The organism is Streptomyces sp. NPDC059740, assembly GCF_042733155.1.
Taxonomy (GTDB): Bacteria; Actinomycetota; Actinomycetes; order Streptomycetales; family Streptomycetaceae; genus Streptomyces.
In genome coordinates, this window is the sequence record NZ_JBHWGP010000011.1 from 113884 (window position 1) to 168826 (window position 54943).

Sequence of the window (54943 nt, forward strand, 5' to 3'; positions counted from 1 at the left end):
GAGTACGGCGGACGCGGCATCAGGGTCAACGCCCTCATGGTCGGTACCACGCACAGCGAGTTGATGGACGAGGCCATCAAGCGGCACCCCGTCCTGGAGAAGGCCTCCGTGGCACGCGCCATACAGAAGCGGATGGCCGACCCGCAGGAGATCGCCCAGGCGGTGGCGTGGCTCTGCAGCGACCGCTCCTCCTTCATCACCGGCGCGTCCGTCCCGGTGGACGGCGGGTGCAGCGCGGTCTGAGACCACCGGCCGCCCGGCTGCGGGCGGCCGGCCGGCACCCCGCAGGCCGAGCGACAACCGCGCCTCGGCCTGGGCGACTTGTCACGCACCACCGTCAACTGCAGGCGCAGGAGCCGGTGGTGATGAGCGTGCGGCGAGCAGGTGCGTAGCACGTTCGCCTCAAACCGGCGTCCCACAGGCGAGGTTGCGTCGTTGTCGACACTCCTGGCAGGATTTGGCCTGCAAAAATAGTGCTCTGCATTTTTCTGCACCGTAGGCCGGGCGGGTGCGGGGAAGCGGAACCCCGGTCCCCGGACTGCCCGTCGCGCGCGGACGGGAGCGCAGGCGGATGAACAGGACGCAGAAGGGGACTGTCGTGCAGGAACGAGCGGAACGCACGCGCAGCGCGCTGGTGCGGGCGGCTGCGACGGAGATCGACCGCCGGGGGTTCCATGGCGCCTCCCTCACCGGCATCAGCCGCTCGATCGGCATGTCCATGGGAGCCCTCACCTTCCACTTCCCCGTCAAGGACCAGCTCATCGCCGCGGTACACAGCGAGGCCGCGACCGTGATGCGGCAGGCCGTGACCGCCGCCTTCGCCGAGCCGGGCCCGGCGCTGACACGGACCCGCGCGGTGCTCCTCACCGTCGTGCGGCTGCTGGAGGAGGAGCCGGTGGTCCGCGCGGCGGCCCGGCTCTCGACCGAGCGGCCCCAGACCGGTGACGACTGGACCACCGCCTGGCTGCCGACGGTCAGGGCGTCCCTCCGGGAAGCCCGCGAGCAGGGCGCCCTCGGTCCCCACGTCGACCCGGAGACCGCCACGGCGCTGGTGGCGGGCATCCTCGCCGGATTCGAGTCCTGGCTGCGCCGCCCCACCGGAATGCCCCCGGCCAGCCGCCATGTCGCGAGCATCTGGGACTGCGTGGAACCGGCGCTGGCCGCCCACCGGGTCACGGCCGCAGCACTCTGACCAGCGGCCCCGCAGCCGGAGCGCCGTGACCAGTGGCTGCGCAGCCGGAGCGCTGTGACCAGTGGCTGCGCAGCCGGAGCACTATGACCAGCGGCTCGCAGCCGGAGCGCCGTGACCAGCCGGTTCACAGCTGGGGCGCGCCGCGACCAACGGGCCCACAGCCGTCTGCGGACCGTCCGCATCTCCAGCAGAACACCGTCCCGGGGCGGACCGGGCACGGGACGCCCCGTGCTCTTCGTGCTTTTCGTACGTTTCGTGCTCTTCGTGCTCTTCGTCCAGTGCCCGGGCGGGCGGGCCCCGCAGCCCGCCCGCCCCCGTACTACCCCGTCCGACTGCCCGTCCGACCGCCTGCCCGACTACTCGTCCGACGCCGGGTCGTGCGTCCCCTCGAAGTCGTCACCGAGGAGTACCTGGGCCCACCGGGAGCCACCGTCGGCGGAGTTGGTGACACAGAACCAGAGCGTGGCGTGCCCCTCGGAGTCCACGAGAGCCTGGAGTTCGCCGGGCCGTCCAGTGCGGGACAGGGGGTTCTGCTTGCCCGGGAGGTAGGCGAGAGCCTCGGGCGTGACGTCGACGACGGGAACGTCCGGCACCGGGACGGCCCTGGGGATCAGCCATACCTGGCCGGCGCGCCGGGACTGGAAGAGGCCGCCGCACTCCTTGTCGGAGACGGCGTGGACGCCGGGACCCGAGCCGCTTTCGCCGTAGACGGCGATGCCGTCGCCACTGACACCGCGGACCCCCGGGCTGCCGGTGCCCTCGACGCCGAAGCTCTTCTCGCTCGCCCCCTGCACACCGCCGTCGCCCCCCTTGCCCCGCACGCCGATCTCGTCGGACCGGCCGCTGACCCCCGACCTGCGCTCCGCCTCCCAGTCCTTGTCGCGTGCCGTGGTCCGGGAGTAGCCGAGCACGCCCTGTGCGCCGTGCCCGAAGACACCGGCCGAAGCACCGCCCGCGCCGAACACCCCGCTCTGCACGTCCTGCTCGACGTCCTTGTCGCGCTGCTCGGCGTGCACGTAGCCCACGACGCCGTTGAGGCCCCGGCCGTAGACGCCGTTGCCCGCGGGCATGGTGCCGATGGCGCCGCCGGTGGGGAACTCGACGGTTCCCTTGGCGGAGATCCCGTCCACCCCGGCGGCCACGGTCCGCAGCACCTTGTCACCGTCGATGCCGACATGGAGGACGAAGTCGTCCGCGTAACCGTTGGGCGCGGCCTCACCGTTCTTGCCCAGCAGAATGGTGCGTTCCTCGCTGGAATTGGTACGCCCCACCACCATGTCCTCGTTGGGACCGGTCGCTCCTGACATCGCGCTCTCCGTCGTCCTGCGGCGGCCCACCGCCGCGCACCGATCGTCACCACCGCCGCGCCGGCAGCCCGCCCACCGACCCTGGTGCCTCATGACCAGGGTGGGGCGGCGGACGGCGCCCTGCCTGTGGGGAGCGGCCGAACGGGGGCCCGGCCGCCTGGTCTGCCGGAGGCCCGGGTAGGCGGCCCCGCCCTGTTCCCGGCCCTCACCGGCGACCACGAGACACCGGCCCAGCTGACGGCTGGAACCCGGAGCCGGAGGGAACGGGAACCGGGACGTCCGCCGACGACCGGCAGTCGCCGCACCGGCCCGGCTCCCGGCCTCGGAACGCGCGGTCGCAGCCGTCGCAGTTGTGGAGCGGGTACCTCGCGGGCGGTGGGGCGTACGGGACGCGGAACGGAGGTGGGGGAGGAAGCCGGGCTGCGAGGCGGTGCGCCAGGAGAGCGGCCGGGCGCCGTAGGCCCTCGGGCGGCAGGCCGGCGGTCAGGGCGTGGGCGACAGCTTCCGGGGAGACCTCGCGCTCCAGCCAGGCGGCGACGCCCGGGGCCAGATGAACGGTCTCACAGGCGGAGAGGAGCAGACGGGCGTCCTCGCGGTGCAGGGCGGCGAGGAGACCGACGGCCGGCTGGAGGACGGAGGGGGAGGAGCGGGTGGGCTGGGGCACGGGCGGGAGAGGGCGGTGCTGCTTCACGAGGCCCTGTTGCCTGTCGGCGGCCGCGGACTGCGGCGGGGAGGCGGCCGCGTGAGGTGGGGAGACGTCCGAGCTGCGGGGGACAGGCGGACGGGGGGAGGCGGAGACGTGGGCCGGGGAGGCGGCTGTGTGGCCGTCGGAGCCGGTCTTCCGGGGCAGCCCGGCACCCCGTGACGGCTTCGGGATGCGTCCATGCCGAGCAGCGGCCGGGTCGGCGGGGGCTGCGGTGCGGGCGGGCACGTCCCGAGCCGGCGGGGCGGGGGTTCTCCGGTGGGCTGCGTCCGGCTGGTTGCAGGAGACCGTGCGCGTGACGATCAACCCGGCCGGAGTGCGCTCCCGGACGCGCCGCAGGTAGCCGTGCGCCTCCAACTCCCGCAGCCCGGCAGCGATGCGGACGCGCCCTTCGGCGAACCGTTCGGCGAGGCTCCTGATGTCGACGCGGGCACCGGTCGGCAGCGACTGGATGTGTACGGCAAGCCCGATGGCGAGCAGCGAGAGCTCCCGGTGCTGGGCCAGGTGGTTGCCGACCACCGTGAAGCGCGCGGTGTGGCGGGTGTTGTCGTGGGTGACACCGGCCGGGTGGGCGGTGGCACGGTGGTCCGCGGGACGGCGACGAGGGCGCGGATTCCCCCGTGCGGGGGGTGTGTTGCCGCCAACGGCTGACTGGGCGTGCGGGGGCACGCTAGGGTTTTGGTTACCCATCGGGAAGCCTTCTTCTTCCTCGGTGGTCAGGCCCTCGATCGGGATTGCTACTCCCGGCCGAGGGCCGATGCATGTCTGTGGTTGTCGGCCTGAGCGTAAGGGTGTTGGGGGGCGCGAAATCCAGCCCAGCCGGGCAGGTTCACCCGCCCGAGTGAGTCTGATCTCCGGGCGGGTGGGGTGGGGCTGGGTGGGGTGCTTTACCCCTCATGTGCCTTGGAGAAGAAGCCGGCGACACCGGGTCCCGCGGGCACGGGCTCCGGTGCCCTGACGTCCTGTTCGGCCGATCCCAGGCGGTCTCGTCGGACGCCTGCCTCAACCGTGCCGTCCCCGGGCCACCCCGTAACGGCCGACTGACGGCCGACAGCCTGCTCGGGGGCGGGAAGCCGGCGCTCTGCCATCGGCGACGACCGACTCGTCACCCGTCACCGAAGCGTCACCGACCACACCGACCACGCAGACCACACGGACCTCATCAACCTCATCGACCACCTTCGGGCGGCTGGTGAGCTACCGCCAGGTCTCGCCGTGCGCTGGCCGCGGCATGCTGCGCAGCCGCTCCTCCAACGCCGCCAGCAGACCGCTCAGGTCGGGTGCGACGGCGAGGTCGCCGAGGGTGGACTCGGGGAGAAAGCCGGAGTCGGCGATCGAGCGCAGGGCACCGAGCAGCGGCGTCCAGAAGCCTCCGGCGTCGAGGAAGCCGACGGGCTTGGTGTGGAAGCCGAGTTGGCGCCATGACCAGACCTCGAATATCTCCTCCAGGGTGCCGAGCCCGCCTGGCAGGGCGACGAACGCGTCGGCGTGCTCAGCCATCAGCGCCTTGCGCTCGTGCATCGAGTCGCACATGAGCAGCTCCGTCACCCCCTCGTGCGCCCACTCCCGCTCGACCATGCTGCGCGGCATGACGCCGATGACCTCGCCGCCTGCCTCCAGCACGCTGTCCGCCACCACTCCCATCAACCCCCGGCGGCCACCGCCGTAGACCAGACCGATGTCGCGCCGGGCCAGCTCCACGCCCACCCCGGCGGCCAGCTCGGCGTGCGCCGGGTCGTGTCCGTCGGACGAGGCGAGGAAGACGGCGAGGCGGCGCATGAGGACCTCCGATACGGCGGCGACGGGTTCTCCGGGTGTACCACAGGCATGCCAGTGCTGGTCAGGGCTTAGGGGGCCTTGCCATATGCCCGCCCGGGCCGCGTGGTCCGGCACCGCACCTCGCGGCGTTGCCGAAAAGCCCTAGCAGCTCCGCCACGAGGACTCTCCGGCACTTTGCGATGCACGGCACCAGACCACGCGACCTCATCGGACGCTCATATGGCAAGGACCCCTTACTCGCGAGGGGCGGCTCTCCTGGAGCGCGGGTGGCCCGCGAAGAACGGCTGCGGGCGTGGAAGGCGCCGGCGGCGACGGCCAGTACCGCAGGCAGCAGCAGGAACGACCCGCAGAAGAGGAGCACGGCACCCACTGCCGCGCTGCCGATCAGGGCACCGGCCCGCAGGAGGCTGCGGCGGGGCAGCAGGGCGACCGCGGCCAGCAGACCGGCCAGGGTGACGGCGACGAGGCAGGCGGAGGTGGCCCGGAACAGGGAGTCCAGGCCGAGCAGCCCGAGGGCGCAGGACAGCATGACGGCAACGGAGGACACGGTGAGAAGCGTGAGGCTGCGCCGGGGTGCGGCTCCAGCTCCACCAGGATCCGTCGTCGGCAGGCGGGGCATGGCCCCTACGAGCCAGGTCACCCACTCCCGGTCCCCGACCGCCGCGCGGACCCGTGCAGGACTGCCGGGCACACGCCCCCTGCCGAAGGCGCCCTGCTCCGCCGCCCTCTGCCGAAGGCGCACTGTTCCGCCGCCCCCCAGTCGAAGGTGCACTGCTCCGCGCGCAACGAGGGAGTTCGTCTGGGCGCGAAGGTTGCACATCGCCTGACACAGACGGAACTCCGCTGGTTCGAGGCGGGGCTGACGGAGGCCGAGTTCACGAGCCTGGAGTGCCGGTACGGCTTCGAGTCCGCGGCCGATCACCGGGCATTCCCTGCCGGCCGGGCTCCCGATCACCGTCCCACCATGGTCCGGCTGCGTTGCCCACCCGCCCTGCTGCGTATCGCGAATCACCTGGACGACGTCGAGGACTGGCCGGGCACCCGGTACAGCTGGCTCAGTTGGAGTCCGCGCTCTTGGCGGGACGGCCGTCGGTGTAGGCCGTGACCCGGTAGAGGTAGCCGCCAGGGGTGAGGTAGAGCGCGTGATGGGTCGCCCCGCGAGGATCCCCGGGCGGCACGTCCACCCAGCCGATGAGGACGGATCGGGGGATGGCCACCCTGACCTCGGCGAGTTCGGCTATAAGCTGGGGGTCGAGTGCCACGGGCCGCAGTTCGAGAGGCCCCCCGCTGTTCCACAGCTCGCCGGACTCCGTCTGCGAACACGTCGCCGTTGCACTGCTCATGACTTCTCCTGCCGATCGGTCGAATCCGTACTGTGATCTCTCATGCGCTCAGTACGCGCTAAGCGTCAGAAGGGTCGGAATGGCTCATTCCCGGCGCTGACATGGCGCGTCTGGACGTTTCCTGCTCGTAGCCTCCTGGCATGGCGTGTGCCGACGGGGTTCACCCTGCCTGAGGCAACCTGAAGCTGACCTGAAGCGCTTTGAAGCCGCTTTCAGGTTCGGCCCGTTGGGTACGGGGGCGGCTTGCGGTGGAGGGGGCGGGGGGCGTCCTCCGGGGCCTCCAACGGGGGCCGGGCCGCCGCATGAGTCGAGTTCACTGAGGCAGCGGGAGTTCTGCTCAGGCACAAGTCGGCGACGCTGACGCTGGACACCTACGGGCGTCTCTTCCCCGACCGCCTCGACGAGGTCGCGGAGCTTGTGGTTGCTACGGCAGTTCGCGGCGGACCAGGGCCTGAGCGAACGGCTCCCCAGTAGCCCCGGCGTAGGCCATCCGCTCCCGCACTTCCCTGAGGGTTCGAGGGCGGTAGCCCGGACCGCCGCAGCAACTCTTGTGGAAACGCACTCCGGCGCGCAGTAGCACGGAGAGCGTGCGCCAGCCAGAGGTGTCCCGCCTTTTGGGAGCCGCGAAGGCGGAGCCGACGTGGACGAGTGGTGCCGCGCAGCGTGGACAGACCCGGTCGTAGTCGTAGCGGCCGGGGTGCGGCTGCTTGTACGAAGCCCGGCAGGGCAAGCAGACGTACGAGGTCTTTCGAGGCGGCATGCGGCGAGAGTAGTCCGGCCGAGGGGGCAGGAGCGACGGATTCTCGGCGTGTTCCGGAGGCTCCTCAGCCCAGGTGGCGGGGCTATAGGTCCTGTCCAGCGGCTCACGGTCGGAGCCGTCATCGGACGGCTGAAGTCGTGACGGTGCCGCGGAAGGCATGGGCTCTCCTGCCGTAGCCAGAGGTTCGACAAGCGTGCCTACGTCTTCCACGGCACCCGCTTCGATCAGGATCCCGCTTCGATCACGAACAGCCGGACAAGCGCGAGTGCACCGCTTCACTCCTTGCGTTTGTCGAACTCGACCGCTACGGCGTGGAGGGCGCCGCGCCCTTCGAGGGTCACCCTCGCGCCGTCGGTCATGGTGATGGTGACCGGCTGCCAGGTCTTGCCACCCTCAACCCTGATGGATGCGATGTTCTCGTACGGAACCTGCCCCAGGTGCTTGCCGACCCGGTTGAGCGCTCAGCGTCAGTTGTGTGCCCGATCCCCCACTCGATCGCATAATGCGACAAGAGAGGCCACGGCGGGGCGTTGTCCGCGTCGCCGCCGGGTCCGTCCGTGACAGCTCTCCGACAGACATCCTTGAGGAGTGACGGCGGGCTCGATGCGGTCTCCAGACCATGCCCGGCGAGCGCGGAGCCGGCTCGACGGTGTTGCCGATCGGCGCGGAAGGGGATGTCAAAGGCCCCGGACCAAGATCGGTCCGGGGCCTTTGCGCTGGTGCCCCCGGCAGGATTCGAACCTGCGACACCCGCTTTAGGAGTTCGATTCGAGCCTGCTCCGAGCGCTGTCGTCGGCTGGGGTGACGGTCGAAGAGGTGTGCTGGTGTGCTCCCCTGTCCGGCGTCGTTGATGTCAGCTGTGGATGTCAGAGGCCCTCTGATCCGTAGCCCTAGCTAGATTGGTTCAGTGCTGGTCACCTTCGATGCGGGCCAGCGCCGCAGCAAGCCTTGGGCAGCCGTCGTGTGTCGACGTTGCCATCAATCACTGCCGTCACGTGCCGTCTTTGGGGTCGGTCTGGTAGGGCTCCGTCTGGACTGAGTCCTACCAGACGAGCCGAGAACGCCCCGAGAGAAGGCCCTCGCCGATAACATATCGGTTGTCAAGTCGCGGGCAGGGGCCCTGCCAAAGACTCAGGGGGCGGCATGTCTAGGTCAAGGTTTCACAAGATTCGTAAGCTTGGCGCTGGTGGGCAAGGAGAGGTCCTCCTCGTCCGCGAGGAATCCACGTCGACCATTGTGGCCCTTAAACGTCCTTTGGCTGATGCAAACCTCGACGCAGGAAGTCGAGAGATGGCAAGGTTTCAACGAGAAGCGCGCATTCAGTCGAAGCTTACACATCCAGGCATTATGCCTATACTCGGAATCTATCGCAACGCCACAGGCCCGTCATTCACAATGCCGCGAGCGGAGACCTCCCTAGAAGAGGTACTGAAATCGGGGCCCATTTCCGAGATGGAAGCCACTAATATAATCTTGGTCGTGGCAGATGCCATTGACTACGCCCACCGCGAAGGGGTCCTGCATCGCGACCTCAAACCCGCCAATATCCTACTTCTGGACAAAGGGTGGGTGGTCTCGGATTTCGGCCTGTGCCTCGATATGAATTCCAACAGTCTGACTATCACGCAGTCAAATACGGTAGTTGGCTCTGTTGCGTATATGGCGCCTGAGCAGTACGACGATGCTCACGAGATTACGGCTAGCGCGGATATATTCTCCATCGGTCGAATCTTTTACCACATGCTCACCGGTAAGTCTCCGTTCCCCTATATGAGGCTAGAGCAGGTACCTAGGAAATTCCGATACCTGATCAGTAAGTCAGTAAGTGAATCTCCGTCTTCGCGCTATCAGAAAATGGCAGAGTTCCGCAATGAACTAGAGCTCCTGACGTCTGAGGCGCCGAGCGGCACAGACCTCATGGAGGCGGCCCGCGCGCTGAATACGGAGTGCATTGAAGGCGACGAAAGGGCAGCGGCGCAGCTCGCTCGACTGTTGATCGAAAACGCCGAGGACGAGATCTTCTACAAGGACTTCGTACCTTTTCTGCCTGCAGATTCTCTGGCTGCCATGGAAGTCTATTCGACCCGAGAATTCAAGCGAATAGTCCTCAGGTTTGATGAACTCTCGGAAGGGGATCACCCTTTTACTTATACGGATAAAATTGCCAACTTCTTTCGAAATGTAGTGATCGTTAGTACGGATTTCGAGCTGCGGAGGGCGGCGCTTCGGCGAATACTCATTGTGGGTGCGAGTCATAATCGATTCTATATCGGCGGAGTGTTTGCTGACTTGGTGGAAGCCCTGGGGGACATGGATGACGTAATGCTAATCGCTTCACTTCTGAGGGAGAATCCTCATGAGGCGCGCTTCATGGCGAGCTACCTTCGGCAGCGCTCCGTCTCTTCGCGCATCGTAAATGCCTTGCCTGACTAGATGTGCTCCTACTTGGTTTCCTGAGGGCCTGCGAATTCCCCCAATTCACCCCAGCTCCCATCCCGTCCGCCGTCGACCCACACACTGTGGAGCGGGCGTGGTTCAGGGCGTCCAGGTGGAGCGCGCCACTGTACGAACGACCTGGACGCCCTGGGCCGCGTCTGCTCGGCTCTGCCTGGGTCGACGGCGGACGGGATGGGAGCTCCCACGCACGCCACTTACGGGCTCGCAGTCGGCGACGGTGCCCCCTGCATCCCGGTGCCGGCCGGTCCCCCGCCGGAGGCACTGTTCTGACCTTGGCCGTTGCCCTGTGCGGTACTCGCCTCGTGGTTTTCGGCTCATCCGCCTGAGCGCGGCGCGGGCGTCGGCCGGGCTGGAGCGGGGCGGAGACAGGAGCGCAGGCCCGGGCGGGGGCCGGGCCGCGCGCGGGGAGCGGAGCGAGCCGCCTTGAACCAGTAGAGAAAGTTGTAACTCAGTCCGTGGGGAAGGGCCTGAAGGCGTAGGCGCAGGCTGGTAGTTCAGCCCCTTGGCGGTGAGCGAGCGGCAGGAAGACCACTGGTCGGGCGGTCCAGGTGATACGTGTCCGACCATGGCCGATCACGACCGTGCAGGGCTCCCCGCGCAGAAGCGCATGCCTCGTCGCGTCTCGGCCTTCCTCAAGCCAGTACCAGGCATCCCATGCGGCCTCCCCGCGCAGTACTGGCGTGATGGTGCTCAAGGCGGCCGCGATCCAGCGCACAGCCTGCCCAGCCGCGTAGGCGTCGTGTGAACTGAGCAGGACCGACCTACCGGGGCTATTGAGGTCCTGCGTCCAGCACTCGCACCAGTAGCCGCGGCGGAGTTCGCTCACGCGGCACCCCTCGGCGGGTAGACCGTGAGCAAGTAGCGCGCGGTGTCGTCGTGCAGGGTGAGTTGGTACGCCGTGCCGCCCGAGAGGTAGGCGAGGGCACGTTCGTGCTCGGCCTCGTCCCTGAGCCAGTAGCGCCCTGGCTGCGCGTACGCCATGTCGAGCTGATCAGCGACGTGCCCCGCTCGCTCCCGAAGCCAACGGATCGCCAGGCGCGGACTCGGCGCCTCGTAGGTCCCCAACCCAGTCGGGCCGCCCTCGTGCAGCGGGTACGCGACCGCCGAGCAGCGATACGCCCCGCGCCCTGCCTCGGCGGTCGTGGCTGTGGCTGCGGTTAAGCCTTCAACGCCGAGGTTCGTCAGCATGGCCAGCCTTCCGGGCAGACGGTGGTGAAGAGTTCGGCTGTCACCGTGTGGCCGGCCTGGCTGTCGTAGATGACGACGCGGTCGGCGATCGCGGTGACCATAGCGAGCCCGCGTCCGTGGACGGCGTGCCGACCGGGGAGTGAGACCTTCGGCTTCGTCTTGACGCCCCCGCTGTCCGTGACCGACAGGGCGACCAGCTCCGGTGAGACCGACAACGACAGGTGGAAGGTGCCGGTCTTGCGGCCGCTGGTGGTGTGGAGGATCGCGTTCGCGCTGAGTTCGCTGACGATCAGTTCGGCGTCTTCGAGCTGGGGGAATCCGTGCAGGATGTCGCGGGTCCAGCGGCGGGCCCGGCGGACCTCTTCCGGGAAACCTGGGCAAGACAGTCCCCAGACCTTCGCCGTACTCATATACTCGTGCATACAAGTTCCTTCGTGCTGGTAGGCCGACATGTACTGCGGGTCAGAGCTAGACGAGTTTCACGCCGTCGTGCGCGCGGATGGCCGGCGGGGACGTCGCGTCCAGGGCGTCCAGGACGCGGATCGCGTATGCCTCGTCGGCGAGTTCGATGACCTCTTCGCGGGTGGCCCAGCGCAGTGCGCGGGTCTCCTCGCCCGTGGTGGGGGTGCCGTCGGCGGCTTCGCAGCGGAAGACCATGGAGACGATCAGCCCGGTCATGTTCTTGTAGACGCCGGTGAGGGTCGCCGGGGACTTGATCTTGACGCCGGTCTCTTCGAGGACCTCGCGTTGGAGGGCTTCGGGGATGGTCTCCTCACGTTCGAGGACGCCGCCCGGCGGTTCCCAGTGGCCGTTGTCGCGCCGCTTGATCAGCAGGGCCCGGCCCTGGTCGTCGACGATGACGCCGGCGACGCTCACGGAGTGCGGGCGGTCTGTGCTCACGGTCGGTCCTCGGCCTTCTCGGCTGGCTAGGCTCTCCACCGTAGCAACAAAACTCGGCCGCTCGTCTAGATACCTAAAGGAGTACACATGCCCCCTCTCTCCTCCGGCTCACTCGGCCAGCTCGACCCTACGAGTGACCGCGCCGTCTTCCGGCAGATCGCTGACCAGCTACGTGAAGGCATCGACCGCGGACGCTTCCACGAGGGCGAGAAGCTGCCCTCGGAATCGGAACTCGTGGAGCACTTCGGCGTCTCCCGGATGACGGTCCGCAACGCCTTCTCCGTCCTCCAGGGGGAGGGCCTGGTGCACGCCGAGCACGGCAAGGGCGTATTCGTGCGACCCCGCCCCCCGGTGCGGCGGCTCGCCTCGGACCGCTTCGCGCGGCGCCACCGCGACCAGGGGAAGTCGGCGTTCATCGTGGAGGCCGACGCGGCCGGAAGTCACCCGCAGGTGGACAGCCTGGAGGTCAAGGAGGAGAAGGCGGCCCAGGACATCTCCACCCGGCTCGGCTCGGTGCGACGCGTCCTCGCCCGGCGGCGCCGGTACCTCCTGGACGGGCGGCCTGTCGAGTTCGCGACCTCCTTCCTCCCGCTGGACATCGCCCGGGGGACGCCGATCGCAGAGCCGAACCCGGGGCCCGGCGGCATCTACGCCCGCCTGGAGGAGCTGGGTCACCACCTGGACCACTTCGAGGAGGAGATTCGCGCCCGCATGCCCTCCCCGGAAGAGGTGCGCATGCTGCGGCTGGCCTCCGGGGTGCCGGTGATCCATCTGATCCGGACCGCGTTCGACACGGAGGGGCGGGCCGTCGAGGTCTGCGACACGGTGATGGCGGCGGACGCCTACGTGCTGTCGTACCAGCTCCCGGCGACGTGAGGAGGTGAACCGCGGTGGTGCGCGGGCGGCTTCGTCCCGGTACTCGTACACACCGACAGGCTCACTCGTATAGACGAGTAGCTAAGACGTGTGGCACAGTTGTCGTCGTGCCCGCAGATGCGGGTTCGAACAAGGCAGCATGTCTAGACGAGTAGATAGGAATTTCGCGTGCGCACCATCCGCGTGGACAGCTCGGCGGCAACGATCCTGCTGACCGAGGCTCCGGAACCGAAGGTCCGCGACCGGCAGACCGGCGAGATCGCCAAGGACGCCACGAGCGGAGAAGCCCTGATGACGCTCGGCGTCGTCTTCATCGAGGGAGGCGAGTCCTCGCTTGTGAAGGTCACGGTGCCGGAGAGCGGGGTGTCCGAGGGGCTGGCGCTCGGCGCGCCGGTCTCGCTGCCCGGCCTGCTGGCCCGTCCGTGGGAGAGCGTGCTGGGTGGACAGCAGCGGCACGGCATCGCCTTCCGTGCGGCCGCCATCACCCCGGCTGCGTTCCCGGCCGCTGCGGAGGGCGCGGCCTGATGTCCGACCTGACGACGCTCCTGGAGGTGGGTGGCCCCCTCGCCGCACTCGGTGGCGGGGCCGCCTACACCCGGGCCCACCATCCGGCGGCCTACTGGTCCACCCTCGGCCTGCCGATATCGACCGCCCGGCTGCTCGGCTCGTACGGCTCGGTCATGGAAGCGTGCGGCCTGGCCGTGCCGCCGTCCCGGCTGCGGGTCCTCGCGGTCAGGGCGACCACACGCCGCGAGGTGCGGCCGGTGCCTCCTCGACGGGGCATCATCCGGCCCACCTCGACCGGGTTGCGGCTCCGGCTGCGGCTCGCTCCCGGGCAGGAGCCGGCCGACGTCGCCGCCTCCGCCGAACGGTTGCGGCACGCCTGGGGTGTCCACGCCGTCTACGTGACGACCGTGAAGCCTGGTGTGGTGGAACTGCGGCTCGTCGGCTTCGACGTGCTGCGCCGGGTGCGGATGCCCCGGAAGCTGGGCGCGGGCCCGCTCAAGGTGCCGGTGGCGCTGCGGGAGGACGCGACGCCCTTCCTGCGGGACTACCGCACCGTTCCCCACCAACTCACCCTCGGCGCCACGCTGTCCGGCAAGTCCATGTACCTGCGGCACCTGATCGCCGGACTGGCCCGGCAACCCGTCGCCCTGGTCGGCATCGACTGCAAGCAGGGTGTCGAGCTGGCACCGTTCGCGGCCCGGCTCTCCGCCCTCGCCACCAACCCGGAACAGGCGGCCGAGCTGTTGCCCGCGCTGGTCAAGGAAATGGAGGACCGCTACGACCTGATCAAGACCCGACAGGGGATCGCCACCGACACTCCGGCCGAGGACATCACCTCCGATGTGTGGGGACTGCCGGAGGACGAACGGCCGACGCCGGTCGTGCTGTTCGTGGACGAGGTGGCCGAACTCTTCCTCGTCGCCACCCGAAAGGATGAGGAACGACGAGACGAGATGGTCACCCACCTCATCCGCCTCGCCCAACTCGGCCGCGCCGCAGGGATCTACCTGGAGGTGTGCGGACAGCGCTTCGGTGCCGAGCTGGGCAAGGGCGCCACCATGCTCCGGGCCCAGTTGACCGGCCGCGTCTGCCACCGTGTGAACGACGAAGCCTCGGCGAAGATGGCGCTCGGGGACATCGCACCCGAGGCGGTCATGGCCGCATGCGCCATCGCCCCCGAACGGCCGGGCCTCGCCGTCGCCGGTGACACCTCCGGCGGCTGGTCCCGCATTCGCACCCCCTACCTGTCCCTGGCCGACGCTGCCCGGACCTGCTGGGAGTCAGCCCACCTGGCGGTGGACGTGCCCGCCCTCCGGCCCTTCCGGCCCCACTCTCCGGCGGCCCCTGCCGACGCTCCGGTGAGCCTCGTCAAGCCGCGCCCGGTGACCGAGTAACGCGTCCCCTTCCCCGGTCGGCGTGACCGTCTCGCGCCAACTCCCTACCCCCGCCATGCCCAAAACCGGAAGGAGCCGCAGCATGCGTGCCCACCTGTCCCGTGTCGACGCGGTGCTCGTCCAAGCGCTCATCGCGGCGGCACTCTCCTTCGCCCACCTCCACGACGTCGCCTCGGCGGCCGGACAGGACGGGTGGAAGGCGTGGGCCTACCCCATCAGCGTTGACCTGCTGCTTGTCGCGGCCTGGCGTCGGCTTCGCTCCGGTGACGCGAAGGCTGCCGGGTGGGGCTGGTTCGTCATCGCCCTCGCCGCATCCCTCGGCGCCAACGTCGCCACGGCCGGCCTGCTCGACGTCCAGCACGTCCCGGCCTGGCTGCGGGTCCTGGTGGCCGGGTGGCCAGCGGTCGCCTTCCTCGGCGGGACGCTCCTCGCCCACACCGCTCCGGCAGTAGCCGACGAGCCACCCGAACCCGTCTATGTCCAGGAGCCCGTCCCCGACTCCATCGCCCAACCGCAACGCGCACCCGAACCGGATCCCGCGCCACAAGCCACCGAGCCGCCGCCCGAGCCTCCCGCCGTTCCCGTCCCTGCTGCCCTCGTCACCCACGCCCGCAAGGTCGCCGACGAGCACCGCACCCGCACCGGAACACACATCGACACCTCGACCCTCCGCGCCCGCCTCGGCGTACCCGCACCGCTCGCCGAAGCCATTGCCGCCCAACTCGGCTGACAGAGAAGGAGAACCACCCATGCGCCCGTCCATCCAGGCCGCCCTGGAACTCGCCGCCTCGCTGACCCGGAACAACCGGTTCGTCGAAGCCGTGGGGATCGCCGAACGCGCCATCAACCGCGCCACCGTCGAAGAGCGCCACGAGATCCGCCAGTGGCTCGCCGCCCGCACCCACGACTTCACCGGAGAGGGCGGCCAGTGATGCCCCGCCCGCACCACTTCCGCAACGTCGCCCGCGTCGGCCCCGTCCAGGTCGGCACCTCCTACGACCAGCGTGGCCGGGAGAAGCACACCGCGGCTTGCACCGCGCCCCGCTGCGGCTTCTCCGCCGACTACGACAGCCGGGCCGCCGCCGAGCTGGCCGCCCGAACCCACCGCTGCCCCGTCCGCTGAAAGGACCCTCACCCCGTGACCGTCAGCCTGCCGCTTGTCCTCGTCCTCGGCCTCTTCGCCTGGGGAGCGGTCAAGTTCCTGGGCGTCCGCGCCTGGGTCGTCGTCCTGGTCGCCCTCTTCGGCTTCTGGCTGTCCCACACCTTCCTCGCCCCCTCCATCGAATCCGGCACGCGCTCCGGCGTGGGCATCATCAACGGCTCGCATGACTAGACGAGTAGGTAAGGAGATCTAACCGTGTTCCTGCCCAAGTACCCCGAGGCCCCGACCCCGCCGCCCGCACCGGTCCACGCACCGGCCGCCGAACCGGCGCCCGTGCGCCGTTCGCTCCCAACGCTCTCCGTCGACCACAAGGCGGTCATGGCCCTCGTCGTCGGCGGGGTCGTCCTGACCGCGCTCCTGGCCGCCGTCGCCGTCACGGCCGTGTCCGTGGCCGTCGCCGCCGTGGTCCTGCGCTCCCTGCTCCGCGACCGCCGCCGCTGAGCCCAGCTGACGAAACGCCCCGGGGCGGCACGCCAACCGCCAGGCAACCGGCCGCCCCGGGGCCTCCCTCCAGACAGAGCCAGCCAGAAGGAGAAGACCATCTTCACCGGCACCACCCCGCCACCGCTCCCGGAACTCGTGAACCTGGCCGAGGGCGGCACCCTGCCCGGTATCCTCCGCCAGCTCTCCGGACTCGGCGGCTGCACCCGCCCCATCCGCCTTGACGGACACCGCACCGAACACGACCTCGACACCACCACCGGCGAGATCGGCCGCGTCCTCCAGCACCTCGACTCCGCCGACCTGCCCGCCGGCCAACTCCTCGTCCGCTGCAACAACCGCCGCTCGACCCGCTGCCCCGCCTGCTCCGAGGTCTACCGCCGAGACACCTTCCACCTGATCACCTCGGGCCTGCGCGGCGGCAAGGGCACCCCCGAACACGTCGCCACCCACCCGCGCGTCTTCGCCACCTTCACCGCCCCCAGCTTCGGCCCCGTCCACAACCGCCCCTCCAGCGGCCGACCCTGCCGCTGCGGCACCCGCCACGACCAGGAGGACACCGCCCTCGGCACCCCGCTCAACCCCCACACCTACGACTACGACGCGGCCGTCCTCTGGAACGCCCATGCGGGCGCGCTCTGGCGGCGCTTCTCGACCTACCTCCGCCGGGAAGTCGCCAAGCGCGCCGGACTGTCCCAGCGACGGCTGCGCGACCACGCACGCGTCTCCTTCGCCAAGGTCGCCGAGTACCAGAAGCGTGGCGCCGTCCACTTCCACGCCGTCATCCGCATCGACGGCCCCACCGGCGGCGACACCCCGCCCCCGGCCTGGGCCACCGCCGACCTGCTCACCGACGCCATCCGCACCGCCACGGCCAAGGCCCACGTCGACGGCCCGGACATCGACGGCCGCACCCACGCCTTCACCTTCGGCCGCCAACTCGACGTCCGCACCATCCGGTCCGCCGACTTCCACGACGGCCGGGAGCTGACCGAACGAGCCGTCGCCGCCTACATCGCCAAGTACGCCACCAAGGGCGCCGAGACCGCCACGGGAGCACTCGACCGCCCGCTGAGGTTCCTCGCCGAACTCGCCCAGCTCGACATCAGCGACCACGCCCGCCAACTCGTCCGCACCGCCTGGACCCTCGGCGCACGCAAGGACCTCGAACACCTCCGCCTCCGCGCCTGGGCCCACATGCTCGGCTTCCGAGGCCACTTCTCCACCAAGTCCCGCCGCTACTCCACCACCCTCGGCGCCCTCCGCGACGCACGGGCCGAATGGCGACGGGCGCAGGCGGCATCGGCGAACGGCCCGGACCGGGATTCGACCCTCGTCCTCTCCCACTGGGCCTTCGCCGGAACCGGCCTCTCCGACGCCGAAGCCTGGCTCGCCGCATCCCTCGAACCCGCCCCCGGAACGGAAGGAGAACCCACCCATGCGTGACGACGAACTGCTGACGGTGCCGGACGTCATGGCGCGGCTCAAGGTCGGCCGGTCCACGGTGTACGACCTCATCCGCTCCCGGCGCCTGCCCTCGGTCACCATCGGCCGGTGCCGTCGCATCCCGGCCCGGGCTGTGCGCGACTACATCACCAACGAACTGGAGGCGGCGGCCTGATGGCGCAGCGCAAGCGGAACCCCAACGGGGCGGGCACCATCACCCGGCGCAAGGACGGCCGGTACCAAGCAGCCGTCTACGTGCTCCAGCCCGACGGCACCCGTGCCCGGAAGTTCGCCTACGGCAAGACCTGGGCCGAGTGCGACGCCAAGCGCCGGGACCTGCTGGCCAAGGTGGACCAGTGCGTACCCGTGCCCACCAAGTCGGCCAAGCTCTCGGAGTGGCTGCCGTACTGGCTGGACAACGTGGTCAAGCCGCGTCGCAAGCTCAGCACGTACGACAAGTACGAATCCCACGTCCGGCTCTACCTGGTGCCCCTGCTCGGGGCCAAGCGGCTCGAATCGTTGGGCGTCGCCGACGTTCGCCGGTTCCTGGTCCGTCTGGAGAAGGAGACCACGGCGGCAACCGCGAAGGAGTCCCACCGGGTTCTAAGGTCGGCGCTGTCCTCGGCCTGCCGCGAGGAGCTGATCACGCGCAACGTCGCCAAGCTCGTCGAGCCGCCGCGCACGGACAGCCGCGAACTGAGCCCGTGGACGCTGGAGGAGACGTTGGACTTCCTCGCTGCCGCGCGTACGGACCCGCTCTACGCGGCCTTCGTGCTTGCCATCGCCATGGGGCTCCGGCGCGGGGAGATCGTCGGTCTGCGATGGGCGGACGTCGACCTCGACCACCGCGTCCTCTACGTCCGCCACCAGACCCAGCGGCGCCGTGGGGTCCTGTACGACGACGATCCGAAGAGCCGCCGCCGACGGGCCGTTCCCCTGCCCGGCCTGTGCGTCGCGCCCCTGCGCTGGCACCGCATGCGGCAGGCGGACGCGCGAGCCAAGGCGGGTGAGAAGTGGCGGGACGCGGACTATGTCTTCGCCACCCGCACCGGGAGCCCGGTGGAACCGCGCAACGTCTACCGCTCCTTCACCCGCGTGGCCCAGACCGCCGGCCTGCGCGTCGTCCGGCTGCACGATGCCCGGCACGGGACGGCGACGCTGCTCACGGCGGCCGGGGTCGCGCCCCGCGTGGTGATGGAGATCCTGGGCCACTCTCAGATCAGCATCACCATGGACGTGTACACGCACGTCGTGCAGGACACCCAGCGCGAGGCCATGAGCCACATGGACCGGCTGTTGCGAAAGAGGCGCCCCGATCGGGGGTGACCGCCTGCGTTGATGTCAGAAGTGGATGTCAAAGGCCCCGGACCAAGATCGGTCCGGGGCCTTCGCGCTGGTGCCCCCGGCAGGATTCGAACCTGCGACACCCGCTTTAGGAGAGCGGTGCTCTATCCCCTGAGCTACGGAGGCGGAACGGTCACCGGGTGGGGCGGGGCTGGGCCGCTGGGGTGGCGGTGGCCTCGGCTCCCGGGTGACGTGGTGGTGCGCCCGTAGGGGCACGCCACCGCGGACAGTGTAGCGGGTGGGAGCTGACCGTCGTGGGGCCGGTGGGAGAGGCGGGGGTCAGCCGCCCAGGCTCCAGCTCACGGTGTTGTCGGCGGTGACCAGCACTGCCAGCAGGACCAGGTCGAGGATGCCCAGGCCCAAGCCCAGGAGGGCGCGGGTGCGGCGCGTGGTGCCTCGGACCAGGGAGACGGTGGCGAGGACGATGGCACAGGGGCCCAGGACCAGGTTGAGGACCAGGGTGCCGGTCAGGCCGAGGATGAAGGACGCCACGGCCATGCCGTCGACCTGGGCGAGTCGGGCGGCGGTGTTGCGCACGGGAAGGAGGGGGGAGGGCGTCGTGGTCATCAGGAGACCTCCTTGGGGGTGCGCGCCGACCTGTGGCGCTCGCGGGCGAAGAAGATGCCCAGCCAGAGGGCGATGGCTGTTGCCGCGGCGAGGGTCACCGGGAGGGGGAGGTGTGCCGCGGCGCCGACCACGACCCCGAAGAGGAGGAGGGCTGCGACGAGGAAGAGCATGATCGCCTTTCCTGGGGCTGAGGGGTGACCGCGTGGGCGGTCCGGGCGGCCGGGGTGGGTGCGCCCTTGCCGCCACCCCGGCATACAGTTGTTCACTGACTCGTCAGTCTAGTACCCCTGACGTCCCGACCTGACACGGAGAACGGTTGTTTACTGATGATGTGAGTCACATCGAGGGCGCCCGGCAGGCGCAGAAGCGACGCACCCGACAGGCCCTGCTCGACGCGGCGTTGGGGTTGCTGGAGGAGCAGAGCCTGAGCGGGCTGGGGCTGCGCGAGCTGACGCGGGCGGTCGGCATTTCGCCTGCGGCCTTCTACCGGCACTTCGCCGACATGGGCGAGTTGGGCGTGGCGCTCGTCGAGGAGTCGCTGGGCAACCTGCACGACCTCGTCACCTCGGTGCTGCTGCGGTCGGGTGAGGCGGAGGACCGCATAGACCGCACGGTCGAGGTCGTGCTGCGGCACGTGCGCGAACACCCCTCGCACGTGCGCTTCGTGGCGCGGGAGCGGCACGGTGGCGTGCGGCCGGTGCGGCTGGCCATCGCTGCTCAGTTGGGGCGCTTCGCCGAGGAGGTGGCGGCGGTCCTCACCGAGCAGCCGCAGTCGCGGGGGTGGAGCCCGTCCGATGTGCGGATGCTCGCGGAACTGTACGTGGACAGGCTGGTGATGACGGCGACGGCCATGCTCGAGGCCCAGGACGACGAACCCGACATGGTCGGGAGCATCGTGGACAGCGCCCGGCGGCAGATGCGGCTGGTCAGCATCGGGCGCCGCCACTGGCTCAGTGATACGGAGACAAGGGCGGGGACGGAGGTGGAGGCGGAGGTAGAGGCGGAGACGGCGCCCGTCACCGGCTCCGGCGCCGATACCGGTCCCGATCTCGGTGTCGATCCTGCCCCCGGCCCCAGCCCCGATCCCGGCCCCGGCCCCGATCCCGGCCCCGACCGCGGTCCCGGCGCCGGTGGCTGACGGTGGCGTCCCCGGGTGTCAGGGCCGGGACCCGGGGGTGGGGTCAGGGGCGTGCGTTGCGGGCTCTGTGCTGTGGTGCGGGGAGGTCGCCGGTGGTGGTGAGGGGAGTGGTGGCTGACGGGCCGGTGGCCGCCGGGTCGTGGTGGGAGTCGTCGTGGGGGGTGGCCGGGTCGGTGTGGGGCGTGGGGTAGGCGGCGGGTTCGGTGGGGGCGGACGGGGTCGTCACGCGGACGCGGTAGGTGCCGTCGGCGGCCTTGCCGAGGGCCTGGACGCGGAGGTCCGAGCTGCGGTCGGTGTAGGTCTCTCCTGCGGCGAAGGGGGCGTCGGTCAGCTCGGAGTTGACGTTGGGGTCGGTGGAGTGGCAGCCCCCGCTGTGCGGTTTCGCGTCCATCACCCGGGTCGGGCCCTGACCGGACGGCACGTCGGTGGAGACCTGGTAGACGAGGACGCCGGGGCGGCAGACCGCCCGGTCCAGGGGTCCGCGTTCGCGGGCCTCGATCGCGATCGCGCGGCGGGAGTCCAACGGCACGGTGAGGAGCTTGGTCCCGCCCGGTGTGCTGATGGGCGTCAACCGGTACTCGGCCGACTCTCCGGGGCGGTGCAGGCAGGTGACCTGGTTCGGGGAGAGCCAGCCCAGCTTCCACTTGTGCCAGCCCAGCAGGTCGTTGGCCGGCCCCCAGTCCTCGTTCATGAGGTCCCAGTGGCCCACCGCGTCCGGCGCGCCGCTGTCGTCGGCGTAGTAGAGGTCGGGGAGTCCGAAGCTGTGGGCGTTCTCGTGGTTGAGCACGCGGTAGGCGCTGTCGCCGTTCTGCCGGCTCCATATGAAGGAGGTGTTCCGCAGCGGTACGCCGTCATCGGTCATCAGCCCGGTGTCGCTGCCGCTGAAGGTCACCGAGAGCACGCTCCGGGTCGCAGGCGGCCCGGCGTTGGGTGTCGCCAGGACGTTGACCAGGTCGAAGCGGCGGAAGTCCACCTCGTCGTCGACGGCCGCGAGGATCTCTCGGGAGAGCGCCGCGTAGCCCTTGCCGGAGTGGACGTCGAAGGAGGAGCCCCGCTGGATGCCGTACGCGGAGAACGGCCGTGACATGCGCAGCCAGCGCAGCACCGGGGTCGACCGGTAGTCGAGCCGGCCGTAGGAGCTGCGGCGGAAGTAGTCGGCGGTGGCGGGGAAGAACTCGGCGTTGCGGGCCTGCGGGGAGGTCCGGGCCGGGGCGTCGGGGAAGTCGACGAAGAGCGTCAGTGCCCGGACGGTGCCGGAGGTCCTGGAGTAGCCGGCCGGCGTGGTCGCGGCCTCGGTGACGCCCGAGGAGGGGCCGCTCAGCGCACAGGGCCCGGCGGGCAGGTCCTTGGCGGACGGCTGCTGCGGGGCGCGGTCCGGCCGGAGCGGGTCGCTCGACGGGCGGAGGGCGGGCTGCGGGGTGCCGCCGGCCGCCAGTGCGCCCAGCAGGGAGGGGCCCGGCGGGTGGTGCGGCAGGAGGCGGCGCAGCAGTAGGGGTGAGGGCGGCAGGACGCCGGTGGGGGAGAGGGGGGAGCCGGTGCCGGTGGTGCGGAGGGGCGGGTCGGCCGGGTGGGGAGTGCCGGGCGGCACGGCGGAGGAGTCCGTGACCGGTGGGTTGAGGCCCGGCGGCTTCAGGCCCGGCGGCTCCGGGGCCGGCGGGTCGGTGGCGGGGGCCGTGATCGGGCGTATGGTGCCCGCCGTCGTCGTGGCGTCCGCGGAGAGGTCGGTCCGCGGCTGCGCTCGCTGCTCCACCCGGTGTTCCGCCGCTGCCGGGGGAGCGCCGGGTATGACGGACGGTGAGGTGCCTGCCAGCGCGGTGACCACGGCCGTCGCGGCACCCGCGGTGGCCACGATGGCCGCGGGTATGTGCTTCATGTTCGTCACTCTGGTCGGCTCCGGAGCGGTGCGCGCGTCGGACTACGGCAGACGGACCGTCACCCGGTGGGGTGAGCGGCGGCCGGTCGGGTGACCCGGAGGCCGTGATTCCGGGGCTGCGCTCGGCATGTGCTCCAGGTCACAGGTGGCGAGGGAAATAACCGGGGAGGTGCTCCCCGTTTACACGGGTGTCACTGCGGCGCGAGAGAGTCGCCGAGTGGCCCGGAGAGCCGGGCAGACCAGCGTGACCGCCCCGTCGCGCGGAACCGAAGGGAGGGCGACCGTGACCGCAGCAACCTCGCAGGACGCGCGCCCCCGCCTGCGGGCGGACGCCCGCCGGAACCGCGACCGGGTCGTGGCCGCGGCCCGCGAAATGATGGTCGAGCACGGAGCGGAGGTGTCGTTGGACGAGGTCGCCCGCCGGGCGGGCGTCGGCAACGCCACCCTCTACCGCAACTTCGCCGACCGCGCGGACCTCGTCCACCACGTGACGCTCTCGGTCCTCTCCCGCGTCGCCGACCAGGCGGAGCGGTCGCGGACCGGGGAGAGCGACCCGTTCCGCGCGCTGTCGGCCTTCGCCCACGCGGCGGCCGACGAGCGGGTGGGCGCCCTGTGCCTGCTGCTGAACGAGGCCGTCGACCGTGACCACCCCGATCTCGCCGAGGCACGCGTCCGCATGGAGGCGGCCGTCGACGGCCTGATGTCCGACGCGCGGGCGAGCGGCCAGCTCCGCCCCGACGTCGAACGGGGGGACCTCACGGTGGCCCTCACCCAGCTCACCCGACCGCTGCCAGGCTGCGGAGGCTGTCCGGCGGGCTCCTCACCGGGGACCGACGACGACCGCAGCGCCGGCCAGGAACCCACCGGTTTCGACCGCTACACCCACCGACACCTCGACATCTTCCTGGACGGTCTGCGGGCCCCCGGAAGCACCGAACTGCCCGGTCACGCGGCCACCCTGGAGGCCCTCCGCCGGTCCTGACCCGCTCCACACCGGCCCCCACCGCGACACCCACCGTCGGCCGACGGCGGGCACCCGGCGGCGGACCGGCCCGTTCCTCCCCGCCCGGGAAGGCGGGGCTCCCTTCCCGCCCGCGAGGGTGGGCACCCTCTCCGTCCGCAAGCTGCGGCCGAGGCGGTCGACGACGCCCGCACGGCCCGCACCCCACCCCGTCCTGCCCGTAACGCTCCGTTCCTCCCACGTCAGGCTCCTCACCTCCCCCGGCACGCCGCCACCGGCATGCCGCAGGGGACGGACGCCACCACTGTCCTCGTGGACGTCACCGCTGTCCTCGTGACGGGGGCGGCGTCCCTCCCGGGACCGGTGCGGTGGGCCGCGGCACGGGGAGGACGACACCTCACGGCCCGGAAGCCGGCGCAGCCGCCGTGCCCGAGCCCTACCGCGCACCGTCTCGACGCCTCACCGCGTCCTCGTCCCACGAACCCTCAGGTGGTCACCGCATGTCCGCTACAGCCCAGGCCGTCGATCCCAGACGCTGGAAAGCCCTGATCTTCATCGCCCTCGCGCAGCTCATGGTCGTCCTCGACGCGACGATCGTGAACATCGCGCTGCCCTCCGCCCAGGCCGACCTCGGCATCTCCGACGGCAACAAGCAGTGGGTCATCACCGCCTACGCCCTCGCCTTCGGCGGCCTCCTGCTGTTCGGCGGGAGGATCGCGGACCTCTGGGGCCGCAAGCGCACCTTCACCGTCGGGCTCATCGGCTTCGCCCTGGCCTCCGCCCTCGGCGGCGCGGCCGGCAGCACCAGCATGCTGCTCGGGGCGCGGGCCCTCCAGGGGGTCTTCGGCGCCCTGCTCGCCCCCTCCGCCCTCTCCCTGCTGGCGGTCACCTTCACCGAGGCACGGGAGCGCGCCAAGGCGTTCGGCATCTTCGGAGCCATCGCCGGTGGTGGCGGCGCGGTCGGCCTCATACTCGGCGGGGTGCTCACCGAGTACATGGACTGGCGCTGGACCTTCTTCGTCAACATCCCGTTCGCGGTGGTCGCCGCCGCCGGTGCCGTCCTGGTGATCACCGAGCCGGCCGGGTCCCGCAACCGCTCACGGCTGGACGTCCCCGGCGTCCTGCTCGCCACGACCGGTCTGGTCTCCCTCGTCTACGGCTTCACCCGCGCCGAGTCCGACGGCTGGACCGCGGGCGTGACCCTGGGGCTGTTCGCCGCCGCCGTGGTGCTGCTGGCCGCGTTCCTCGTCGTCGAGTCGCGCACCCGGCGACCGCTGCTGCCGCTGCGCGTGGTGACCAACCGCAACCGCGGCGGGGTCTACCTCTCGCTGGCGCTGGCCGTCATCGGCATGTTCGGCCTGTTCCTGTTCCTGACCTACTACCTCCAGGTCGTCAAGGGCTACTCGCCGGTGACCACCGGACTGGCCTTCCTGCCCATGGTCGCCGGCATGATCACCGGCTCCACGCAGATCGGCGCCCGCCTGATGACCCGCGTCCGCCCGCGCTACCTGATGGCCCCCGGTTTCGCGCTCGCCTCGCTAGGTCTGCTGGTGCTCACCCAGATCGACCTGGACACCCCCTACGCGAGCGGCATCCTGCCCGGCCTGATCATGATGGGCCTGGGGATGGGCACGGCGTTCATGCCGGCGATGTCGCTGGCGACCCACGGGGTCCAGCCCAGCGACGCGGGAGTGGCCTCGGCGATGGTCAACACCTCGCAGCAGGTCGGCGGCGCGATAGGCACCGCACTGCTCAACACCATCGCCGCCGGCGCGACCACCGCCTACGCCACCGCTCACGCCGCCGGCGCCACCTCGGTGGAGGCGCTCAAGCTCCAGGCGATGGTCCACGGGTTCTCGTCCGCCATCTGGTGGGCGGTCGGCATCCTCGCCCTCGCCGCGGTCCTCGCCTTCACCTTCGTCAACACCTGCGGCCCGTCCGGCGCCGCCGGCCCGGCAGCCGGCTCGCGCGAGGCGGACGGCGCCGGCGAGGCCGAGTCCCAGATCCCGGTGATGGTGCACTGACGGGAACGGGAACCGGGACGGGGCAGCGACGGTAGCGGACCTGCGGCGATGCGCCGCAGGTCCCGTCGCCGGCCCCGTCCCGACGTCCCTGCCGTCCTCGGCGACGGGAACGGCCGGGAACGCCGGGGCCCGGACGGCCCGCCCGGGGGGCCGGCACGGGGTCCACGTGCGAAGGTGATCAGGAGAAGCGTTCCGTCACCCGGGAGGCCCCCATGGCGCTGTCCGCCGACGAGCGCGAGGCCTTCCTCGCCGAGCCCCACGTCGCCGTCCTCGCGGTGGACGCCGGTGCCGCGCGGGGGCCGGTGGCCGCTCCCGTGTGGTACGGCTACACACCGGGCGGTGACCTGGTGATCTACACCGGGCGCCAGTCCCGCAAGGCCCGGCTGATCGAGGCAGCCGGGCGCTGCACGCTGACCGTCCAGCGCGTCCAGCCGACCTACCGCTACGTCGCCGTGGAGGGCCGGGTCTCCTTCCACGAGGCCCGGCCGGAAAGCTTCGCCGCGATCGCCGAGCGGTACCTGCCGGTGGCCTCGGTCCCCACCTACGTGACCGACATGTTCGCGCAGCCCGCCCCCATGGTGGAGATGCGGCTGACGCCCGAGCGGTGGAACGCCGCCGACCTCGGGGCGGTGTAGCCGGGACGGGTGGCAGTCGGCGGAGACGGATCACAGGAGGGGCTGCGACAAACGGACCGCAGGAGAAAAAGGTGCCGGTGGCCCGGGTTCTGCCCGGGCCACCGGCACCTTGGCCCACCGGTCGGCGGTATCCGCTCGCCGTCAGCGACCGGTGGGGCGGGCCACCGGGTGGCGCAGGCGCCGGTGGCCGCCGTGACGGGCGAGGGCCTGGGCGGCGGTCGCGGTACGGCCCCGGTCCCCGAAGTTGTAGAAGACGTACAGCATCACGATGAACATCGCCGCACCCAGCAGCGCTCCGGTGAGGGTTGCCCGTAGCGCCGAGGCCGTGCCCCCCACCTCGTAGATCCACCCGAACATCGCGCCGAAGACCGCGCCGAAGGCGGCCGCCCGCGTCTCCGGTATCAGACGCCGGCGTACCAGCATCACCGCCACCATCAGCAGCGCGGAGGCGACCGTCATCACGGCGCCCATGAGGATGGTGCTGCCGAGGGTGTGGCCCGTTATCCGGTACAGGTGGGCGCCGTAACCGCCGTAGAAGACCGCGGCCACCACCGGCATGCCGCAGTTCAGCATCAGCGCACCCAGGCGCGACCGCGGTGCCGCTGCCGGGCCGCCACCCCGCTCCGGCACGCCCGTCCCGACGCCGCCGGCTGCCGCTGCCGTCTGCGCCGGTCGCTCCGCCGCGGCGCGGCCCCCGCCTCGCTCCGGCACGCCTGTTCCGGTCCGGCCGGTGTCCGCTCCGCTCCGGTCCGGTCCCTCCGCCGCGCCGCGGTGTCCCTCCCGGGTGTGCATCCGGGTACGGGTGTCCTCGCCGGTCGCGGCCCTGCGGCCCCGCTGCTCCGCCGCCCTGCCGCGTCGCCGGTTGAGCTTGAACATGAGGTTCTCCTCTCCGCCGCTGCCCTGCCGGGACCCGCTCGGGTGCCCCTCGGGTGCTTCTCGGGACCTGCTCTGTCCGGGGCCGCACGACAAGGCAGCGCGACCGTGTCCGGGGCCGGAATCCGGCGCTCGGAGAGTCGAGTGCCCGCGCCCGGCGCGGCCTACTCCGCGGCGGGGGGCGCCGCCGGGCGCTGCGCCGGGCCGGCGTCGCCCGGCTGGGACGAGGCGGCCTCGGACACGGTCGCGGACAGCCGGGCCCGGAACGGGCATCGTCCCGCCCAGGAGGGGCAGCCGGTACGGAGAGAATCCGTGGCCCGGTGGGGCAGTGAGCCGGGTCCGGTACACAGCAGCCGGTGACGTGGTGGAACCGAGGGGCGGCGCCGCGTCACGGCGTCCCGGCCGGTGGGCGCGCGAGTGCCCTGGGAACGGCGGCGGAAGGGCCCGGCAGGGGTTCGGAGGCGAGCCCGACCGGGGTCTGCTCCGGGCGCCCCGACCGGGGTCTGTTCCGGGTGTGGTGCACGCCTCAGTGGGGGCGCCGCCGGAGGCGGACCGTCGTTCCCGCGGAGCGGCCGGGACCCCGCTGACCTGGCCTGACGGTGGTGGAGAGACATAGGACCGCCGTCACGCGGCCAGCAGGGTACTGCATGATCACAAAAACGTCGGCCTGACTGGGGAATTCTGTCCGGATTCCAGCCGTTGTTTCCTTCGGACGGGGCACCCGGGAGGACAGCCGACCAGAACTGAGGTAGAGCACGCCGCCCGGCTTCGCCAGGGCCGTCCGTGGTGGCGCCGTCACCGTCCCGCGACCGACTCATCGCCAAGGGAGTACTCGCATGGCAACCCGTGCCGTCGCCCGTCGTCAGAGCGCAGACAGCGGTCCTGACGCGGCAAACAGTGTTCGCGCCGTAGGCGGGGAGATCGCCGACCGCGACCTGGTCGGCATGTACCTCGACGAGATCGCACGTACCCCGCTGCTGGACGCCGCGCGGGAGGTCGAACTCTCGCAGACCATCGAGGCGGGCGTCTACGCCGAGAAGATCCTGGCCGGCGAGGTCGAGGACACCGACGCCGCCGGCGCCAGCCACGAGGAGCTGCAGGCGCTCGCCGACGAGGCCGCCAAGGCGAAGGACGTCTTCATCCGGTCCAACCTGCGTCTGGTGGTCGCGGTGGCGAGGCGCTACCCCCGCAGCGGCCTGCCGTTGCTCGACCTGATCCAGGAGGGCAACGCCGGTCTCGTGCGCGCGGTGGAGAAGTTCGACTACACCAAGGGCTTCAAGTTCTCCACCTACGCGACGTGGTGGATCCGGCAGGCCATCACCCGGTCCATCGCCGACCAGTCCCGCACCATCCGTCTCCCCGTCCACCTGGTGGAGGAGCTCGGCCGGATCCGGCGCGTGCAGCGGGAGTTCAACCGCGAGCACGGACGTGACCCGGAGCCCGCCGAGGTGGCCGCCGAGCTGAACTCCACGGCCGAACGCGTCACCGACGTCCTGGACTGGGCACGCGACCCGGTGAGCCTGAACATGTCCGTGGACGACGAGGGCGAGACCCAGTTCGGGGACCTCCTGGAGGACACCTCCGCGGCCTCGCCGGAGCAGTCGGTCCTCACGCTGCTGCGCAGCGAGGAGCTGGAGGACCTCATCGACCGTCTCGACGGCCGCACCGCCTCCATCATCAAGGCGCGCTACGGCATCGAGGACGGCCGGGAGCGGACCCTGACCGAGGTCGGCAAGCAGCACGGCCTCACCCGTGAGCGCATCCGGCAGATCGAGAAGCACGCGCTGGTGGAACTCAAGCGCATGGCGCGCGACACCGGGTTCGACGCGGCGGCCTGACCGCCCACCCGCGGCCCGGGCGAGCAGAGGGCCGCACAGGCCGGAGGCCGGCACCCCAGCTGGGGCGCCGGCCTCCGGCCTGTGCGGTGAGGTGGCCGCCCGGTCTCCGGGCGGCCCGCCCGGTGTCAGACGGCGCTGCCCGCCGTCCACTGGTCCCAGGACATGTTCCAGCCGTTGAGGCCGTTGTCCGGCTGCACGGTCTTGTCGTGCGAGTTCTTCACGACCACCACGTCACCGACGATGGAGTTGTCGTAGAACCACTTGGCGGGGGTGTCCCCGCCGCCGCCGCGCACGTCCCGCAGGCCGACGCAGCCGTGGCTGGTGCCGGCCGTGCCGAAGACGCCCGGCGATCCCCAGTAGTTGCCGTGGATGAAGGTGCCCGAGGTGGTCAGCCGCATGGCGTGCGGCACGTCCTTGATGTCGTACTCGCCGCCGAACCCGACGGTGGAGCCGTCCATGTGCGTCGTCGCGAACTTCTCCGAGATGACCATCTGCCCGTTGTACGTGGGGTGCTGGGGGCTGCCGCCGGAGACCGGGATCGTCTTGATGGTCTTGCCGTCCCGCACCACGGACATCGTCTGGCTGCTGAGGTCGACGGTGGAGACCTGCGAGCGGCCGACGTGGAAGGTGACGGTCTTGGACTGCACGCCGGTGATGTTGTCGGCACCGGCCACGCCGTCCAGGTCCAGCTTCATGGTGACGTCGGAGCCGGCCTTCCAGTAGTCCTGCGGGCGGAAGTCCAGGCGCTGGTTGCCGAACCAGTGGCCCACCACCTGCTGTCCGCTGCTGGAGGAGACGGTGATGTGGGACTGCACGTCCTTCTTGTTCGTGATGGCCTTGTCGAACGTGAAGGAGACCGGCATGCCGACACCGACCGTCTTGCCCTGGTCGGGGGTGAACGTGCCGATGAAGCTGTTCGCGTTGGAGACGGTGGTGAAGGTCGAGTTCTCCGTCGCGGCGCGGCCCTGGGAGTCCTTGGCGTTGGCGGTGATGCGGTACTTGGTGCCGCGCTCCAGCTGGACGCCGGGCTTCCAGCTGGTGCCGTCCGCGGATATGTCGCCGGCGACCTTGGCGCCGGTGTCCACGCGGACCATCGTCACGTCGGTCAGCTTGCCCTTGCTGACCTTCACGCCGGTGCTGTTGATGCTGGCGCCGGTGGAGCCGTCCTTCGCCGAGACGACGATCTTCGCGTCCGAGGCCTTCTTGGCGGCGGCGATGTCGGCGCCGGCCTGGGACTGGTTCTTGCCGTCGTCGGAGCCCGAGGAGCCGCTGCACGCGGCGAGCGCGAGGGCGCCGACCGTGAACAGGGAGACCGCGGCAAGACCACGGCGCAGCGGGCGCCGGCTGCTGGGCTGAGTGGACGCGGTGTTGTCCGCCGATGTCACGGGCTGCTCCATATGCGTGTGTTGTTGTCCAGTGCTTCTCAACAGCACCAAAGGGAGGGTTTTGGTTCCCCGCCCACCCGCGTGTGACGAACGCCACTTCGTGGCGGGTGCGGGGTTCTTCCAGGGTCGCAGGGCGGGGGCCGGGCCGTCGAGGCGGGGTGCCTGTTACGGGGGGTTTCTGACGTCGGTCAGGGGAGGGGGCCGTGCTCGTCCATGGATGGGTTCCGGTCCGGGGCTGCCGGCTTCCGGGACGGGCAGTCGTGGTGCGGCGGGGGGTGGTTGCTCACACTGTCCGGTGGCTGCTCGGTCAGGTGAACGATTGACCGGCGGGGCCGGCTCCCGGTGCGTGCTCAGGGCGCGCCCCCACGGGAGGTGCCTGCGCGGCGAGTCGGGCGGACGGTTCGGCAACCGTACGGCGGGGGTGGCGGCTTGGGGGCGGTGCGGCGGCGGGGCGGCGCCGCCACGGGACGGGGGTGGGTCGCAGCCTGTTCCGCGTTCTGGCAGACACCGACAGTCCATGGTGCGGCGTCCGTTTCGTCCGGGTGCGCACCGGGCATGGCCATAACAGCCCCGCAGCGGACTGCGGAACGGCCCGAGACGACGGCACACGCCGACGCCCCCCACTGCGGGGTGCCCCGCCGCCCCGGGCGGCCCCGCCGCGGCCGACGCACTGCGAGCACGCCTCTCCCACTCCACCGCAGGCACCTGGAGGACCGGTGTTCCCCTCCCTCTCCGCCCAGCAGCAAGTGGTCCTCGCCGTGCTCGTCCTGACGGCGGCGGTCTGGATCGTCGGTCTCGCCCGCATGGTCCGCAGGGGTTTCGATGAGGAGTGGGAGGCGGTCGAGGCATCCGGAGGGCAGGAGTCCAGACCGGTCCTGCTCGACACGGTGCCCGTCCAGGCCGGGCCCTCCCGCGAGTCGGTGGAACTCACCGAGGCGGAGGAGCGTGCCTTCGCCAGCCTGGTACGGGACCTCTCGGCCCGCGGACGGTGAGCCGCCACAGGCCGCCCCGAGGGAGGAGGCCGGGAGCGGTCAGTGCAGTGGGCCGGTCCGCAGCAGCAGGAGGGCCGCCGCCATCTGGAAGGTGACGGCCGCCATCGCCTTCGCGGTGACCAGGTGGTGCTGGCCGCGGATGAGCAGTACCGCGAGCCCGTACCCGAAGGCCCACGTCGTCCAGGTGACCGCCCCCAGCACGCCCGAGTCGTGCGGCAGCCACAGGCTCAGAACCAGGCGGGGCAGGTCGGTGGTCCAGAAGACGACCACGAACATGCTGACGGTGGGGGAGAACCGGCCGGCGCCGCCGAGGGTGCGGGCCATGGCCTGGGTCACCGACCCCAGGAGGAGGCTCGCCAGGACGACTCCGCCCACGGCGATGCCGGCGAGTTCCATCGCCTGCCCGCCGTCCAGCCGCCACTGGGACTGCCAGGCCGGGGTCGTGGCGATGCCGATCACTCCGGCGAGGAGGCTGAGGGCGAGCGCCGCGCCCCATACCCCGCGGTCACGTGCCTGGTCGAGCACCTCCACCGGCCGCGCCCAGAGGCCGATCACCAACTGGTGCCACCACAGGCGACGCCGCCGACGCGGCTGCGCTGGGTGACGGGCTATCACTGTGGGGGGTACTGCGGGCATATGGACGGTTCTATCACCGCTCCCCCCGTGCCGCCGAGCCGGCCCGGACCGACCGACCCCACCGGGGCCGTTCGCTCCACCCGGACCGTCCCGCCGCCCGGGCCGGGTACGGTGCCGCGACCTTCCGTCCGGGTGGGACGCGGCCTCGTCCGGGCGGGTGCCGTGCAGCGGCCTCCATCGGTGGCATCCTCGTCGCGTGGAAGACGACCAGTCAGAGCGCGGCGCCGCCAGGTTCGAGGCGGACGGGCCCGAGGAGAGCCCGGTGCCCAGGGACGGGAGGACGGCACCCCGCGAGGCCGGTGCCGACCGGGAAGCTGTCCGCGAAAAGGGCCCTGAGGGGGGTGAGCGCGGCGAGGCGGAGCGGCACGAGGAACCGCACCACGGCGCGGGCGGGAAACGGCTGAACTGGTTGCGGGCCGGCGTGCTCGGGGCCAACGACGGGATCGTTTCGACCGCCGGACTCGTCGTGGGGGTCGCCGGTGCCACCGCCTCCCGCGCCGCACTGCTGACCGCGGGGCTGGCCGGGCTGCTGGCAGGGTCGATCTCGATGGCCGCGGGCGAGTACGTCTCGGTCTCCACCCAGCGCGACTCCCAGAGGGCCGCGCTCGCCCTGGAGAAGCGTGAGCTGGACACCGACCCCGAAGCCGAACTCGCGGAGCTGACACACCTGATGGAGGGCAAGGGGCTGTCCCCCGAACTCGCCCGGGAGGCCGCCGAGCAGCTCACCGAACGCGATGCCCTGCGTGCTCACGCCGAGGTCGAGTTGGGCATCGACCCGGACGAGCTGACCAACCCCTGGCATGCGGCCGGCGCCAGCTTCCTGGCCTTCACCGCCGGGGCCCTGCTGCCCCTCCTGGCCATCGTGTTGCCGCCCACCTCGCTCCGGCTCGCAGTGACCGTGCTCTCGGTGCTCGTCGCGCTGGCGCTGTGCGGCTGGGGCAGCGCCCGCCTGGGCGAGGCCAGGGCCCGTCCCGCCATCCTCCGCAATGCCGGCGGCGGCGCGGTGGCCATGGCGGTCACCTACGCCGCCGGGTCGCTGCTCGGCTCGGCGGGGCCGTAGAGCAAGCGGACGGGAGGGTGGGGGCGGGGGTCAGGGCCGCTTCTCGTCGACCGGTCGCACCGACCGCCCCGGCCTCTGCGGTTCCCCCGGCTCCACCGCGGGCGCGGAACCGGGCAGGGGCCGGCCCGCGGACTCCGCCACGAACCAGCAGGCGACCGCCCCGATCACGCCGGCGGCCATCAGGTAGTAGCCGGGCACGTTGACGTCCCCGGTGCCCTTCACCAGGAGGGCGTTGAAGAAGGCGGTGGTGCCGCCGAAGAGGGAGACGGAGATGTTGAAGGCGATCGACAGACCGCCGTACCGGACCTCGGTCGGGAAGAGCGCGGGCAGCGTGGAGGGGACGGTGCTGTTGAAGCAGAGCAGCATCAGCGACATCAGGACCAGGCCCGAGAAGACGGACATCAGGGTGTTCTGCTGGATGAGGAGCACCGAGGGGATGCCGAGGACGACCAGCATGGCGCAGCCGAAGTAGATGACGGGCTTGCGGCCTATGCGGTCCGAGAGGCGGCCGACGAAGGTGATGAGCACCATGCCCAGCGCCAGGACGGCGATCTCCAGGAGCTGCGCCCAGGTGGCGCTCACGGCCGGGGCGAACTTGCCGATGTACTCCAGCATGTACGTGGTGAGCATGTAGTTGACCACGTTGAAGACCAGCACCAGGCCCATGCAGACCAGCATCGGACGCCAGTGGGCGGCGAAGATCCGGCGGATCTCCTTCCACGTCTGGTTGCCCTCGCGGCCCTCGGACTCGGCGACGACGGCCTGGAAGGCGGGGGTGTCCTCCAGCTTCAGGCGGAGGTAGAGCCCGATGACGCCGATCGGCCCCGAGATCAGGAAGGGGATGCGCCAGCCCCAGGCCAGCAGGTCGGCGTGGGACATCACGCCGGGCAGCTGGATGACCAGGCCGGCGACGCCACCCAGGAGGTAGCCGGTCAGGGTGCCGAACTCCAGCCAGCTGCCGAGGAAACCGCGTTTCCGGTCGGGGGCGTACTCGGCGATGAAGGTCATCGCTCCGCCGTACTCGCCGCCGGTGGAGAAGCCCTGGACGAGGCGGGCGAGGAGCATCAGGAGCGGCGCGGCCGGGCCCCAGGAGCCGTAGCCGGGGATGAAGGCGATGGCGAAGGTGCCGACGGCCATCATGACGACCGTGATGGACAGGACCTTGGTACGGCCGATGCGGTCGCCGAGGGGGCCGAAGAACATGCCGCCGATGGGGCGCACCAGGAAGGCGACGGCGAACAGTCCGAGCGTGCCGATCGTGCCGACGGTCTCACCGGCGCCGGCGAAGAACACCGCGGTGAGCACCGGCGTCAGGTTGGCGAAGACGCCGAAGTCGAACCACTCGGTGATGTTCCCGATGGCCGCCGCCCCGATGGCCCGCCTCGTCACTGCGGGGTCGGTGACCGTCGTCCTGCCGGGCGTCGGCGGCTCCGGGGCCACGGTGCGGGTCTCAGGGGGTACAGCCGGCACAAGAACTCCTCACACATCGCTCCGGGCGGGTCCCGCCCGGAGCGGTCTTTCCACACGGCCCGGCCGCGGCAGTGGACCGTCGGCCGTCGTGCTGCTTACGTGTCCGGCCGTAGGGGCCGGGTGGGGCGACCGGGCTGCGAAGCCGTTGCCGGTCGGCGCGACGCGTCAGGCGGAGACCTCGTCGCGAAGGGATCGGGTGTCGAGGTACATGACCACCCCGCTCGGAGCGGTGCGGACGCCGCGGTCGACCTCGGCGACCGCGGCACTGACGGGGAGGACGAGGACGGCGGCGACGGAGGCCGTCACGGAGACCACCGCCGCCGGCGGGAACGCCGGGGACAGCAGCCCGAGGGCGAGGGCCGGCACCCCGCAGCCCAGCAGGAAGAAGAGGTAGAGGGCGCCGGTGACGCCACCACGCGTGCCGCGGGGGGCTCGCGCGTCGACGGCGGCGACCGAGCCCGCGTGGGCGAGTCCGTGCCCGGCGCCCGCCACCACCGCCGCGCACAGGGTGAGGGGGGCAAACCGGCCGGCCGTGACCGCCGGCACGGACAGGGCAGCCAGCAGGGCCCCGAGGCCGACGAGCTGCGCGTGGTGGGCGTCCAGCCGTCCGGCCAGCGGCTGGACCAGGGCGGAACACGCCCACACGCCCCCCAGGGCGCAACCGGTGACTGCCGTGCCGTGGGCGCCGGCCCGCGCCGGCAGCGTCGGGAGGACGGCGAGGAACAGGCCGGCCGTCGCCCAGGCGAGGAAGCCGACCGCCGAGGCGGTGGCGAACAGCGCCCGCGTGCCCGCCGGCACGCGGGCGGCCCTCGGCCGGAGCCGCGGCGATCGCCTCGCCGCCGCGGGGGCCGGCTCCAGGGCGGTGACCCGACCCCAGGCGGGGACCAGCAGAACGAGGTGGAGGGCGTAGGGCAGGACGTGCGGAGCCGGGGCGTACTGGGCGAGGACGCCGCCGGCGCAGGTGCCGGCGGCCGTACCCGAGACGAACGCGAGGCCGGTGGCCACGGCACCGCGCCGGCGGCTGAACCGCCCCCTCCCGCCACTGACCAGCGTGGCGGCTGCGCCGGTGGCGGCGCCCAGGGCCAGGCCCTGCGCCGCGCCACCGGCGAGCAGCCACCCCGTGCTCGGGGCGAGCGCGGAGCAGGCCGAGCCGAGCGCCGCGGTGACGATGCCGGCGCGCAGCACCGGCCGGGCGCCGAAGGCGTCGGAGAGGGGGCCGAGCAGCAGCAGCGCGAGGGCGCCGACGAGCACGGAGACGGCGAGGACCGGTGTGAGCGGCAGTGCCTCGGTCCGGAGGGCGGGCCGGTGGCCGGGGTGGAGCGAGCTGGGCAGGAAGGCCCCGAAGGTGACGGCACCCAGCACGTAGAGCCCTGTCGTCACCCGGCGGTCGCGCGACGGGGACGGAGCCGCGAGGGCAACCCGGTGGCGGCGCCTGGAGAGACTGGTGGACAACACGTGCGGCAGCGTGGCACAGGTGACCAATGGGCACAATCGCACACTTTTGCAGTTGACCGTGCAAACTGTTCGAATGATCGATCCCAAGCTCAAGGTCCTGCAGATGGTCGACCGGTACGGGGGCGTGACGGCCGCCGCGGAGGCCATGCGCTGCCCGCCGTCGACCGTCTCCTACCAGCTGCGGCAGCTGGCGCGGCAGCTCGGAGTGAAGCTGGTCGAACCCTCGGGGCGGGGCATCCAGCTGACGGCGGCGGCGCGCACCCTGCTGCGGCACACCGCCGTCCTGCAGGCCCAGTGGGAGCGGGCGCGCAGTGAGCTGGCGACGACCGTGCAGGAGCCCTCGGGCACCTTCACCCTCTGCGGCTTCTCCACCGCCGCGACCTACCTCCTGCCGTCGGCCGCGGCGGCGCTGCGCGACCGGCACCCGCGGCTCGGTGTCCGCATGGTGGAGGCCGAACCGGCCCGCTGCTTCGAGCTCCTGCAGGCGGAGGAGGCGGACCTCGGCCTGGTCGTGGTGACCCCGGACTCGCCTCCCCTGTCCGACGACCGCTTCGACCAGCAGCCGCTGCTGGACGACCCCCTGGACCTGGTCGTACCGGCCGGCCACCCGCTGGCGGGCCGCGAGGGCGTCTCCCTGGCGGACGCGGCCCGGGAGTCGTGGATCCTGGGCACCCCGGGCACCACCTACCACCAGCTGGTGGTGACGGCGTGCATGGCGGCGGGCTTCACCCCGCACATGGCCCACCAGGCGGACGAGTGGGACACCGGGCAGGCCATGGTCGCGCACGGCTTCGGCGTGATCCTGGTGCCGCGCCTGGCCCGCATCACCACCGGGTGGCCCGTGGTCCGCGTGCCGTTGTCGGGCGAACCGGCGCCCGCCCGCAGGATCCTCGCGGCCACCCGCAACGGGGCCGCGCAGCATCCCGTGATTGCCCAGGCCATGGAGCTTCTCCGGACCTCCGCGACCGGCCTGTCCGCGACCGGGGACCGGTAGGCGTCACGGTGTGTGGCGGGGGTGGCGGGTGCGGACGTGACGCGGGGCCCGTGAGGCCCTGTCAGCCAAGAGCCTGTCAGCCGGAGGCCCGTCAGCCGGGGGCCTGACATTCGGGGGCCTGTCAGTCCGGGGCCCGTCAGCCGGGGCCTCTCAGTCCGGGGCGTCGCCGGTGGGGGGCTCGTCGGCGGGCACGCCACCGTTGCGGCGTGTCCCGTAGAGGTCGCCGTAGAGGTCCTCGTAGGACGGGAAGACCCCGCCCGGCCCGTCGACGCCCCGCGCGGCGAGCAGGGCCTTGGCCACCGCCCGGCCCACGACCTCCGCGCCCGCCGCCAGGATGCCGTTGAGGGCCTGGACGGGGACCTGGAGAGCGGCTGCCGCGTCGCCTGGTCCACCTGGTGAGGAGGGGGCCGGCGGGCGTTGGGCGGTGGCGAGCGCGAAGACCGTGTCACCGTCCGTCAACAGGTGCACCGGGCGCAGGGCGCGGGCCAGACCGTCGTGGGCGGTCCCGGCCAACTTCTGGGCCTGGGCGCGCTGGAGGTCGGCGTCGGTCGCCACCACGACGAGCGTGGTGTTCAGGGGAGGCGCACCCAGGGACGCCACGCGGGCCGCCGACTCCTCCACGGCCGCCGCGAGCCGCCGCGCCGCCCCGGCGTGCAGGTCCGGGTCGGGGGAGACCGCCTCGTCGGCGTCCGGCGAGGCGTACAGGCGTCCGCTCTCCGGGGCGAAGGCCGAGCCGGAGGCGTTGACGGCGACGAGGGCCGCCACCGTCACGCCCGAGGGGAGGACGAGGCTGGCCGTGCCGATGCCGCCCTTCACACCGCCGGCCACCGCGCCCGAACCGGCCCCGACGTTCCCCTGGGGCACGAGGTGACCCGGCTGCCGGGCCGCGGCGGCCTCGACGGCCGCCCGCCCCAGCGAGGCGTCGGGGCGGGCCTTCCAGTCGCCGCCCCGCCCCAGGTCGAACAGGGCCGCGGCCGGAACGACCGGCACCACCTGCCAGGGGTGCGGCCCCACCCGTACCCCCCGGCCCTGTTCCTCCAGCCAGCCGGCGACCCCGGAGGCGGCGTCCAGGCCGAAGGCGCTGCCACCGGTGAGCACGACGGCGTCCACGGCCGGCACCAGGTTGCGCGGGTCGAGGGCGTCGGTCTCCCGCGTCCCCGGGCCGCCCCCGCGCACGTCGACGGCGGCGGTGGCCCCGCCGTCCGGGGCCAGGACCACGGTGGTGCCGGTCAGGCGGCGCCCGTCCTGCCACTGGGCGTGGCCCACCCGCAGGCCCGCGACGTCGGTCAGCGCGTCGCGGGGGCCGGGGTGCGGGGCGGGCAGCGGGCCGGGGCCGGCGAGGCCCGCCGGTCCTGCCTCGGGCTCGGGGCCGTCGGAGGCGGAGGACGCGGAAGTGGTTGAGGATGCCGGGGCGGCGGAGGCGGAGGTCCGGTGCGGGGGCGTCGAGGCGAACACCCCGCCGGTGCCCGTGGGCCGGGGCTGCGCCCCGCGGGGTGTCGGAGCGTGCGCTTCTCCGGCAGCGCTCGGCGAGACGGCCGGGTCGGGAGAGGTGCGCGGGCCGGTCGGGTTCCGGGGGTCAGCGGGGTCCGTCGCCATGGGCAAGGAGTACCACGGGCTCGGCCCCGTCAGGAGGTCACCTGCGTACCGGGCCCGAGGCGCGGGAAGCGGGAGCGTGAGAGCGGGCGAGGCCGAGGCAGCGGTGGCAGGTGTGGGTCGCCGGGGTGGTCAGTGGCCGCGGGGACGCATGACGACGACGGGGTGCAGACGGGGATCGAGTGTCCGCAGCAGCTCGCGCATCGCGGGCTTCTTCAGGCTGACGCAGCCCTGGGTGGGGCCGTTGTGGTCGACGTGGAGCCAGACGCCGCCGCCCTTGGCGGCGCCCTGCGGGCGTCGGGGGTCCAGGGGGGAGCTGCCCGCCACGCGGTTGTAGTTGATGGCGATCACGTAGTTGAAGGCGTCGCCCAGCGGCTCGCCCTCCACGCCGTGTCCGTGCGCGACGAAGGCGTCGTTGCGGTCGTAGGGCAGCTTGGTGCCCGCCGGCGCGGCCAGCTTGCCGCCTGCGTCGGTGAGGGTGAAGACACCCTCCGGCGAGCGCAGGTCGCCGTAGTGGTGGTCCGTCGTCCAGCCGTGCGCCGCGTTGTGCGCCGGCCAGGCCGTGCCCGCCTGCCAGCGGCTGCTCCCCTTGGCCCGGGAGTAGAGGACCACCGTGGAGGTGGTGGAGTTGACGCCGTCCCCGGTGACCACGAGCACCTGACGGGAGACGGCGGGGATCTTCGCGCGGTCGGCGGTGGTCAGGCCCGGGATCTCCCCGGTGGCCTTGTCGTCCTCGCTCCGGGAGGAGGAGAGGTGCGGGCGGGCGGGGGCCGCGGCGTGCGCCTGGGAGGTGGGGGAGGCGGCGGTGGTGGGACGGTCCTTCGACGAGGACCTGGCGTGGTCCTCTCCCAGCGCCGGCCACGCCCACAGGGCCGTACCCACGACGGCTGCCACGGCGAAACCGCTCACGGCCTTGGTGCGGCGGCTCGTCTTCCTGCGCGCGCGGGGGGTGGCGTGGCGGGCGGCCATGTCGGAGAGGGCTCCTTGCTTCGGCGGGACACACAACGGATGCGCATATAGGGCAATCAGGCGGTAATTCGCACCCTACAGGGTCCGCAGTCGGGGCGAGGGAGCACCCCGGAGGTGGACAACGCCCGCACTGCGCACGGTGGGTGACGGTACGGGAGGCGGGTATGCCGCCTCCCACGGCCCCACCTCGGCACGAGTCGGCAGCCCGACCGGGCGCGCCCGACCCGTTTTCCCCCCTCCGGCGGCGGCCATACGTGGCGTGGACGGCGCGGGTGGCCCACCCTGCATCACCCGGCCTGCCGGACGCGGGCGAGAGGCCGCGTCGGACCCGGGCGACGGTGAAGAGTGTGCCAGTGCCGGGCGGGGGACGGTGCGGCGGTCTCGCCGGGTGGCCGCCTCGAACCGCGCGCACGGGGCACCTCCCACCGGCACGGGCTCGGGACCGCGGACGGCTCGGGCGGGACGAGGCCGGTCCGCGCGGGACCTGTTGCCGGCCCCCTGCCCGTGATCGAATGCCAACGACCAGCTCGCAGAGCCGGTCGGCGTCGCCCCGCCGAGTGCCGCCCCGGGACGACCCGCCACCGGGCGGGGCCCGGCACCCGGCCCGGCCGGCGGCGACGGCCGGGAGGAGAAGGAGGTTGCCGACCGCATGAACGCAGGCCCGCACAGGGAGGTCCTTGCCTCCCTCGACGCCCGTATGCCCGACCTCGAGAAGCTCTACGAGGACCTGCACCGCCACCCGGAACTCGCCTTCCAGGAGCACCGCACCGCCGCCGAGGCCGCGCGCCGCCTCCAGGCGTGCGGGTACCGGACCCACACGGGCATCGGCGGCACGGGGGTGGCCGGCGTACTGCGCAACGGGGACGGGCCCGTGGTGCTGCTGCGGGCCGACATGGACGCGCTGCCCGTGCCCGAGCGGACCGGGCTGCCGTACGCCTCGCAGACTTCCGGCGTCATGCACGCCTGCGGGCACGACGTGCACGTCAGCTGCCTGGTGGGCGCCGCCGAACTGCTCGCCGCCGGCCGCGAGCACTGGTCGGGGACGGTGGTCGCGCTGTTCCAGCCCGGCGAGGAGAAGGGGGCGGGCGCGCAGGCCATGGTCGACGACGGCCTCTACGACCGGGTGCCCAGGCCCGACGTGGTCCTCGCCCAGCACGTGGCCCCCTTCGGCGCGGGCCTCATCGCCTACTGCGACGGACCCTGCATGGCGGCCAGCGACAACCTGCGGATCACCTTCCACGGCAAGGGCGGACACGGCTCCCGGCCGGAGACGGCGGTCGACGCCGTCCTCATGGCCGCGGCGTTCGTCCAGCGCGTGCAGGGCGTGGTGGCGCGGGAGGTGGCGGCCAAGGACCAGGTGGTGGTGACCATCGGCTCCTTCCACGCCGGCGACGCACCCAACGTCATCCCGGACCACGCCACCGTCCAGCTCAGCATCCGCTCCTTCGACGAGAGGCTGCGGCAACGGGTGCTGGCGGCGGTCGACCGCGTGGCGCGGGCGGAGGCTGCGGCGTCCGGGGCCGACCAGGAGCCGGAGACGGAGGTACTGGACACCTTCCCCGTGACCGTCAACGACAGCCGCACCCTGACCGGGGTCAACCGGACCCTCCGCGAGGCCCTCGGGGAGCACCGGCTCTTCGCCTACGAGCCGGCGACCGGCAGCGAGGACGTCGGGGCGCTCGCCGCCGCAGCGCAGGCGCCGCTGTACTACTGGTGGCTCGGCGGGTGGGAGCCGGCGGCCTTCCGGAAGGCGTTCGAGGCGGGCACCCTGGCCCAGGACATCCCCTCCAACCACTCCTCCCGGTTCGCCCCCGTGGTCCAGCCGACCCTCACCACCGGGGTGCAGGCGCTCACCCTCGCCGCGCTGGACCGGCTGTCCGCGGGGCACGAGGCGTGACGCGCACCCTGCCGGGGTAGGCACGGGAGGGCGCCGCTGGAAGCCCCGTCCCCGTGCCAGGTGGGCGGCGCGCCCGGGCCATCGCCGGCAGGCGCCGGGCCCGGGGCCGTCCATCGTTCGTTCAGGGAACATTGACCTCGGGTGCGCAGGGTGGACGCCATGTCGCCCTCCCCCCGCTCCCTCCCCGCCCGGCCGGACCTGAAAGTGGTCATACCCGCCGGCTCCTCCTCCGTGACGTCCTCGCGCCGACGGCCGCGTCCGCCGGTGGCGTCCCCGGAAGCCGATCACCGGACGGTGCCCGACCCGGCCGACGACACCTTCTTCCACGCGTACCTTGTGGAGCAGGCCGGGCTGGCTGCGGCGGCTCTGCGGCGGCTGGGGGTGCGTCCGGGCGACGAGGTGGCCGTCCACCTGCCGCTCGTCCCGGAGGCCGTGGTCACCGCGCTGGCCTGCGTGCGTCTGGACGCCCGGCGGGTGAACTGGCCGGTGGAGATGTCGGCGCGGGACCTGGCGGACGCCGTGGCGGACACGGACGCTGCCGTGGTGATCACCGCGGACGCCGCCTACTGGGGGCACGCCGTGCAGCCGCTCAAGGCCGGTCTGGACCGTGCCCTGTCCGCCCGGGCCACCGCTGTCCGCTCCGTGCTCGTCGTCAGCCGTGCTCCGCGTCCCGTGCCCTGGACCCCGGGACGGGACATGTGGTGGCACGAGGCGCTCGCCGCCCGGTGACACCGCGGCCCGGCCCGTCCGGCGGGAGAGCCGCCCGCCGCGGCCCCGCCGTACGCTGGTGGGGTGCGTACGACACCCACGGACGGTTCGCCGTCCGACGAAGAGCAGGCCGTCGAGCAGCCGGCGGACGGCCGGGCAAAGAGGCCGGGCGCCTCGCTGGTCTTCGACGACCCGCTGGACCGCCCCTCCCGCGACGACACCGACCAGGGCTGGGGGGAACGCCCGGCGTCGGCCACGGGAGCCTCCGACCTCGCGCGGTTCCTGGACGAGAAGCCCCCGCACCACATCTGAGTCGCCGCGCCGCCCCCGCGGCGGGCCCGGCGGTGCGCCGGAGGTCAGTGACCTCGCGGCTGCCCGCCCACGGCGGCCTGCCGCTTCGACAGCGGGCCGGTGCTCTCCTCCTCGCGGAAGCCACGGGGGTCGGCCGCGGTGCGTCCCTCCTCGCGCTGGGCGAGGAGCAGGTCGCGGATCTCGGCCAGCAGCTCCACCTCGGTGGGTGCGAGCGGCGGCGGCACCAGGCCCTTCTTCGCCTCCTGGCGCTCCTTCCACTTGTTCATGGGAAGGATCATGAGGAAGTAGACGACCGCGGCGGTGATCAGGAAGGTCAGCGCGGCGGTGACGACCGAGCCCCACATGACGTGGACACCCTTGATCACCTCGCCGGCGGAGTTCTCGCGGCAGTCGCCGAGGCAGAACGAGTAGTCGTCCAGGTTCGTGGTGCCGATCGCGCCGATCAACGGGTTGATGAGGCCCTTGACGACGGCGTTGACGATGTTGGTGAACGCCGCACCGACAACGACCGCGACCGCGAGTTCGATCACGTTGCCGCGCATCAGGAATTCCTTGAATCCCGCCAGCACGCCCTTCTTCTCGGTCACCCGGAAGCCTCTTTCGTTGCTCTTCTGCTCGCTGCGGACACGACGCCTTCCCGGCATCGCGCCCTACGGTAACGGCGGTGGGCACGGTGAACCCGGACCACACCGCGCGTCCCCTCGGGCACGGACGGCGCGGTACCGGGCGCCTCAGCGCCGCCCGCACGCCGCAATGGCGGGGCGAGGGAGCGGGGACCGCGTCGTCCCACGGGGGGCACGTCCACGTCAGTGTCCTCGGCGACGCGGGCCGACGCCAAGCGCGTGTCACCGGGCCGGGCGACGGAAGGGCGACAGCGGCCGAGCCGGTGGGCGGAGCGAGGGCGCGTCCCGGTGGCCGTGGGACCTGCACCCCTGGGACGTCGGGGGCAGGGTCGCGTCCCCCGCCCGGCGGACCGGCCGCGAGGGGGCCGCGATCCTCGGACGTGGGGAACCTCACACCCGGCCGGAGAGGCCGCCGTGCACTCCGCGCCGGGGACGTGACGACGGAGAAGGGGAGGGGACGGGGAGGAGCGGAGGAGTACACGGCGGCACCGCCTTGAGGTGGGGAAGAGGTTCCGGCAGGCGGTCCGTCACCGGTCGCCCGCCGCGTGTCTCCCCAGACGATCCCGCAAGTCGTCCACCCGTGTGCGGCCCTGTGGACGGCAGCGCTGATGGGGACAACCTGTTCCCTCACACGAGCCACAGACAACAGAGGCGCCCCGGACAGCACACGGGTCACAGGCGGCAGGGGCCACGGGCAGCACTGGGCGGTGCAGGCAGCACAGGCGCCCCGGCGGCCTGGGACGTCCGGAGCGCCCGTCTCCCCGCGGACCCGCCGCTCCCGTTCAGGGCAGCGTGATGCCCAGGTCCAGCCCCTCGTGCGGCCGGGTGCACAGGCAGTCCCGGGCCGCGGCCCCGGGCAGAGCCGCCACCGCGTCGAACAGGACCTCCCGCAGCCGTCCGATGTTCTCCCCGAAGACGCGCAGCACCTCCTCGTGCGCCACGCCCTCACCCGTCTCCAGCCCGGCGTCGTGGTCGGTGACGAGGGTCAGCGAGGTGTAGCAGAGGGACAGTTCACGGGCGAGCACGGCCTCGGGGTGGCCCGTCATGCCCACCACGTCCCAGCCCTGTGCCGCATGCCAGCGGGACTCGGCGCGGGTGGAGAACCGGGGGCCCTCGACGACGACGAGGGTGCCGCCGTCCACCGCCTCCCAGCCCCGGCCGCGGGCCGCTCCGACGGCCGCCGCGCGCCCCACCGGGCAGTAGGGGTCGGCGAAAGTGGTGTGCACGACGTTCGGCAACGAGCCGTCGGCCAGGGGGATGCCGTCGAAGTAGGTCTGCACGCGCCCCTTGGTGCGGTCCACCAGCTGGTCAGGCACGAGGAGGGTGCCGGGCCCGTGCTCGGCGCGCAGCCCGCCCACCGCGCAGGGGCCCAGGACCTGCCGCACCCCCACGGAGCGCAGCGCCCACAGGTTGGCGCGGTAGTTGATCCGGTCGGGCGGCAGGTGGTGCCCGCGTCCGTGCCGCGGGACGAAGGCGACCCGCCGGCCCGCCACCTCCCCGAGGAAGAGGGAATCGCTGGGTTGTCCGTAGGGCGTCTCCACCGTGACCTCGGTCACGTCGTCGAGGAAGGAGTAGAACCCCGACCCGCCGATTACGCCGATCTCCGCGTCAGCCATGCGGCTCACCCTAACCAGCGAGGCCACCCGCCGGGCAGGCCCAGGACTTACCGGAAGGTGACGGACGCCCGGGCGGTGCCGCAGGCCGGCCGGTCACGGGCGCCGGACAGGGGCGCAGGCCCGCCGGCCACGGCCCGTGGCCCGGCCCGCCGCCCCGCCGCTGCGGGCCGCCGCAGGGCGCACACGCAACGGGACCCGCCCGGGCCAGGTGGTGGCGCCGGACGGGTCCCGGTGAGACGGAGGGCCGCTGTCAGGCGGCGGAGCTGCTCGTGGAGCTGGAGGAGCCCGTGGTGCTGGAGGTGGACTTGCTCTCCGAGCCGGAGGACTTCGAGGTGGAGCCCGCATCGCTCGACGAGGAGGTCGAGGAGCTGCTCGCAGCGGACGACCCGGCCGTGCTGGAGGAGCTGCCGGAGGTCGAGGAGCCGGCGGAGCTGCTGCTCGACGAGGAGCGGCTGTCGTTGCGGTAGAAGCCCGAGCCCTTGAAGACGATGCCGACCGCCGAGAAGACCTTCTTCAGGCGCCCCTGGCAGCTCGGGCACTCGGTCAACGAGTCGTCGGTGAACTTCTGGACGGCCTCAAGGCCTTCACCGCACTCGGTGCACTGGTACTGGTACGTCGGCACTGTCTTCCTCCTGGCACTCTCACTCGATGAGTGCTAACGACGCTCCATAGTGCAGTATTCCGGCGCGCGCGTCCACTGCGACGGGCCCACGGGTGACCGACTCCACGCCCGGACGGCCGCGGTCCGCCCCGCCTCCCGGCCTCCGGCGGCCGGTGGGCCCGCGGCGCCGCAGAGCCACCTGCGCGCCCCTCGTCCGGCCGCCCTCGCCGTGTCAGCCGGCACCCCGCCGGGGCCGCCTGCCCGCGCCCGCCACCTGGCCGCCGGCCCTCCCCGGCTGGTCGTCGGCGCCGAGCCAGCCCGCGAGCTTGCCGCCCTGCGAGACCGCCTGGAGCCGTCCTTCCGCCGCGTCGCGGACCTGGTCGGTGGCGACCACCAGGAGTTCGTCGCCGCGCCGCAGGATGTCGGTCGGGCCGGGCACGAAGCTGCGGTCGTCGCGCACCACCAGGGTGACCGCCGACCCCGGCGGCAACCGCAGTTCGCCCACCTCCACGCCGTGCATCCGCGACTTCTCGCCGATCGTGGTGGACAGCAGGTGGCCGCGGAGCCGCTCCAGCGGGGCCGACTCGATGCCGAGGTCGGCGGACTTCTCGGTCGTCACCCGCAGCCGCTTGGCCAGCCACGGCAGAGTGGGCCCCTGGATCAGCGTGTAGACCACGACCAGGACGAAGACGATGTTGAAGACGTGGTCGCTGCCGGGCAGGCCGGCCACCATCGGGATGGTCGCCAGGACGATCGGCACGGCCCCGCGCAGCCCCGCCCAGGACAGCAGGGTCTGCTCCCGCCACGGCGTCCGGAACGGCAGGAGCGCCACCAGCACCGAGGCGGGCCGGGCGACCAGCGTCAGCACCAGGCCGATGACCAGCGCCGGCACTGTGTCGTCCACCAGCTTGTGCGGCGTGACGAGCAGGCCGAGCAGGACGAACATGCCGATCTGGCCGAGCCAGCCGATGCCCTCGGCGAAACCCCGGGTCGCCGGGGCGTGCGGCAGCCGGGCGTTGCCGAGGATCATCGCCGCTAGGTAGACCGCGAGGAAGCCCGAGCCGTGGGCGAGCGCCGAGGTCGCGTACGCGCAGACGGTCAGCGCCATGACCGCGATCGGGTAGAGGCCCGAGGCGGGCAGCGCCACGTGCCGCATCCCCCAGGCCCCGAGCCACCCGATGGCCAGGCCGACGGCCGCGCCGATCGCCAACTCCAGCAGGATCTCGCCGAGCAGCACGTACCAGTGCCCGATGGCGCCCGCCTGCGAGAAGGTGACGACCAGGATGACGACGGGGGCGTCGTTGAAGCCGGACTCGGCCTCCAGCACGCCGGTCAGACTCTTGGGCAGCGGGACGTTGCGCAGGACGGAGAAGACGGCGGCGGCGTCCGTCGAGGAGACCACCGCGCCGATCAGCAGGGCGTTCTTCCACTCCAGGCCGGCCAGCCAGTGGGCGCCGGCGGCGGTGACGCCGACGCTCACCGCGACACCCACCGTGGAGAGCGTCGCGGCCCGGGGCAGACTCGGCCGGATGTCCTTCCACTTCGTACCGAGCCCGCCCTCGGCGAGGATGACGACGAGGGCCGCGTACCCCAGGGTCTGGGTCAGTGCGGCGTTGTCGAACCGGACGCCGAGGGCGTCCTGGCCTATGACGACGCCGATGCCGAGGTAGATGAGCAGGGTGGGGAGCCCGCTGCGGGAGGAGAGCCGAACCGCCGCGACCGCGACCAGAAGGACGAGTGAGCAGAACAGCAGGACTTCGTTGAGGCGGTCGACAGTCAGGGGCGGGGCTCCTTCCCGGTGGTTCTCCGGCCGACGCCGAGGCGGTGCCCGGTCGACGGTCGCGTCGAAGTATGGGTCAGTTCGCGCCGGTTCGGGACGGCTCGCCCGGACGGTGCCGCACGCTCCCCCCATCCGCCGTACGGCGGGGCGCCGTTCACGGCTCCCTCGGCGCCCGGTGCGGGGGGACGCTCACCGCCGTCCGGACTCCCCGGCCGTCGGCGAGAGGTGCGCAGGACTCCCGCGGGAGCGTCCCCGGGCCGCACATTCTTACCGTAGCTAGTTACTGACTCTAACAATTTACCATCCCTTGACCGCGGCGGAGGCGAGGACCGGCACCGCGTAGGGGTCGCTCGGCGGCTACGCCTATGGTTGCTCCAGCACTCCCACCCTGCCCTCGAAGGACAGAGATGCCCGCCAACAAGACCGGCACCACCCGCAAGAAGAAGGGGCGCCGCGCCCGCCTCGTCGTGATCACGGTCGTGCTGCTCCTGGTGGCGGGCGTCGGCTACGGGTCGTACTGGGGTGTCAGTACCGTCAGGGGCTCGTTCCCGCAGACCACGGGCTCGTTGAAGCTCCCGGGGCTGAGCAGCCCCGTCGAGGTGCAGCGGGACGGCAACGGCATCCCGCAGGTCTACGCCGACACCGACGAGGACCTCTTCCGGGCGCAGGGCTACGTCCAGGCGCAGGACCGCTTCTGGGAGATGGACGTCCGCCGCCACATGACGGCCGGACGCCTCTCGGAGATGTTCGGCAAGAGCCAGGTCGACACCGACGCGTTCCTGCGCACCCTGGGCTGGCACCGCGTCGCGCAGCAGGAGTACGACACCAAGCTCTCGGCCGCGACCAAGAGCTACCTGCGCTCCTACTCCGCCGGCGTCAACGCCTACCTGAAGGAGCACCAGGGCTCGGCCATCTCGCTGGAGTACGCCGAACTGGGCCTGTCCAACGACTACAAGCCGCAGAAGTGGACGCCGGTGGACTCGGTGGCCTGGCTCAAGGCCATGGCCTGGGACCTGCGCGGCAACATGCAGGACGAGATCGACCGGGCCCTGATGTCCAGCCGCTTCACCGCCAAGCAGATCGACCAGCTCTACCCCGACTACCCCTACAGCCGCCACAAGCCGATCGTCCAGAACGGCGCGGTCGACCCCGTCACCAAGGACTTCGACCCCAAGGCCGAGGCCGGACAGGGCACGCAGGGCGGCACCGGAACCGTCACCGAGGCGGCGCAGGGCCTGACGACCCAGCTCGCCTCCCTCTCCGGCACCCTCGACAAGGTGCCGGCGCTGCTCGGCCCGAGCGGCAACGGCATCGGCTCCAACTCCTGGGTGGTGTCCGGGAAGTACACCACCACCGGCAAGCCGCTGCTGGCCAACGACCCGCACCTGGCCCCGCAGCAGCCCTCGCTCTGGTACCAGATGGGCCTGCACTGCCGCACCCTGTCGGACAAGTGCCGCACCGACGCCTCCGGTTACACCTTCTCCGGCATGCCCGGCGTGATCATCGGCCACAACCAGGACATCTCCTGGGGCATGACCAACCTCGGTGCCGACGTCTCCGACCTCTACCTGGAGAAGATCACCGAGGACGGCTACCTGGAGGACGGCAAGCAGAAGGCGTTCACCACCCGCAAGGAGACCATCAAGGTCGCCGGCGGGCCCAGCCGCCACATCACCGTCCGCTCCACCGACAACGGGCCCATAGTCTCCGACCGCGACAGCGAGCTCGCCGACGTCGGCAGGAGCGCACCGGTCGGCAACTCCGCCCCGGACCGCGGTGACGGCTACGCCATCTCCCTGAAGTGGACGGCGCTGAGGCCGGGCAAGTCGATGGACGCCGTCTTCGCGCTGGACCGGGCCAAGGACTTCGACCAGTTCCGCGCCGCGGCCCGCGACTTCGAGGTCCCCTCCCAGAACCTCATCTACGCCGACACCAAGGGCAACATCGGCTACCAGGCCCCCGGCCGCATCCCGGTCAGGGCCGAGGGGGACGACGGCCGCTACCCGGTCCCGGGCTGGGACTCGCGGTACAAGTGGAAGAGGTGGATCCCGCAGAACGCGCTGCCGTGGGAGGAGAACCCCGAGCGCGGCTACATCGTCACCGCCAACCAGGCCGTGGTCGACCAGAGCAAGTACCCCTACCTGCTCACCGAGGACTGGGGCTACGGCACCCGCAGCCAGCGCATCACCGACCTCATCCAGTCCAAGATCTCCGGTGGCGGCAAGATCTCCATGGACGACATGCAGACCATGCAGCTGGACAGCAGCAGCGAGATCGCCAAGCTGCTGACGCCGTACCTGCTGAAGATCGACGTCAAGGACCCCTACGTCCGCGAGGCGCAGCGACTGCTGGAGGGCTGGGACTACACCCAGGACGCCGACTCGGCCGCCGCCGCCTACTTCAACGCCGTCTGGCGCAACGTCCTCAAGCTGGCCTTCGGCAACAAGATGCCCAAGGAACTGCGGGTGGAGGGCCAGTGCCTGTACGTGCGGCCCGCCAACGACACCGGCCCCGCGGACGAGAACAAGCTGGTACGCGAGTGCGGTGAGCGCGCCCCGGACTCGGCCCAGCCCGACGGCGGCGACCGCTGGTTCGAGGTGGTCCGCAACCTGCTGAAGGACCCGCACAGCTCCTGGTGGCACACCGAGAGCGCGGGCAGGACCGTCGACGAGAACCGCGACCAGCTCCTGGCCCACGCGCTGCACGACGCCCGCTACGAGCTGACCGCCAAGCTCGGCAAGAACATCGACACCTGGAACTGGGGCCGTCTGCACCAGCTGACGCTGAAGAACCAGACGCTCGGCACCGACGGCCCGGGCCTGCTCCAGGGGCTGTACAACCGGGGCCCGTACAACCTGGGCGGCGGCGAGGCCGCGGTGGACGCCACCGGCTGGAACGCGGCGGGCGGCTACCAGGTGGTGTGGGTGCCCTCGATGCGGATGGTCGTCAACCTGGCCGACTTCGACAAGTCCCGGTGGATCAACCTCACCGGCGCCTCGGGCCACGCCTTCGACGCGCACTACGACGACCAGACGGAGAAGTGGGCCAAGGGCGAGCTGCTGCCCTGGGCGTTCGGCGAGAGCGCGGTCAAGAAGGCCACCAAGAACACGCTCACGCTCTCTCCCTGACCCGTCCCGCGCGCGCACCGCGCCCGCGACGAAGGCCGGCCCCGGCCGCGGAGGTTCCCCCTCCGCGGCCGGGGCCGGCCGCGTGTCCCCCCGCCGCGCTGTCCGTTCGCCTCAGAGCGCCGGGAAACGGGTGGTCCCGCTCGGCGTCACCACGGCGTGCACCGCCCGGTCGTGCGGCTCGGCGGGGACCTGGGCCAGCACCTCGCCGTCGTACAGCAGTACCACCAGCGCCGCCCGGCTCCCCGCCCGCGTGAGGCGCTCCAGCACCCGGTCGTAGGAACCGCCGCCGCGGCCCAGCCGCAGCCCGCGCCGGTCCACGGCGAGCCCCGGCAGCAGCACCGCGTCCGCCGCCAGGACCGCCTCCGGGCCCAGCCGCGGGCCGTCCGGTTCGAGGAGGCCGCGGCCGGCCGGCACCAGGTGGTCCCGGCCCTCGTAGGCGGCCCAGTCCAGGTCGTCGTCGGGGAGCAGCACGGGCAGCAGCACCCGCACGCCGCGCTCCCGCAGGCCCTCCAGCACCTCGCGGGTGGAGGGCTCCCGGCCGACCGACACGTACGCGGCGACGGTGTGCGCCCCCGTCAACTCCGGCAGCTGAAGGGCATGACGGGCCAGGGCGTGGCCGTTCACCGGAACGTCGCCTTCCGGCAACGCGGCCCTCGTCCGGAGGAGGTCCCGGCGCAACCTGCTCTTGTCAGTTTTCTCCGAAGCCATCGCGGTCCGCCTCACATCTCTCACAGCCACCGTTAAGCGGAGTCACACAATTCGCTCAAAGTGTGCGGTTATCGTTCTCCGCATGACTCAATCACGTCCTCGGATCACCAAGGCTGTCGTCCCGGCCGCCGGCCTCGGCACCCGCTTTCTCCCCGCCACGAAGGCCACGCCGAAGGAGATGCTGCCGGTCGTCGACAAGCCCGCCATCCAGTACGTGGTGGAGGAGGCCGTCGCCGCGGGGCTGTCCGACGTGCTGATGGTCACCGGCCGCAACAAGCGCCCGCTCGAAGACCACTTCGACCGCAACTACGAGCTGGAGGAGGCCCTCCAGCGCAAGGGCGACAAGGACCGCCTGGCCCGGGTGCAGGAGTCCAGCGACCTCGCCACGATGCACTACGTCCGGCAGGGCGCCCCGCGCGGCCTCGGCCACGCCGTGCTCTGCGCGGCCCCGCACGTCGGCGACCAGCCCTTCGCCGTCCTGCTCGGCGACGACCTCATCGACCCCCGCGACCCCTTGCTGCAACGCATGGTGGAGGTTCAGGAGACCTACGGCGGCTCGGTGGTGGCGCTGATGGAGGTCGACCCGGCCGCCATCCACCTCTACGGCTGCGCCGCTGCGACCCCGACCGGTGACGACGACGTGGTGGTGGTCTCCGACCTGGTGGAGAAGCCGTCGGCCGAGGCCGCGCCCAGCAACCTCGCCATCATCGGGCGGTACGTGCTCGACCCCGCCGTCTTCGAGGTGCTGCGCAAGACCGAACCGGGACGCGGCGACGAGATCCAGCTCACCGACGCACTCCAGGTCCTCGCCGCCGACCCCGCCCTCGGCGGCCCGGTGCACGGCGTGGTGTTCAAGGGGCGCCGCTACGACACCGGCGACCGGGCCGACTACCTGCGCGCCATCGTCCGGCTGGCGTGCGAGCGCGAGGACCTCGGCCCGGACTTCCGCAGCTGGCTGCGGAGTTACGTCGCCGAGGAGATCTGAGGGCTTCTCGTCCGGACCACGCCGGTCCCGCGGCGGGCGGGTGCGTCCCTGTGCGGTGCCGACGCCGGTCGCCTACGCTCCGCGTGGGCCCTCCCCGGCCGCCGGCCGGGGGGCGCCCAGGCTCCGCTCCGCGAAGCCACGCCCCGGCCCCGCTTCTCGATCCGCCCAGGTCCGAAAGAAAGGCCCCAGCAGTGACGTCCACCACCGACCGGACCCCACCCGCCACCGACCACGTCTGGTCGGTGGCCGAGCACCTTGAGGACGTCCTCGGTCGCATCCGGCCACTGGAACCCATCGAACTGCCGCTGCTGGACGCGCAGGGATGCGTGCTCGTCGACGCCGTCCCGGTCCCCGCAGCGCTCCCGCCGTTCGACAACAGCTCGATGGACGGCTACGCGGTGCGGGTGGCGGACGTGGCCGCCGCCGGCCAGGAGTACCCGGCGGTGCTCACCGTCGTCGGCGACGTCGCCGCGGGCAGCGCCGACCTGCCCGTCGTCGGCCCCGGGCAGGCGGCGCGCATCATGACGGGCGCGCCGCTGCCGCCGGGCGCCGAAGCGGTGGTCCCGGTGGAGTGGACCGACGGCGGCACGGGGCAGGGGCCCGCAGACGCCATGCGTGCGCACAGCGCCCACCCGGAGGGCTCCGGCGGCGAGGTGCGCGTACTGCGCCCGGTCACCGAACGCCTCCACGTGCGGGCCCGCGGCAGCGACGTCCGCGCCGGCGAACTGGCCCTGGAGGCCGGTACCCGCCTCGGGCCGCCGCAGATCGCGCTGCTCGCCGCCCTGGGCCTGGGCACCGTCCGGGTCCGGCCCCGGCCCCGCGTCGTCGTGATGTCCACCGGCAGCGAGCTGGTCCAGCCGGGCGAAGGGCTCGGCCCCGGCCAGATCCACGACTCCAACAGCTACCAGCTCACGGCGGCGGCCCGGGACGCCGGCGCCATCGCCTACCGGGTCGGCGCGGTGGCCGACGACGCGCACACCCTGCGCGCCGCGCTGGAGGACCAACTCGTACGGGCCGACGTCCTGGTCACCAGCGGCGGCGTCAGCGTCGGCGCCTACGACGTCGTCAAGGAGGCGCTCAGCGACCTCGGCGAGGACGACGAGGGCCTGTCCTGGGTCGACTTCCGGCGGCTGGCCATGCAGCCGGGCAAGCCGCAGGGCTTCGGCCTGGTGGGCCCCGACCGCACCCCGCTGCTCGCCCTCCCCGGCAACCCGGTGAGCGCCTACGTCTCCTTCGAGCTCTTCGTACGCCCCGTCATCCGCACACTCATGGGCCGCGAGGACGTCCACCGCCCGCGGGTCGCGGCCCGCTGCACCGAGGCGGTGCCCTCCTCGCCCGCCGGCAAGCGCCAGTTCCTGCGGGCCAGCTACGACGCCGAGGCGGGTACCGTCGCCCCGCTGGGGGGCTCGGGATCGCACCTGGTCGCGGCGCTCGCCCGCGCCGACGCGCTGATGGTCGTGGCCGAGGACGCCACGCAGGTCGCGGTGGGCGAGGAGGTCGAGGTCGTCCTGCTGGGGTGAGCGCGGACGTACCGCGGCGGTGGGCCGCAGACCCGCCGCAGCGGCCCGGGAGCCGGGCGGGCCGGGGCCGAGCGGGCCGGGTACTGCGGGGCCGTGGCCGGGTGCGGGTACGGTGTCGTCGCACACGGCGGTACGCGGAATGCCCGGGAGAACGATGAGCAGCGGTCAACAACACCTCACGCACCTCGACGAGGCGGGCGCGGCACACATGGTCGACGTCTCCGGCAAGGACGTCACCAGCCGCACGGCCCGCGCCACCGGCCGTGTCCTGGTGGCGCCCCGCGTGGTGCAACTCCTGCGCGGCGAGGGCGTGCCCAAGGGCGACGCCCTCGCGACCGCCCGCATCGCCGGGATCATGGGCGCCAAGCGCACCGCCGACCTCGTGCCGCTGTGCCACCCGCTCGCCCTGTCCAAGGTGAGCGTGGACCTCACGGTGGCCGACGAGGCCGTGGAGATCGCCGCCACGGTGCGCACCACCGACCGCACCGGCGTGGAGATGGAGGCCCTCACCGCGGTGACGGTGGCCGCGCTGACCCTCGTCGACATGGTCAAGGCGGTGGACAAGGGCGCCGTGATCTCCGAGGTCCGCGTAGAGGAGAAGACCGGCGGCGCCTCCGGTGACTGGCACCGCCCGGAACGGGAGAGGAGTGGCGCATGACCTCTCCCACTTCGCACGACCCGCTCTCCACAGCCCCCGACGCCGTCCCCGCCGCACCCTCCGGTGCCGCCCCGGAGGCCGCTCCCGTCGCGCCCGGGGCCGATCCCACCGGCCCCGGCACGCCCTACCGGGCCCTGGTGGTCACCGCCTCCAACCGGGCGGCGGCCGGGGTGTACGAGGACACCGGCGGCCCGCTGATCGTGGCGTGGCTGGCGGCCCTCGGCTTCCAGGTGGACGGGCCCCGGGTGGTCCCCGACGGCGAGCCGGTGGAGAGCGCGTTGCGCGCCGCCGTCACCGCCGGCCACGACGTGGTGGTCACCACCGGCGGCACCGGCATCTCGCCGACCGACCTCACCCCGGAGATGACCCGCCGGGTCCTGGACTACGAGGTCCCCGGCATCCCGGAGGCGATCCGTGCCGCCGGCCGCACGAAGGTCCCCACCGCGGCGCTCTCCCGCGGCCTGGCAGGGGTGGCCGGGCGGACCCTGGTGGTCAACCTGCCCGGTTCCGCCGGCGGGGTCCGCGACGGGCTGACGGTGCTCGAGGGCCTGCTCACCCACGCCGTCGACCAGCTGCGCGGCGGCGACCACGCCAGACCCGCCGGGGGCCCGCACTGAACGCGCCCTGGCCCGTCGTCCTGCGCGACGGGGACACCGCACTGCGGCCGATAAGGCTGCGGGACCAGCGCGCCTGGCGGGAGGTCAACCGCCGCAACCGCGACTGGCTCCGACCGTGGGAGGCGACCATCCCGCCGCCACCGCCCGGCGCCCTCCAGCCTGCCCGCCCGACCTACCGTCAGATGGTGCGCCACCTGCGGCGGGAGGCGCACGCGGGCCGGATGCTGCCGTTCGTGGTGGAGCACCGGGGGGCCCTGGTGGGCCAGTTGACGGTTGCCGGTATCACCTGGGGCTCGATGTGTTCCGCGCACATCGGGTACTGGGTGGACGAGGCCGTCGCGGGACGCGGTGTGATACCGACCGCTGTGGCGCTCGCGGTCGACCACTGTTTCCGCGGTGTGGGGCTGCACCGGATCGAGGTCTGCATTCGCCCGGAGAACGGGCCGAGCCGTCGCGTGGTGGAGAAGCTGGGCTTCCGCGAGGAGGGGCTGCGCCCCCGCTACCTGCACATCGACGGCGGCTGGCGGG

The 54943-nt window shown here is 72.3% G+C and carries 55 protein-coding genes and 1 tRNA gene (2 of these 56 running past the window's edge); 31 read left to right on the forward strand and 25 right to left on the reverse strand.

Annotated features, from left to right (window positions below):
* Positions 1-243, forward strand: the 3' portion of a protein-coding gene (locus ACFV3R_RS15900; protein WP_385582247.1) for an SDR family NAD(P)-dependent oxidoreductase. Its footprint begins 492 nt before the window's first position; only the last 243 of its 735 coding nucleotides appear in the window; its start codon lies beyond the left edge, outside the window; the stop codon is at positions 241-243.
* A 328-nt stretch (positions 244-571) separates the two neighbouring features.
* Entirely contained in the window at positions 572-1192 is a 621-nt protein-coding gene (locus ACFV3R_RS15905) for a ScbR family autoregulator-binding transcription factor (protein ID WP_385581943.1), read from the forward strand.
* A gap of 356 nt (positions 1193-1548) precedes the next feature.
* Here the strand turns inward: ACFV3R_RS15905 and ACFV3R_RS15910 are convergent, their stop codons facing one another.
* From ACFV3R_RS15910 to ACFV3R_RS15935, 6 genes are all read right to left on the reverse strand, one after another.
* On the reverse strand, positions 1549-2499 hold the full coding sequence (locus ACFV3R_RS15910; protein ID WP_385581946.1) for a hypothetical protein: 951 nt from the start codon (positions 2497-2499) through the stop codon (positions 1549-1551).
* A 205-nt stretch (positions 2500-2704) separates the two neighbouring features.
* Positions 2705-3892: a helix-turn-helix domain-containing protein gene (locus ACFV3R_RS15915; protein WP_385581949.1), complete on the reverse strand. Its 1188-nt coding sequence runs from the start codon at positions 3890-3892 to the stop codon at positions 2705-2707.
* A gap of 507 nt (positions 3893-4399) precedes the next feature.
* Positions 4400-4981 (reverse strand): TIGR00730 family Rossman fold protein, encoded by a 582-nt coding sequence (locus ACFV3R_RS15920; protein WP_385581952.1) that lies wholly within the window; start codon positions 4979-4981, stop codon positions 4400-4402.
* A gap of 61 nt (positions 4982-5042) precedes the next feature.
* Positions 5043-5528: a hypothetical protein gene (locus ACFV3R_RS15925; protein WP_385581955.1), complete on the reverse strand. Its 486-nt coding sequence runs from the start codon at positions 5526-5528 to the stop codon at positions 5043-5045.
* 508 nt (positions 5529-6036) lie between these two features.
* Positions 6037-6198: a hypothetical protein gene (locus tag ACFV3R_RS15930; protein ID WP_385581957.1), complete on the reverse strand. Its 162-nt coding sequence runs from the start codon at positions 6196-6198 to the stop codon at positions 6037-6039.
* Between the two features lie 550 nt (positions 6199-6748).
* Complete coding sequence (locus tag ACFV3R_RS15935) at positions 6749-7084, reverse strand: deoxyxylulose-5-phosphate synthase (RefSeq protein WP_385581960.1); 336 nt, start codon at positions 7082-7084, stop codon at positions 6749-6751.
* Between the two features lie 1143 nt (positions 7085-8227).
* Here ACFV3R_RS15935 and ACFV3R_RS15940 point away from each other — a divergent pair.
* On the forward strand, positions 8228-9517 hold the full coding sequence (locus ACFV3R_RS15940) for a serine/threonine-protein kinase (RefSeq protein WP_385581963.1): 1290 nt from the start codon (positions 8228-8230) through the stop codon (positions 9515-9517).
* A gap of 846 nt (positions 9518-10363) precedes the next feature.
* Here ACFV3R_RS15940 and ACFV3R_RS15945 read toward each other — a convergent pair.
* From ACFV3R_RS15945 to ACFV3R_RS15955, 3 genes are all read right to left on the reverse strand, one after another.
* Entirely contained in the window at positions 10364-10522 is a 159-nt protein-coding gene (locus tag ACFV3R_RS15945) for a hypothetical protein (RefSeq protein ID WP_385581966.1), read from the reverse strand.
* Positions 10523-10722: 200 nt separating this feature from the next.
* On the reverse strand, positions 10723-11151 hold the full coding sequence (locus ACFV3R_RS15950) for an ATP-binding protein (RefSeq protein ID WP_385581969.1): 429 nt from the start codon (positions 11149-11151) through the stop codon (positions 10723-10725).
* Between the two features lie 46 nt (positions 11152-11197).
* Positions 11198-11605: an NUDIX hydrolase gene (locus ACFV3R_RS15955; RefSeq protein ID WP_385582250.1), complete on the reverse strand. Its 408-nt coding sequence runs from the start codon at positions 11603-11605 to the stop codon at positions 11198-11200.
* Positions 11606-11716: 111 nt separating this feature from the next.
* On the opposite strand from ACFV3R_RS15955, the gene ACFV3R_RS15960 reads away from it, so the two are divergent.
* From ACFV3R_RS15960 to ACFV3R_RS16010, 11 genes are all read left to right on the forward strand, one after another.
* Positions 11717-12505: a GntR family transcriptional regulator gene (locus ACFV3R_RS15960; protein WP_385581974.1), complete on the forward strand. Its 789-nt coding sequence runs from the start codon at positions 11717-11719 to the stop codon at positions 12503-12505.
* Between the two features lie 168 nt (positions 12506-12673).
* Entirely contained in the window at positions 12674-13030 is a 357-nt protein-coding gene (locus ACFV3R_RS15965; protein ID WP_385581976.1) for a hypothetical protein, read from the forward strand.
* Positions 13030-14406, forward strand: coding sequence for an FtsK/SpoIIIE domain-containing protein (locus ACFV3R_RS15970; protein ID WP_385581978.1), 1377 nt, complete (start codon positions 13030-13032; stop codon positions 14404-14406). The genes ACFV3R_RS15965 and ACFV3R_RS15970 overlap by 1 nt, the downstream gene beginning before the upstream one ends.
* 82 nt (positions 14407-14488) lie before the next feature.
* Complete coding sequence (locus tag ACFV3R_RS15975; protein WP_385581980.1) at positions 14489-15136, forward strand: DUF2637 domain-containing protein; 648 nt, start codon at positions 14489-14491, stop codon at positions 15134-15136.
* A 19-nt stretch (positions 15137-15155) separates the two neighbouring features.
* Positions 15156-15338: a hypothetical protein gene (locus tag ACFV3R_RS15980; RefSeq protein WP_385581983.1), complete on the forward strand. Its 183-nt coding sequence runs from the start codon at positions 15156-15158 to the stop codon at positions 15336-15338.
* The gene (locus ACFV3R_RS15985; protein WP_385581985.1) at positions 15338-15529 is read left to right on the forward strand and encodes a mobile element transfer protein; all 192 of its coding nucleotides are present in this window, start codon (positions 15338-15340) and stop codon (positions 15527-15529) included. The genes ACFV3R_RS15980 and ACFV3R_RS15985 overlap by 1 nt, the downstream gene beginning before the upstream one ends.
* Positions 15530-15544: 15 nt before the next feature.
* Positions 15545-15739, forward strand: coding sequence for a hypothetical protein (locus ACFV3R_RS15990; RefSeq protein WP_385581988.1), 195 nt, complete (start codon positions 15545-15547; stop codon positions 15737-15739).
* A gap of 24 nt (positions 15740-15763) precedes the next feature.
* The gene (locus ACFV3R_RS15995; protein ID WP_385581990.1) at positions 15764-16009 is read left to right on the forward strand and encodes a SpdD protein; all 246 of its coding nucleotides are present in this window, start codon (positions 15764-15766) and stop codon (positions 16007-16009) included.
* 144 nt (positions 16010-16153) lie between these two features.
* The gene (locus ACFV3R_RS16000) at positions 16154-17455 is read left to right on the forward strand and encodes a replication initiator (RefSeq protein ID WP_385582253.1); all 1302 of its coding nucleotides are present in this window, start codon (positions 16154-16156) and stop codon (positions 17453-17455) included.
* The gene (locus tag ACFV3R_RS16005) at positions 17448-17630 is read left to right on the forward strand and encodes a helix-turn-helix domain-containing protein (protein ID WP_385581993.1); all 183 of its coding nucleotides are present in this window, start codon (positions 17448-17450) and stop codon (positions 17628-17630) included. The genes ACFV3R_RS16000 and ACFV3R_RS16005 overlap by 8 nt, the downstream gene beginning before the upstream one ends.
* On the forward strand, positions 17627-18781 hold the full coding sequence (locus ACFV3R_RS16010) for a tyrosine-type recombinase/integrase (protein ID WP_385582256.1): 1155 nt from the start codon (positions 17627-17629) through the stop codon (positions 18779-18781). The genes ACFV3R_RS16005 and ACFV3R_RS16010 overlap by 4 nt, the downstream gene beginning before the upstream one ends.
* A 68-nt stretch (positions 18782-18849) precedes the next feature.
* Here the strand turns inward: ACFV3R_RS16010 and ACFV3R_RS16015 are convergent.
* From ACFV3R_RS16015 to ACFV3R_RS16025, 3 genes are all read right to left on the reverse strand, one after another.
* A tRNA-Arg gene (locus ACFV3R_RS16015) sits at positions 18850-18925 on the reverse strand.
* A gap of 153 nt (positions 18926-19078) precedes the next feature.
* On the reverse strand, positions 19079-19366 hold the full coding sequence (locus tag ACFV3R_RS16020) for a hypothetical protein (protein WP_385581996.1): 288 nt from the start codon (positions 19364-19366) through the stop codon (positions 19079-19081).
* Positions 19366-19536 (reverse strand): hypothetical protein, encoded by a 171-nt coding sequence (locus ACFV3R_RS16025; protein WP_385581998.1) that lies wholly within the window; start codon positions 19534-19536, stop codon positions 19366-19368. Before ACFV3R_RS16025 ends, ACFV3R_RS16020 begins: the two co-directional genes overlap by 1 nt.
* Before the next feature lie 161 nt (positions 19537-19697).
* Here ACFV3R_RS16025 and ACFV3R_RS16030 point away from each other — a divergent pair, with 161 nt between their 5' ends.
* Positions 19698-20504: a TetR family transcriptional regulator gene (locus ACFV3R_RS16030; protein WP_385582001.1), complete on the forward strand. Its 807-nt coding sequence runs from the start codon at positions 19698-19700 to the stop codon at positions 20502-20504.
* 43 nt (positions 20505-20547) lie between these two features.
* Here the strand turns inward: ACFV3R_RS16030 and ACFV3R_RS16035 are convergent, their stop codons facing one another.
* On the reverse strand, positions 20548-22377 hold the full coding sequence (locus tag ACFV3R_RS16035; RefSeq protein ID WP_385582004.1) for a M6 family metalloprotease domain-containing protein: 1830 nt from the start codon (positions 22375-22377) through the stop codon (positions 20548-20550).
* 283 nt (positions 22378-22660) lie between these two features.
* On the opposite strand from ACFV3R_RS16035, the gene ACFV3R_RS16040 reads away from it, so the two are divergent.
* The 3 genes from ACFV3R_RS16040 (at position 22661) to ACFV3R_RS16050 (ending at position 25997) form a co-directional block, all read left to right on the forward strand.
* Positions 22661-23359 (forward strand): TetR/AcrR family transcriptional regulator, encoded by a 699-nt coding sequence (locus ACFV3R_RS16040; protein ID WP_385582007.1) that lies wholly within the window; start codon positions 22661-22663, stop codon positions 23357-23359.
* 479 nt (positions 23360-23838) lie between these two features.
* Positions 23839-25362 (forward strand): MFS transporter, encoded by a 1524-nt coding sequence (locus ACFV3R_RS16045; protein ID WP_385582010.1) that lies wholly within the window; start codon positions 23839-23841, stop codon positions 25360-25362.
* 212 nt (positions 25363-25574) lie between these two features.
* Positions 25575-25997, forward strand: a complete 423-nt coding sequence (locus ACFV3R_RS16050; protein ID WP_385582013.1) for a pyridoxamine 5'-phosphate oxidase family protein — start codon at positions 25575-25577, stop codon at positions 25995-25997.
* 141 nt (positions 25998-26138) lie between these two features.
* Here ACFV3R_RS16050 and ACFV3R_RS16055 read toward each other — a convergent pair whose 3' ends face one another.
* A complete protein-coding gene (locus ACFV3R_RS16055; RefSeq protein ID WP_385582016.1) occupies positions 26139-26873 on the reverse strand; it encodes a hypothetical protein in 735 nt (244 codons plus the stop codon).
* Positions 26874-27706: 833 nt separating this feature from the next.
* Between ACFV3R_RS16055 and ACFV3R_RS16060 the strand changes: the two genes are divergently transcribed.
* Entirely contained in the window at positions 27707-28708 is a 1002-nt protein-coding gene (locus ACFV3R_RS16060) for an RNA polymerase sigma factor RpoD/SigA (RefSeq protein WP_385582019.1), read from the forward strand.
* A gap of 125 nt (positions 28709-28833) precedes the next feature.
* Here ACFV3R_RS16060 and ACFV3R_RS16065 read toward each other — a convergent pair whose 3' ends face one another.
* Positions 28834-30105 (reverse strand): Ig-like domain-containing protein, encoded by a 1272-nt coding sequence (locus tag ACFV3R_RS16065; RefSeq protein ID WP_385582022.1) that lies wholly within the window; start codon positions 30103-30105, stop codon positions 28834-28836.
* 704 nt (positions 30106-30809) lie between these two features.
* Here ACFV3R_RS16065 and ACFV3R_RS16070 point away from each other — a divergent pair.
* Positions 30810-31085, forward strand: a complete 276-nt coding sequence (locus tag ACFV3R_RS16070; RefSeq protein WP_385582025.1) for a hypothetical protein — start codon at positions 30810-30812, stop codon at positions 31083-31085.
* A gap of 39 nt (positions 31086-31124) precedes the next feature.
* On the opposite strand, the gene ACFV3R_RS16075 is transcribed toward ACFV3R_RS16070, so the two are convergent.
* Positions 31125-31640: a YIP1 family protein gene (locus ACFV3R_RS16075; RefSeq protein ID WP_385582260.1), complete on the reverse strand. Its 516-nt coding sequence runs from the start codon at positions 31638-31640 to the stop codon at positions 31125-31127.
* Between the two features lie 481 nt (positions 31641-32121).
* Here ACFV3R_RS16075 and ACFV3R_RS16080 point away from each other — a divergent pair, with 481 nt between their 5' ends.
* Positions 32122-32781 (forward strand): VIT family protein, encoded by a 660-nt coding sequence (locus ACFV3R_RS16080; RefSeq protein ID WP_385582264.1) that lies wholly within the window; start codon positions 32122-32124, stop codon positions 32779-32781.
* Between the two features lie 30 nt (positions 32782-32811).
* Here ACFV3R_RS16080 and ACFV3R_RS16085 read toward each other — a convergent pair whose 3' ends face one another.
* A complete protein-coding gene (locus ACFV3R_RS16085) occupies positions 32812-34251 on the reverse strand; it encodes an MFS transporter (RefSeq protein WP_385582027.1) in 1440 nt (479 codons plus the stop codon).
* A gap of 165 nt (positions 34252-34416) precedes the next feature.
* Complete coding sequence (locus ACFV3R_RS16090) at positions 34417-35706, reverse strand: MFS transporter (RefSeq protein WP_385582030.1); 1290 nt, start codon at positions 35704-35706, stop codon at positions 34417-34419.
* 73 nt (positions 35707-35779) lie between these two features.
* Here ACFV3R_RS16090 and ACFV3R_RS16095 point away from each other — a divergent pair, with 73 nt between their 5' ends.
* The gene (locus tag ACFV3R_RS16095; RefSeq protein ID WP_385582033.1) at positions 35780-36700 is read left to right on the forward strand and encodes a LysR family transcriptional regulator; all 921 of its coding nucleotides are present in this window, start codon (positions 35780-35782) and stop codon (positions 36698-36700) included.
* Between the two features lie 150 nt (positions 36701-36850).
* On the opposite strand, the gene ACFV3R_RS16100 is transcribed toward ACFV3R_RS16095, so the two are convergent.
* Both ACFV3R_RS16100 and ACFV3R_RS16105 read right to left on the reverse strand, forming a co-directional pair.
* Positions 36851-38296, reverse strand: a complete 1446-nt coding sequence (locus ACFV3R_RS16100) for a P1 family peptidase (protein ID WP_385582036.1) — start codon at positions 38294-38296, stop codon at positions 36851-36853.
* 129 nt (positions 38297-38425) lie between these two features.
* Complete coding sequence (locus ACFV3R_RS16105) at positions 38426-39262, reverse strand: L,D-transpeptidase family protein (RefSeq protein WP_385582039.1); 837 nt, start codon at positions 39260-39262, stop codon at positions 38426-38428.
* Positions 39263-39911: 649 nt separating this feature from the next.
* Here ACFV3R_RS16105 and ACFV3R_RS16110 point away from each other — a divergent pair.
* From ACFV3R_RS16110 to ACFV3R_RS16120, 3 genes are all read left to right on the forward strand, one after another.
* On the forward strand, positions 39912-41159 hold the full coding sequence (locus ACFV3R_RS16110; protein WP_385582043.1) for an amidohydrolase: 1248 nt from the start codon (positions 39912-39914) through the stop codon (positions 41157-41159).
* A gap of 294 nt (positions 41160-41453) precedes the next feature.
* Positions 41454-41888 carry an AMP-binding protein gene (locus tag ACFV3R_RS16115; RefSeq protein WP_385582046.1) on the forward strand — a complete coding sequence of 145 codons (435 nt, stop codon included), beginning with the start codon at positions 41454-41456 and terminating at the stop codon, positions 41886-41888.
* A 63-nt stretch (positions 41889-41951) separates the two neighbouring features.
* Positions 41952-42179 carry a hypothetical protein gene (locus tag ACFV3R_RS16120; RefSeq protein WP_385582049.1) on the forward strand — a complete coding sequence of 76 codons (228 nt, stop codon included), beginning with the start codon at positions 41952-41954 and terminating at the stop codon, positions 42177-42179.
* A gap of 44 nt (positions 42180-42223) precedes the next feature.
* Here the strand turns inward: ACFV3R_RS16120 and mscL are convergent, their stop codons facing one another.
* The 4 genes from mscL to ACFV3R_RS16140 form a co-directional block, all read right to left on the reverse strand.
* A complete protein-coding gene (mscL, locus tag ACFV3R_RS16125) occupies positions 42224-42766 on the reverse strand; it encodes a large conductance mechanosensitive channel protein MscL (RefSeq protein WP_385582052.1) in 543 nt (180 codons plus the stop codon).
* A gap of 818 nt (positions 42767-43584) precedes the next feature.
* The gene (locus ACFV3R_RS16130) at positions 43585-44418 is read right to left on the reverse strand and encodes an S-methyl-5'-thioadenosine phosphorylase (protein WP_385582053.1); all 834 of its coding nucleotides are present in this window, start codon (positions 44416-44418) and stop codon (positions 43585-43587) included.
* Positions 44419-44668: 250 nt separating this feature from the next.
* Positions 44669-45040 (reverse strand): FmdB family zinc ribbon protein, encoded by a 372-nt coding sequence (locus ACFV3R_RS16135; protein WP_385582057.1) that lies wholly within the window; start codon positions 45038-45040, stop codon positions 44669-44671.
* A 211-nt stretch (positions 45041-45251) separates the two neighbouring features.
* A complete protein-coding gene (locus ACFV3R_RS16140) occupies positions 45252-46931 on the reverse strand; it encodes a potassium/proton antiporter (protein ID WP_385582060.1) in 1680 nt (559 codons plus the stop codon).
* A 275-nt stretch (positions 46932-47206) separates the two neighbouring features.
* Between ACFV3R_RS16140 and ACFV3R_RS16145 the strand changes: the two genes are divergently transcribed.
* Positions 47207-49927: a penicillin acylase family protein gene (locus ACFV3R_RS16145; RefSeq protein ID WP_385582063.1), complete on the forward strand. Its 2721-nt coding sequence runs from the start codon at positions 47207-47209 to the stop codon at positions 49925-49927.
* Between the two features lie 111 nt (positions 49928-50038).
* On the opposite strand, the gene ACFV3R_RS16150 is transcribed toward ACFV3R_RS16145, so the two are convergent.
* Positions 50039-50635 (reverse strand): 5-formyltetrahydrofolate cyclo-ligase, encoded by a 597-nt coding sequence (locus tag ACFV3R_RS16150; protein ID WP_385582065.1) that lies wholly within the window; start codon positions 50633-50635, stop codon positions 50039-50041.
* A gap of 82 nt (positions 50636-50717) precedes the next feature.
* Between ACFV3R_RS16150 and galU the strand changes: the two genes are divergently transcribed.
* The 5 genes from galU to ACFV3R_RS16175 all read left to right on the forward strand — a co-directional run.
* On the forward strand, positions 50718-51620 hold the full coding sequence (gene galU, locus ACFV3R_RS16155; protein ID WP_385582068.1) for a UTP--glucose-1-phosphate uridylyltransferase GalU: 903 nt from the start codon (positions 50718-50720) through the stop codon (positions 51618-51620).
* 191 nt (positions 51621-51811) lie between these two features.
* Complete coding sequence (gene glp / locus ACFV3R_RS16160) at positions 51812-53140, forward strand: gephyrin-like molybdotransferase Glp (protein ID WP_385582071.1); 1329 nt, start codon at positions 51812-51814, stop codon at positions 53138-53140.
* A 154-nt stretch (positions 53141-53294) separates the two neighbouring features.
* Positions 53295-53798, forward strand: coding sequence for a cyclic pyranopterin monophosphate synthase MoaC (moaC, locus tag ACFV3R_RS16165; RefSeq protein WP_385582074.1), 504 nt, complete (start codon positions 53295-53297; stop codon positions 53796-53798).
* Positions 53795-54415: a molybdenum cofactor biosynthesis protein B gene (locus tag ACFV3R_RS16170; RefSeq protein ID WP_385582077.1), complete on the forward strand. Its 621-nt coding sequence runs from the start codon at positions 53795-53797 to the stop codon at positions 54413-54415. The genes moaC and ACFV3R_RS16170 overlap by 4 nt, the downstream gene beginning before the upstream one ends.
* Positions 54412-54943 carry the 5' portion of a GNAT family N-acetyltransferase gene (locus tag ACFV3R_RS16175; RefSeq protein WP_385582267.1) on the forward strand. The gene runs 92 nt beyond the window's last position, so 532 of the gene's 624 nt are visible here — the first part of the coding sequence; the start codon lies at positions 54412-54414; its stop codon lies beyond the right edge, outside the window. The genes ACFV3R_RS16170 and ACFV3R_RS16175 overlap by 4 nt, the downstream gene beginning before the upstream one ends.

What these genes read in the sequence shown, in the direction of transcription:
- ACFV3R_RS15905 (WP_385581943.1), top strand. Translation starts at nt 572, where the DNA reads ATGAACAGGACGCAGAAGGGGACTGTCGTGCAGGAACGAGCGGAACGC.
- ACFV3R_RS15910 (WP_385581946.1), bottom strand. Translation starts at nt 2,499, where the DNA reads ATGTCAGGAGCGACCGGTCCCAACGAGGACATGGTGGTGGGGCGTACC.
- ACFV3R_RS15915 (WP_385581949.1), bottom strand. Translation starts at nt 3,892, where the DNA reads ATGGGTAACCAAAACCCTAGCGTGCCCCCGCACGCCCAGTCAGCCGTT.
- ACFV3R_RS15920 (WP_385581952.1), bottom strand. Translation starts at nt 4,981, where the DNA reads ATGCGCCGCCTCGCCGTCTTCCTCGCCTCGTCCGACGGACACGACCCG.
- ACFV3R_RS15935 (WP_385581960.1), bottom strand. Translation starts at nt 7,084, where the DNA reads ATGCCGCCTCGAAAGACCTCGTACGTCTGCTTGCCCTGCCGGGCTTCG.
- ACFV3R_RS15940 (WP_385581963.1), top strand. Translation starts at nt 8,228, where the DNA reads ATGTCTAGGTCAAGGTTTCACAAGATTCGTAAGCTTGGCGCTGGTGGG.
- ACFV3R_RS15945 (WP_385581966.1), bottom strand. Translation starts at nt 10,522, where the DNA reads ATGGCGTACGCGCAGCCAGGGCGCTACTGGCTCAGGGACGAGGCCGAG.
- ACFV3R_RS15950 (WP_385581969.1), bottom strand. Translation starts at nt 11,151, where the DNA reads ATGCACGAGTATATGAGTACGGCGAAGGTCTGGGGACTGTCTTGCCCA.
- ACFV3R_RS15960 (WP_385581974.1), top strand. Translation starts at nt 11,717, where the DNA reads ATGCCCCCTCTCTCCTCCGGCTCACTCGGCCAGCTCGACCCTACGAGT.
- ACFV3R_RS15970 (WP_385581978.1), top strand. Translation starts at nt 13,030, where the DNA reads ATGTCCGACCTGACGACGCTCCTGGAGGTGGGTGGCCCCCTCGCCGCA.
- ACFV3R_RS15975 (WP_385581980.1), top strand. Translation starts at nt 14,489, where the DNA reads ATGCGTGCCCACCTGTCCCGTGTCGACGCGGTGCTCGTCCAAGCGCTC.
- ACFV3R_RS15980 (WP_385581983.1), top strand. Translation starts at nt 15,156, where the DNA reads ATGCGCCCGTCCATCCAGGCCGCCCTGGAACTCGCCGCCTCGCTGACC.
- ACFV3R_RS15985 (WP_385581985.1), top strand. Translation starts at nt 15,338, where the DNA reads ATGCCCCGCCCGCACCACTTCCGCAACGTCGCCCGCGTCGGCCCCGTC.
- ACFV3R_RS16005 (WP_385581993.1), top strand. Translation starts at nt 17,448, where the DNA reads ATGCGTGACGACGAACTGCTGACGGTGCCGGACGTCATGGCGCGGCTC.
- ACFV3R_RS16020 (WP_385581996.1), bottom strand. Translation starts at nt 19,366, where the DNA reads ATGACCACGACGCCCTCCCCCCTCCTTCCCGTGCGCAACACCGCCGCC.
- ACFV3R_RS16025 (WP_385581998.1), bottom strand. Translation starts at nt 19,536, where the DNA reads ATGCTCTTCCTCGTCGCAGCCCTCCTCCTCTTCGGGGTCGTGGTCGGC.
- ACFV3R_RS16035 (WP_385582004.1), bottom strand. Translation starts at nt 22,377, where the DNA reads ATGAAGCACATACCCGCGGCCATCGTGGCCACCGCGGGTGCCGCGACG.
- ACFV3R_RS16045 (WP_385582010.1), top strand. Translation starts at nt 23,839, where the DNA reads ATGTCCGCTACAGCCCAGGCCGTCGATCCCAGACGCTGGAAAGCCCTG.
- ACFV3R_RS16050 (WP_385582013.1), top strand. Translation starts at nt 25,575, where the DNA reads ATGGCGCTGTCCGCCGACGAGCGCGAGGCCTTCCTCGCCGAGCCCCAC.
- ACFV3R_RS16055 (WP_385582016.1), bottom strand. Translation starts at nt 26,873, where the DNA reads ATGTTCAAGCTCAACCGGCGACGCGGCAGGGCGGCGGAGCAGCGGGGC.
- ACFV3R_RS16060 (WP_385582019.1), top strand. Translation starts at nt 27,707, where the DNA reads ATGGCAACCCGTGCCGTCGCCCGTCGTCAGAGCGCAGACAGCGGTCCT.
- ACFV3R_RS16065 (WP_385582022.1), bottom strand. Translation starts at nt 30,105, where the DNA reads ATGGAGCAGCCCGTGACATCGGCGGACAACACCGCGTCCACTCAGCCC.
- ACFV3R_RS16095 (WP_385582033.1), top strand. Translation starts at nt 35,780, where the DNA reads ATGATCGATCCCAAGCTCAAGGTCCTGCAGATGGTCGACCGGTACGGG.
- ACFV3R_RS16100 (WP_385582036.1), bottom strand. Translation starts at nt 38,296, where the DNA reads ATGGCGACGGACCCCGCTGACCCCCGGAACCCGACCGGCCCGCGCACC.
- ACFV3R_RS16105 (WP_385582039.1), bottom strand. Translation starts at nt 39,262, where the DNA reads ATGGCCGCCCGCCACGCCACCCCCCGCGCGCGCAGGAAGACGAGCCGC.
- ACFV3R_RS16110 (WP_385582043.1), top strand. Translation starts at nt 39,912, where the DNA reads ATGAACGCAGGCCCGCACAGGGAGGTCCTTGCCTCCCTCGACGCCCGT.
- ACFV3R_RS16130 (WP_385582053.1), bottom strand. Translation starts at nt 44,418, where the DNA reads ATGGCTGACGCGGAGATCGGCGTAATCGGCGGGTCGGGGTTCTACTCC.
- ACFV3R_RS16140 (WP_385582060.1), bottom strand. Translation starts at nt 46,931, where the DNA reads ATGGGGGGAGCGTGCGGCACCGTCCGGGCGAGCCGTCCCGAACCGGCG.
- ACFV3R_RS16145 (WP_385582063.1), top strand. Translation starts at nt 47,207, where the DNA reads ATGCCCGCCAACAAGACCGGCACCACCCGCAAGAAGAAGGGGCGCCGC.
- ACFV3R_RS16150 (WP_385582065.1), bottom strand. Translation starts at nt 50,635, where the DNA reads ATGGCTTCGGAGAAAACTGACAAGAGCAGGTTGCGCCGGGACCTCCTC.
- galU (WP_385582068.1), top strand. Translation starts at nt 50,718, where the DNA reads ATGACTCAATCACGTCCTCGGATCACCAAGGCTGTCGTCCCGGCCGCC.
- moaC (WP_385582074.1), top strand. Translation starts at nt 53,295, where the DNA reads ATGAGCAGCGGTCAACAACACCTCACGCACCTCGACGAGGCGGGCGCG.
- ACFV3R_RS16170 (WP_385582077.1), top strand. Translation starts at nt 53,795, where the DNA reads ATGACCTCTCCCACTTCGCACGACCCGCTCTCCACAGCCCCCGACGCC.